Source organism: Pseudomonas sp. S2_H10 (genome assembly GCF_054668285.1).
Window position 1 is genome coordinate 576,716 of the sequence record NZ_CP162754.1, and the last position, 56,898, is coordinate 633,613.

At 60.4% G+C, this 56,898-nt stretch carries 52 protein-coding genes and 4 pseudogenes (2 of these 56 only partly in view); 33 read left to right on the forward strand and 23 right to left on the reverse strand.

Translation table 11 applies throughout. The annotated features are described in order from the left end of the window. Window positions 1-536, reverse strand: partial view of an FMN-dependent NADH-azoreductase gene (locus AB4O16_RS02505; protein ID WP_160385506.1) — the 5' portion only. The gene continues 76 nt to the left of window position 1, outside the view; only the first 536 of its 612 coding nucleotides appear in the window; the start codon lies at window positions 534-536; the stop codon falls past the left edge of the window. A gap of 131 nt (window positions 537-667) precedes the next feature. Between AB4O16_RS02505 and AB4O16_RS02510 the strand changes: the two genes are divergently transcribed. Continuing rightward, window positions 668-1,576: a LysR substrate-binding domain-containing protein gene (locus tag AB4O16_RS02510; protein WP_460156906.1), complete on the forward strand. Its 909-nt coding sequence runs from the start codon at window positions 668-670 to the stop codon at window positions 1,574-1,576. Further along, window positions 1,573-1,932, forward strand: coding sequence for an MmcQ/YjbR family DNA-binding protein (locus tag AB4O16_RS02515; RefSeq protein ID WP_460156907.1), 360 nt, complete (start codon window positions 1,573-1,575; stop codon window positions 1,930-1,932). The genes AB4O16_RS02510 and AB4O16_RS02515 overlap by 4 nt, the downstream gene beginning before the upstream one ends. A gap of 11 nt (window positions 1,933-1,943) precedes the next feature. Here AB4O16_RS02515 and AB4O16_RS02520 read toward each other — a convergent pair whose 3' ends face one another. After that, complete coding sequence (locus AB4O16_RS02520) at window positions 1,944-2,372, reverse strand: DUF1294 domain-containing protein (protein WP_160385503.1); 429 nt, start codon at window positions 2,370-2,372, stop codon at window positions 1,944-1,946. Beyond that, window positions 2,369-3,199 carry an undecaprenyl-diphosphate phosphatase gene (locus tag AB4O16_RS02525; RefSeq protein WP_160385502.1) on the reverse strand — a complete coding sequence of 277 codons (831 nt, stop codon included), beginning with the start codon at window positions 3,197-3,199 and terminating at the stop codon, window positions 2,369-2,371. Before AB4O16_RS02525 ends, AB4O16_RS02520 begins: the two co-directional genes overlap by 4 nt. A gap of 234 nt (window positions 3,200-3,433) precedes the next feature. Between AB4O16_RS02525 and pnuC the strand changes: the two genes are divergently transcribed. From pnuC to AB4O16_RS02565, 8 genes and pseudogenes are all read left to right on the forward strand, one after another. Further along, entirely contained in the window at window positions 3,434-3,997 is a 564-nt protein-coding gene (pnuC, locus tag AB4O16_RS02530) for a nicotinamide riboside transporter PnuC (protein ID WP_160385501.1), read from the forward strand. After that, window positions 3,994-4,518: an AAA family ATPase gene (locus AB4O16_RS02535; RefSeq protein WP_460156908.1), complete on the forward strand. Its 525-nt coding sequence runs from the start codon at window positions 3,994-3,996 to the stop codon at window positions 4,516-4,518. Before pnuC ends, AB4O16_RS02535 begins: the two co-directional genes overlap by 4 nt. Window positions 4,519-4,874: 356 nt before the next feature. Further along, window positions 4,875-5,312 (forward strand): hypothetical protein, encoded by a 438-nt coding sequence (locus tag AB4O16_RS02540; protein ID WP_160385499.1) that lies wholly within the window; start codon window positions 4,875-4,877, stop codon window positions 5,310-5,312. Between the two features lies 1 nt (window position 5,313). Then, window positions 5,314-5,904 carry an adhesin gene (locus AB4O16_RS02545; RefSeq protein ID WP_160385498.1) on the forward strand — a complete coding sequence of 197 codons (591 nt, stop codon included), beginning with the start codon at window positions 5,314-5,316 and terminating at the stop codon, window positions 5,902-5,904. A 64-nt stretch (window positions 5,905-5,968) separates the two neighbouring features. Next, window positions 5,969-6,802, forward strand: coding sequence for a heme utilization protein (locus AB4O16_RS02550; protein ID WP_160385497.1), 834 nt, complete (start codon window positions 5,969-5,971; stop codon window positions 6,800-6,802). 61 nt (window positions 6,803-6,863) lie between these two features. Next, entirely contained in the window at window positions 6,864-7,544 is a 681-nt protein-coding gene (locus tag AB4O16_RS02555; RefSeq protein ID WP_460156909.1) for a C39 family peptidase, read from the forward strand. A 26-nt stretch (window positions 7,545-7,570) separates the two neighbouring features. After that, window positions 7,571-8,344: a hypothetical protein gene (locus tag AB4O16_RS02560; RefSeq protein WP_460156910.1), complete on the forward strand. Its 774-nt coding sequence runs from the start codon at window positions 7,571-7,573 to the stop codon at window positions 8,342-8,344. A gap of 45 nt (window positions 8,345-8,389) precedes the next feature. Further along, window positions 8,390-9,696 (forward strand): annotated as a pseudogene (locus AB4O16_RS02565) (hypothetical protein). A gap of 268 nt (window positions 9,697-9,964) precedes the next feature. Here AB4O16_RS02565 and AB4O16_RS02570 read toward each other — a convergent pair. Then, window positions 9,965-11,290 carry a sigma-54 dependent transcriptional regulator gene (locus tag AB4O16_RS02570; RefSeq protein WP_460156911.1) on the reverse strand — a complete coding sequence of 442 codons (1,326 nt, stop codon included), beginning with the start codon at window positions 11,288-11,290 and terminating at the stop codon, window positions 9,965-9,967. A gap of 342 nt (window positions 11,291-11,632) precedes the next feature. Between AB4O16_RS02570 and AB4O16_RS02575 the strand changes: the two genes are divergently transcribed. From AB4O16_RS02575 to nhaB, 3 genes are all read left to right on the forward strand, one after another. Beyond that, complete coding sequence (locus tag AB4O16_RS02575; RefSeq protein WP_007970062.1) at window positions 11,633-11,899, forward strand: hypothetical protein; 267 nt, start codon at window positions 11,633-11,635, stop codon at window positions 11,897-11,899. Between the two features lie 285 nt (window positions 11,900-12,184). Further along, window positions 12,185-13,474 (forward strand): NHL repeat-containing protein, encoded by a 1,290-nt coding sequence (locus AB4O16_RS02580; protein ID WP_160385492.1) that lies wholly within the window; start codon window positions 12,185-12,187, stop codon window positions 13,472-13,474. Between the two features lie 78 nt (window positions 13,475-13,552). Continuing rightward, window positions 13,553-15,055 (forward strand): sodium/proton antiporter NhaB, encoded by a 1,503-nt coding sequence (gene nhaB, locus AB4O16_RS02585; RefSeq protein ID WP_460156912.1) that lies wholly within the window; start codon window positions 13,553-13,555, stop codon window positions 15,053-15,055. 191 nt (window positions 15,056-15,246) lie between these two features. Here nhaB and zwf read toward each other — a convergent pair whose 3' ends face one another. Next, a complete protein-coding gene (gene zwf / locus AB4O16_RS02590; RefSeq protein WP_160385490.1) occupies window positions 15,247-16,761 on the reverse strand; it encodes a glucose-6-phosphate dehydrogenase in 1,515 nt (504 codons plus the stop codon). Further along, the gene (gnd, locus tag AB4O16_RS02595) at window positions 16,758-17,762 is read right to left on the reverse strand and encodes a phosphogluconate dehydrogenase (NAD(+)-dependent, decarboxylating) (protein ID WP_371925820.1); all 1,005 of its coding nucleotides are present in this window, start codon (window positions 17,760-17,762) and stop codon (window positions 16,758-16,760) included. Before gnd ends, zwf begins: the two co-directional genes overlap by 4 nt. Window positions 17,763-18,011: 249 nt before the next feature. Between gnd and AB4O16_RS02600 the strand changes: the two genes are divergently transcribed. The 3 genes from AB4O16_RS02600 (at window position 18,012) to AB4O16_RS02610 (ending at window position 20,496) form a co-directional block, all read left to right on the forward strand. Continuing rightward, window positions 18,012-18,194 carry a DUF6026 family protein gene (locus AB4O16_RS02600; RefSeq protein ID WP_160385488.1) on the forward strand — a complete coding sequence of 61 codons (183 nt, stop codon included), beginning with the start codon at window positions 18,012-18,014 and terminating at the stop codon, window positions 18,192-18,194. A 199-nt stretch (window positions 18,195-18,393) separates the two neighbouring features. Continuing rightward, window positions 18,394-20,130, forward strand: coding sequence for a phosphoethanolamine transferase CptA (locus tag AB4O16_RS02605; RefSeq protein ID WP_160385487.1), 1,737 nt, complete (start codon window positions 18,394-18,396; stop codon window positions 20,128-20,130). Between the two features lie 156 nt (window positions 20,131-20,286). After that, window positions 20,287-20,496, forward strand: coding sequence for a hypothetical protein (locus AB4O16_RS02610; RefSeq protein WP_160385486.1), 210 nt, complete (start codon window positions 20,287-20,289; stop codon window positions 20,494-20,496). A gap of 210 nt (window positions 20,497-20,706) precedes the next feature. Here the strand turns inward: AB4O16_RS02610 and AB4O16_RS02615 are convergent, their stop codons facing one another. From AB4O16_RS02615 to zapE, 3 genes are all read right to left on the reverse strand, one after another. Beyond that, the gene (locus AB4O16_RS02615; protein WP_160385485.1) at window positions 20,707-21,198 is read right to left on the reverse strand and encodes a GNAT family N-acetyltransferase; all 492 of its coding nucleotides are present in this window, start codon (window positions 21,196-21,198) and stop codon (window positions 20,707-20,709) included. Between the two features lie 115 nt (window positions 21,199-21,313). After that, entirely contained in the window at window positions 21,314-21,895 is a 582-nt protein-coding gene (locus tag AB4O16_RS02620; protein ID WP_160385484.1) for a DinB family protein, read from the reverse strand. Window positions 21,896-21,910: 15 nt separating this feature from the next. Next, window positions 21,911-23,029, reverse strand: a complete 1,119-nt coding sequence (gene zapE / locus AB4O16_RS02625) for a cell division protein ZapE (RefSeq protein WP_460156913.1) — start codon at window positions 23,027-23,029, stop codon at window positions 21,911-21,913. A gap of 156 nt (window positions 23,030-23,185) precedes the next feature. Here zapE and AB4O16_RS02630 point away from each other — a divergent pair, with 156 nt between their 5' ends. From AB4O16_RS02630 to AB4O16_RS02640, 3 genes are all read left to right on the forward strand, one after another. Then, entirely contained in the window at window positions 23,186-24,238 is a 1,053-nt protein-coding gene (locus AB4O16_RS02630) for an aldo/keto reductase (RefSeq protein WP_460156914.1), read from the forward strand. 845 nt (window positions 24,239-25,083) lie between these two features. Further along, window positions 25,084-25,623 (forward strand): dihydrofolate reductase family protein, encoded by a 540-nt coding sequence (locus AB4O16_RS02635; RefSeq protein WP_460156915.1) that lies wholly within the window; start codon window positions 25,084-25,086, stop codon window positions 25,621-25,623. Between the two features lie 57 nt (window positions 25,624-25,680). Then, window positions 25,681-25,890 carry a hypothetical protein gene (locus AB4O16_RS02640; RefSeq protein ID WP_460156916.1) on the forward strand — a complete coding sequence of 70 codons (210 nt, stop codon included), beginning with the start codon at window positions 25,681-25,683 and terminating at the stop codon, window positions 25,888-25,890. A 358-nt stretch (window positions 25,891-26,248) separates the two neighbouring features. Here AB4O16_RS02640 and speB read toward each other — a convergent pair whose 3' ends face one another. After that, window positions 26,249-27,208 carry an agmatinase gene (gene speB, locus AB4O16_RS02645; protein ID WP_460156917.1) on the reverse strand — a complete coding sequence of 320 codons (960 nt, stop codon included), beginning with the start codon at window positions 27,206-27,208 and terminating at the stop codon, window positions 26,249-26,251. Window positions 27,209-27,229: 21 nt separating this feature from the next. After that, window positions 27,230-28,371 (reverse strand): annotated as a pseudogene (locus AB4O16_RS02650) (extracellular solute-binding protein). Window positions 28,372-28,421: 50 nt separating this feature from the next. Between AB4O16_RS02650 and AB4O16_RS02655 the strand changes: the two are divergent. From AB4O16_RS02655 to AB4O16_RS02665, 3 genes are all read left to right on the forward strand, one after another. Beyond that, window positions 28,422-29,315 (forward strand): LysR family transcriptional regulator, encoded by an 894-nt coding sequence (locus AB4O16_RS02655; RefSeq protein ID WP_460156918.1) that lies wholly within the window; start codon window positions 28,422-28,424, stop codon window positions 29,313-29,315. 164 nt (window positions 29,316-29,479) lie between these two features. Beyond that, window positions 29,480-30,586 carry an enoyl-CoA hydratase/isomerase family protein gene (locus AB4O16_RS02660; protein WP_460156919.1) on the forward strand — a complete coding sequence of 369 codons (1,107 nt, stop codon included), beginning with the start codon at window positions 29,480-29,482 and terminating at the stop codon, window positions 30,584-30,586. Between the two features lie 3 nt (window positions 30,587-30,589). Beyond that, a complete protein-coding gene (locus AB4O16_RS02665) occupies window positions 30,590-31,741 on the forward strand; it encodes an acyl-CoA dehydrogenase family protein (RefSeq protein ID WP_460156920.1) in 1,152 nt (383 codons plus the stop codon). A gap of 134 nt (window positions 31,742-31,875) precedes the next feature. On the opposite strand, the gene AB4O16_RS02670 is transcribed toward AB4O16_RS02665, so the two are convergent. The 6 genes from AB4O16_RS02670 to AB4O16_RS02695 form a co-directional block, all read right to left on the reverse strand. After that, on the reverse strand, window positions 31,876-32,649 hold the full coding sequence (locus tag AB4O16_RS02670; RefSeq protein ID WP_460156921.1) for an enoyl-CoA hydratase: 774 nt from the start codon (window positions 32,647-32,649) through the stop codon (window positions 31,876-31,878). Window positions 32,650-32,665: 16 nt separating this feature from the next. After that, window positions 32,666-33,793, reverse strand: a complete 1,128-nt coding sequence (locus AB4O16_RS02675; RefSeq protein WP_460156922.1) for an acyl-CoA dehydrogenase — start codon at window positions 33,791-33,793, stop codon at window positions 32,666-32,668. Between the two features lie 160 nt (window positions 33,794-33,953). Beyond that, entirely contained in the window at window positions 33,954-35,147 is a 1,194-nt protein-coding gene (locus AB4O16_RS02680; RefSeq protein WP_460156923.1) for an acetyl-CoA C-acyltransferase, read from the reverse strand. Window positions 35,148-35,159: 12 nt separating this feature from the next. Beyond that, window positions 35,160-35,921 carry an SDR family NAD(P)-dependent oxidoreductase gene (locus AB4O16_RS02685; protein ID WP_160385471.1) on the reverse strand — a complete coding sequence of 254 codons (762 nt, stop codon included), beginning with the start codon at window positions 35,919-35,921 and terminating at the stop codon, window positions 35,160-35,162. 16 nt (window positions 35,922-35,937) lie between these two features. Next, complete coding sequence (locus AB4O16_RS02690) at window positions 35,938-37,602, reverse strand: AMP-binding protein (protein ID WP_460156924.1); 1,665 nt, start codon at window positions 37,600-37,602, stop codon at window positions 35,938-35,940. A 136-nt stretch (window positions 37,603-37,738) separates the two neighbouring features. After that, entirely contained in the window at window positions 37,739-38,662 is a 924-nt protein-coding gene (locus AB4O16_RS02695) for a carbon-nitrogen hydrolase family protein (RefSeq protein ID WP_460156925.1), read from the reverse strand. Window positions 38,663-38,746: 84 nt separating this feature from the next. On the opposite strand from AB4O16_RS02695, the gene AB4O16_RS02700 reads away from it, so the two are divergent. Then, window positions 38,747-39,655 carry a LysR family transcriptional regulator gene (locus AB4O16_RS02700; RefSeq protein WP_460156926.1) on the forward strand — a complete coding sequence of 303 codons (909 nt, stop codon included), beginning with the start codon at window positions 38,747-38,749 and terminating at the stop codon, window positions 39,653-39,655. A gap of 9 nt (window positions 39,656-39,664) precedes the next feature. On the opposite strand, the gene AB4O16_RS02705 is transcribed toward AB4O16_RS02700, so the two are convergent. Next, window positions 39,665-39,919, reverse strand: coding sequence for a hypothetical protein (locus AB4O16_RS02705; protein WP_160385467.1), 255 nt, complete (start codon window positions 39,917-39,919; stop codon window positions 39,665-39,667). A 164-nt stretch (window positions 39,920-40,083) separates the two neighbouring features. Between AB4O16_RS02705 and AB4O16_RS02710 the strand changes: the two genes are divergently transcribed. Then, window positions 40,084-40,401: an ElaB/YgaM/YqjD family protein gene (locus tag AB4O16_RS02710; protein ID WP_160385466.1), complete on the forward strand. Its 318-nt coding sequence runs from the start codon at window positions 40,084-40,086 to the stop codon at window positions 40,399-40,401. A gap of 150 nt (window positions 40,402-40,551) precedes the next feature. Here the strand turns inward: AB4O16_RS02710 and AB4O16_RS02715 are convergent. Next, window positions 40,552-41,593: pseudogene (locus AB4O16_RS02715) on the reverse strand (Ldh family oxidoreductase). A 234-nt stretch (window positions 41,594-41,827) separates the two neighbouring features. Between AB4O16_RS02715 and AB4O16_RS02720 the strand changes: the two are divergent. Then, window positions 41,828-46,660 (forward strand): dermonecrotic toxin domain-containing protein, encoded by a 4,833-nt coding sequence (locus tag AB4O16_RS02720; protein WP_460156927.1) that lies wholly within the window; start codon window positions 41,828-41,830, stop codon window positions 46,658-46,660. A gap of 214 nt (window positions 46,661-46,874) precedes the next feature. Beyond that, window positions 46,875-47,882 (forward strand): FecR family protein, encoded by a 1,008-nt coding sequence (locus tag AB4O16_RS02725; RefSeq protein ID WP_460156928.1) that lies wholly within the window; start codon window positions 46,875-46,877, stop codon window positions 47,880-47,882. A gap of 57 nt (window positions 47,883-47,939) precedes the next feature. Here AB4O16_RS02725 and pvdQ read toward each other — a convergent pair whose 3' ends face one another. Continuing rightward, window positions 47,940-50,276 (reverse strand): bifunctional acylase PvdQ, encoded by a 2,337-nt coding sequence (gene pvdQ, locus AB4O16_RS02730; protein ID WP_460156929.1) that lies wholly within the window; start codon window positions 50,274-50,276, stop codon window positions 47,940-47,942. Between the two features lie 656 nt (window positions 50,277-50,932). Here pvdQ and AB4O16_RS02735 point away from each other — a divergent pair. Beyond that, the gene (locus AB4O16_RS02735; protein ID WP_160385461.1) at window positions 50,933-51,310 is read left to right on the forward strand and encodes a fe2+ zn2+ uptake regulation protein; all 378 of its coding nucleotides are present in this window, start codon (window positions 50,933-50,935) and stop codon (window positions 51,308-51,310) included. Here the strand turns inward: AB4O16_RS02735 and AB4O16_RS02740 are convergent, their stop codons facing one another. Next, window positions 51,311-51,499: a hypothetical protein gene (locus AB4O16_RS02740; protein ID WP_160385460.1), complete on the reverse strand. Its 189-nt coding sequence runs from the start codon at window positions 51,497-51,499 to the stop codon at window positions 51,311-51,313. Between the two features lie 156 nt (window positions 51,500-51,655). Between AB4O16_RS02740 and AB4O16_RS02745 the strand changes: the two genes are divergently transcribed. Continuing rightward, complete coding sequence (locus AB4O16_RS02745; protein WP_178120491.1) at window positions 51,656-51,793, forward strand: hypothetical protein; 138 nt, start codon at window positions 51,656-51,658, stop codon at window positions 51,791-51,793. Window positions 51,794-51,800: 7 nt separating this feature from the next. Here AB4O16_RS02745 and AB4O16_RS02750 read toward each other — a convergent pair whose 3' ends face one another. Beyond that, entirely contained in the window at window positions 51,801-52,727 is a 927-nt protein-coding gene (locus AB4O16_RS02750) for a LysR family transcriptional regulator (protein WP_460156930.1), read from the reverse strand. A gap of 117 nt (window positions 52,728-52,844) precedes the next feature. Between AB4O16_RS02750 and AB4O16_RS02755 the strand changes: the two genes are divergently transcribed. Next, window positions 52,845-53,840 carry an aldo/keto reductase gene (locus tag AB4O16_RS02755; protein ID WP_460156931.1) on the forward strand — a complete coding sequence of 332 codons (996 nt, stop codon included), beginning with the start codon at window positions 52,845-52,847 and terminating at the stop codon, window positions 53,838-53,840. 47 nt (window positions 53,841-53,887) lie between these two features. Here AB4O16_RS02755 and AB4O16_RS02760 read toward each other — a convergent pair. After that, a pseudogene (locus AB4O16_RS02760) lies at window positions 53,888-54,097 on the reverse strand (hypothetical protein); the annotation flags it as partial. Window positions 54,098-54,386: 289 nt separating this feature from the next. Here AB4O16_RS02760 and AB4O16_RS02765 point away from each other — a divergent pair. The 4 genes from AB4O16_RS02765 to AB4O16_RS02780 form a co-directional block, all read left to right on the forward strand. Further along, window positions 54,387-54,833, forward strand: a complete 447-nt coding sequence (locus AB4O16_RS02765) for a DUF411 domain-containing protein (RefSeq protein ID WP_160385457.1) — start codon at window positions 54,387-54,389, stop codon at window positions 54,831-54,833. After that, complete coding sequence (locus tag AB4O16_RS02770) at window positions 54,833-55,267, forward strand: YqaA family protein (protein ID WP_460156932.1); 435 nt, start codon at window positions 54,833-54,835, stop codon at window positions 55,265-55,267. The genes AB4O16_RS02765 and AB4O16_RS02770 overlap by 1 nt, the downstream gene beginning before the upstream one ends. Before the next feature lie 85 nt (window positions 55,268-55,352). Next, a complete protein-coding gene (locus AB4O16_RS02775; RefSeq protein WP_160385455.1) occupies window positions 55,353-56,378 on the forward strand; it encodes an alpha/beta fold hydrolase in 1,026 nt (341 codons plus the stop codon). Between the two features lie 13 nt (window positions 56,379-56,391). Continuing rightward, window positions 56,392-56,898, forward strand: partial view of a D-2-hydroxyacid dehydrogenase family protein gene (locus tag AB4O16_RS02780; RefSeq protein WP_460156933.1) — the 5' portion only. It continues 447 nt past the right edge of the window; the window shows 507 of its 954 coding nt (coding positions 1-507); its start codon is at window positions 56,392-56,394; the stop codon falls past the right edge of the window.

Genomic DNA, 56,898 nt, shown 5'->3' on the forward strand with positions numbered 1-56,898 from the left:
TAAGCCAGGCCTTCGGCGCGGACGATTTCGATGTCGGTGATGCCGATGAAACCGAACAGCACCTTCAAGTACTCTTCGTGGGCAACACCGGTGGCCTGACCGGCGTGCATGCCGCCGGAAGTGGAGACGATCACCACTTTCTTGCCACCGCACAGGCCTTCAGGTCCGGCTTCGGTGTAGCGGAAGGTCTGGCCGGCAACGGCGATGCGGTCGATCCACGCTTTCAACTGAGTCGGGATGGTGAAGTTGTACATCGGCGCGGCAATCACTACGGCATCGGCGGCAAGGAATTCGGCCAGGGTCGAGGCGCTCAATTGGGCTTCGTGCTGTTGTGCGGCGTTGCGCAGTTCAGCGGTGGTGCCGGCGGCGACCAGGGTGGTGGAAGAGAAGTGGCTGATGGCGTCGGCGGCCAGGTCACGGTAGGTCACCACGGCGGTTGGCTCGGCAGCTTGCCAGGCCTTGACGACTTCGCCGCTCAACTGACGGGAAGCCGAGTTGTCGCCCAGGATGCTCGAATCGATATGCAGCAGTTTCATGTGGGATCTCCAAGTGAGGATCGCCCACAAGGGCGATCTGATGGGACTAATCCTACAGACGAAACCAATAGCTGATTAGACGGCAACAATGCGATAGTTCGTCCCACAGATAGAACAATCAGGTTCACATCATGCAAGACCTCAACGACCTGTACTACTTCGCCAAAGTCGTGGAAGCCGGCGGCTTCGCGGCGGCCGGACGATTGCTCGGCATCCCCAAGTCCCGACTGTCACGGCGTATCGCCGAACTGGAGGAGCGCCTTGGCGCACGTTTGCTGCAACGCACCACCCGCCAGCTGAAACTGACCGCCGTGGGTGAACGCTACCTCAGGCACTGCCAGGCGATGCTGCTGGAAGCGGAAATGGCCGACGAGGCCGTCGCCAGCATGTCCAGTGAGCCTCGCGGGCGTTTGCGGGTATCCTGCCCCGTCGGGTTGGCCCATGAAATATTACCGGGGGTGATCAGCGACTTTCTCGAACGGTTTCCGCAAGTCCAGTTGGAGGTCATGCTGCTCAACCGCCGGGTCGACCTGGTGAACGAAGGCATCGACGTTGCCCTGCGTGTGCGGGAACTGGGCGACGAGGATCCGTTGCTGGTCACCCGCCGGCTGCGTCAGGCGCAGATGCTGATGGTCGCCAGTCCCGGCTTCCTTGTGGGTCGTCAAATCAACCACCCGGAAGACTTGAAAAACCTGCCGGTGCTCGGCGCACTCGAACCCGACCGCATGGTGCACATCCGCATGCTGGATCAACAGGGCAAAAGCTGTGAACTCGCGCTTGAAGCCCGGCTGGGCATCGATGACTTTATCGTGCGCAAGGCCAGCACCCTCTCCGGCCTGGGCTTTACGATGCTGCCCATGATGTATTGCGAACAGGAACTGGAAAACGGCTCTCTGGTGCAACTGCTTCCCGAGTGGTCGTTGCCCGGTGGCTGGTTGCAAGCGGTCTATCCTCATCGACGCGGGGTGATGCCGGCGGTACGCGCCTGGATTGACCATCTGGTCGAATCCTTCAATGCCTGTGGGGAACGACTGCTATGAAAGCTGGACGGATGAGCGAAGAGGACGTCGCGACATTTTGCCTTACCCTGCCCGGCGCGCGGGAAGACTATAAATGGGGAGGCGTGCGGGTGTTTTCGATCGCGGGGAACAAGATGTTCGCCTTGCAGGGCCTGCGGGGTGATTCCCTGGCCTTCAAGGTCGACAAGGATCTGTTTCTCGGTCATTGCGACCGCCCGGGGATTCACCCGGCGCCGTATCTGGCCCGCGCCCAGTGGATCATCATGGAAACGCCCTACCCGCTAGGCACCGAAGAACTGCAGGGATTGCTGCAGCGCTCCCACCAATTGGTGGTGAGCAAGCTGCCCAAGCGCACTCAAGTCGGACTGTTGCTTTAGCGCGTTGTCGATCAGATCAAGGCAAGCAGGTTTGCGCCGAGGAACAGGTGATCGATCCAGAACACCTGATGCAGCAGCACGATGATCCAGAACACCAACTGGAACGAGACTTTACGGGTCTTGTGTCGAAACGCTTGCTGGGCCAGCAACGCGCCGGGCCAGCCGCCGGCGAGCTCCAGCGCATGCAGGACGTTTTCCGGTGTGCGCCATTGCTCGGCGCGCGCCTTGCGCTTGTCGTTCCAGTACAGGAAAAACGTGACGACGCTGACGATGCCATAGGCCGCCAGGGGAATCAGCGAATCCCCGTGCAGCCATGACGCCACCGAACCCGACAGCGGCAACGCGCACAGGAGTGCAAACACCAGCCACTTCAGCCGCGGATAACGGACCTGTCCCCCGGACTGGCGTCCGGGGTTGTTGCGCGGGCGCGAGTCACTCACGGCTTGGCCGCGCTCCAGTCAACCCAGCCGAACTGCCAGGTCGCCAGGATGATCAGGCCGAACACGATGCGGTACCAGGCAAACGCCGCATAGCTGTGGTTGGCGATGAACTTGAGCAGCCCGCGGACCGCGATCATGGCAAAAATGAACGCCGTGACGAATCCGACCGCAAACACCGGGAAATCCGCCGGGACAAACAGTTCACGGTATTTGTAACCCGAGTACACCGCGGCACCGACCATCGTTGGCATCGCGAGGAAGAACGAAAACTCGGTTGCGGTCTTGCGCGACAGGCCGAACAGCAACCCGCCGATGATCGTCGAGCCCGAACGCGAAGTGCCCGGAATCATCGCCAGGCATTGGGCGAAGCCGACTTTCAGGGCGTCTTTCCAGGTGATGTCGTCCACGGTTTCGGCGTGCACTTCGTGCTGACGGCGCTCGGCCCACAACATGATGATCCCGCCCACGACCAGTGCCGTTGCCACGGTGATCGGATTGAACAGGTAATGGTGGATCAGGTCGGCGAAGATCACCCCCAATACCACGGCCGGCAGGAACGCGATCAACAGGTTCGCGGTAAACCGGCGGGCACTCGGCTGAGTCGGCAGGCCGACCACCACGTCAAAGATCTTGCGTCGAAATTCCCATACCACCGCCAGGATGGCACCCAGTTGAATAATGATGTTGAACGCCATCGCCCGCTCGCCCCCGAAGCCGAGCAAGTCGGCCACGATGATCTGGTGGCCCGTACTGGAAATGGGCAGGAACTCGGTCAGTCCTTCTACAACCCCAAGAATCAATGCCTGAAAGGCGGTCCAAAGATCCATCAATCCCCCAAAAGGCTATGCACACCGGCATGCCCCGTCAGTATTTTTCAAATGCTTAAAGTGCGATCAGCGTAGCTGAGTTCCCGCGCATCGAGGCTTATCACAGAAGTGTAAAAATCCTGTGTAAAAACAACCCTGATCCGGGTTTACCCGTGCGGGGCCGAAATCCTATCAGACAAGTCCGATCGGCGGTTACAATCCGCCCTCTTCTTCATTTTTCCCCAAGGAAACTTCATGTCCGGGCTTGAACTGTTTGCCGCCGCCCTCGGTGTCATTGCCGTCTGGTTGACGGTCAAACAGAATCCCTGGTGCTGGCCCATCGGCCTGGTCATGGTGCTGCTCTACAGCTGGATCTTTTTTGAGGTGAAACTGTATTCGGACATGCTGCTGCAAGTCGTCTATGCCGGCTTGCAGCTGTACGGCTGGTGGCAATGGACTCGGGTTGGCGAAACGACCCATGGCCGCGAAGTCAGTCGGCTCGACGCTCCAAGGGTGGCGCTGAGCCTGGCCATCGGCGCGGTCGGCAGTCTGTTGCTGGGAGCGGCCATGGCCCACTGGACCGACGCAGCGCAACCCTGGCTCGATGCGGCGCTGACCGGGTTCAGCCTGGTGGCGCAGGTCTGGATGGCGCAAAAACGTGTGCAGTGCTGGCCGTTGTGGATCGCCCTGGACGTGATTTTCGTCGGTTTGTTCGTCTATAAAGGCCTGTACCTGACCGCCACCCTGTACGGTTTGTTCGCCGTTATCGCCGTGTTCGGCTGGCGCGAATGGCGTGCCGACCCGGCCTTGCGCGCATGAAAGTCCTGGTCCTCACAGGCCCCGAATCCAGCGGTAAAAGCTGGCTGGCGGGCGAGTTGCAACAGCGCTTCGGCGGGATGCTGGTGGAAGAGTACGTGCGCCGGTTCATCGAAGAGAATCCGCGGGACACCACGCTGGCCGACATTACGCCCATCGCCCGCGGTCAATTGGCATGGGAAGACCGGGCGCGGGCGCAACAACCACCGTTGCTCATTCTCGACACGCACCTGCTGAGCAATATCCTCTGGAGCCAGACCCTGTTTGGCGATTGTCCCGACTGGATTGAACAGGCGCTGCTGGCCCGGCATTACGACCTGCACCTGCTGCTGTCGCCGGAACAGGTCGAATGGACGGACGATGGTCAGCGTTGCCAGCCCCGATTGAGTGAGCGCCAGGCATTTTTCGAGCAGACCCTCGCCTGGCTTGAAGGCCACGCACAACCGGTCCAGGTGCTGCGTGGAGATTGGGCGCAACGCCGAATCCAGGCACTGAACGCCGTGACCCGTTTGCTTGAAACCTGACCGGCACCTGGGGCAATTTCCCCACCACCCCCCCTGTTTTTTGGGGGAAAGTGTCCGATCCTGAAACACCCTACCTGTCTCAAACTACCCATTTCAACGCCCCTCATCGTTTTGTCACCCGACTTGTAAAGGCACTGATACAACAACACGAGAACCTTTGTTCTAGAGGGGTGCGTCGGCATTTCCGGGGTGTTTGCGCCGGGTTCCGTCTCACCGTTGCAACACCCTCGACAAAGGGTTGCCGGAAAAAAACTGCAAGCCATTGAATCAACTCGATTTTCAAATACCGGCACAACTTTCGCTCTATTCCTTGCACAGCTGACCAGGGACGGCCGTCAAATGAAGGAATAACTGTCGTGGGGATACTCAACAAAAAGGGCTTGACGTGCCTCCTGCTGATCGCGAGCGCAGGTGGCACGATACTCAGTTTCAACGCTCAAGCCGAAGGCAACGGTGTCATCGTGCTTGATCGTTCTGTTCACCCGACTCCCATCGGTCGCAGCGGCGGCAGGGATCCGAACCCGGCCACCATCAATGCCAACCCTTCTGCCCGCGTCACCGGCGAACTCAGCGACGCCGATATCGCCGGGGTAACCACCGGAACGACCCCTCATGGCAGCTTCGGGCAAACCCCGGGCGGCATGCAAGGCATGAATGTCATCACCAACCCCAACGGTTTGCCTGGCATGTCCGGCGGCCACGGAGGTGGCAGCGGCGGCGCCATTTCCGGAACCATCAATCGTGCCATGAGCACCGGCCTCGGCTCACTGGGCAGAATGGCGGGAGGTCAATGAGATGGATCGTTCCGTTTCTTTACCTGCCCTGTTACTTGCCCTGCTCGGCTGCACCAGCGTAATGGCCGATTCGGGCGTCAGTTCGGTGAACAATGCCACCCTCCAGGATTCCGGGACTCAATACCGAGGCAACCTCAGCGTCAACCAGGCGGCGGGTGATCAACAGCAGCAGGCCAACGTCCGCGCGATCGCCATCAGTACCGAAGCCGGTGCGACCACCAGCGTCCAGCAGAAAATCACCACGCCCGCCAATCCGTCAATGGATGCGACCGCCAGTATCGGTGGCACCTCCTTCAGTAATGGCAGCGGCGTACTGGGCGTCAACCAGAGTGCCGGGGCGAACAACCAGATGGCCAACGCAATGCGCATCAGCATCGGCGCTGCACCGCAGGCCGTTGACGACAGCGCCCTTTCTCAACAGAACGTGGCGTCGTTACCGAACTCGGGAGCAACTGGCACCCCAAACGGCAGTCGCCAGGTCGTGACAAGCGACCAGGCCTTCACCGGCAGCCGGGGAGTGATCCAGGTGAACCAGAGTGCCGGGGTGGGGAACCGAATGGCTAACACCCTGAGCATCCGGGTCGCTGAGTGACCCCGATACAGTGCAAATGGGGAAGTACCAGCACTTGACCAACTAATGAGCACGGAGAAACACCATGAACCCGACAACTGCTCTCAAACCACTCGCTTTCGCCCTGGCAGCAGTGATGGCACTCGCAGCTCAGGCTGATCCCGTGCAGGGCAATGGACAGGGCAGCAACCAACAGCCTGGTGGCCCGTCGCTGGATCAGATTCTGCAGATTACCGGAGGCGCCGGGGCCGCCGTACTGGATTCGCAGGAAAGCAGTGACAGCGCGACAGTGAACCGGGGCACCCAAAACGACGCTAAAATCGACAGTTCCCTGAACAACGCCAACGGCAACATGGGCGCCAACGTTGCAGCCGGTAACGGCAACCAACAGGACAACGCCGCTGCCCTCGCCACGGCCGACGAAGCCTTCATCTTCGGCTCCGCCGTCACCGTCTCCAGCGCGACTCAGAAAAGCACAGGCAACACCGCCAGGAACCGTTCCAGCACCAACAACACAACGCTCAATAACGCTGGCAACAGCGGTTCCGGCAACATCGGCATCAACGTGACCACCGGCGACTTCAACCAACAGAAAAACAACCTGGCGATAGCCGTTTCGGGCGGCCGTGTGGCCATAGCGGCGGCGGCGGCCAGCCAGAGCACGTCCGGGCTGAAGGTCAGCAACAACGGCAATGCCAGGACTGATTTCGTACCCGTGGGTGTACTCGGTCTGGCTGGCATAACCACTCAACAAGTGACGACGCCGGAAGGCTGGAGACCCCCAGTAACCAACAATGCTTCGATGACGGGCTCGATGAACAACTTCTCCGGCAACGGCGGTGCCAACATATCGTCCGGTGTCGGCAACCAGCAGAGCAACTCGCTGTCCATCGCCGCGGGCTGCAAATCATGCCCATAATCGAGATCGCCATGGAAGCTCCGGCGACGGTGCTTCTCCTCGGTCTCAAGGCATATCGTCCATGTGCAAGACGGCTCTTTTCGCCCTGCTGTGCCTGGCTGGCCTGACCCAGGCTGCACAGATGCCGGTTGCCGCCCTGCCGGGTGGCGTGCTGGTGTACAAGCACGTACAGAGTTTGCGTGAGCGCAAGTTCAGCGACATCGTCGAACAGAAAACCGATTTCAGCTGCGGCGCCGCCGCCCTCGCGACGATACTGCGCCAGGCCTATTGGCTCGACGTCGATGAGGAGCACGTCATCAAAGGCATGCTGGTGTACGCCGACCAGGAGCTGGTTCGTACCCAGGGTTTTTCCATGCTGGACATGAAGCGCTACGTAGAAGGCATCGGCATGCGCGCCCGGGGCTACAGGATCCCGCCTGAAAAACTCGAAGCCGTGACGATTCCGGTGGTGGTATTGATGGAAATTCGCGGTTACAAGCACTTCGTGGTGTTGCAGCGATCGGACAGGAACTGGGTCTATATCGGCGACCCGGTACTCGGTCACAAACGCTACACCCATGATGACTTCGTCAAAGGATGGAATGGCATTATCTTCGCTATCATCGGTCCGGGTTACGACAAAACCAATGCGTTGCGCAGTCCACCGCAACCGCTGACAGCCAAGAACAAGCTGGATAACTTCAACCCGGTCAAGGATGCCGAATTGATGGATTTTGGTTTCATACAGAGCGATTTCTTTTAATCGCCAACAAGATGACAGGGGGCAGGATGCTCCGGGAGCAGCAAATGAAAACCTCGTATTGGGTGGTCGCTACCTGTCTGGCAGCGACCACTTCAGGTTTTGCTGATGAGTTCAGACCCATCGAAATCAAGGACCAGGAACTGGCCGAATTGCGTGGCCGGTATGTGATGCCGGGGCGGATCATCAGCTTCGGCGTTGTCATGAGCAGTACCTGGCGCAACGCCAGTGGTGATCTGATCGGGGCCTCCACCTCGATGCGACTTCAAGCTACAACGGTCAAGCCCGAGTTTTATGTTTCAACCATCAAGCATTCCGGTAAGGGCAGTTCGTCCAACTCGGGTACAGGCTCGGGCACCGGTAATGTAACGGGCGGCGCCGGACTGAGCACCTCTCAAGGCATCACCCAGGTCACACGGGCCGCTGGCGATGACAACAGCTCAAACAACAAGGTCACCATCAACGTCAAAGAGGCCAGCACGGCCACTGCGCCGGTGCGGAGCCGGGGTGAGGCGCTGGCAGCCGGTCAAACCATCACTGGCAGCAATGCTGCAGGCAGCGTCGCTGTGTCCGAGACCGGCGGCGGCGTTCAAGTGGCCATTACCGCCAGCAACAACCAGGGCTCAAGCCTGCAGCAAGTCGCCCAGGGCGGGTTACTGCAAAACACCCGGTTGCTGGGCAACAGCAATGTGGTCAACAACGTGACGCGACTCAACGTCGTGCTCGACAACAAAAGCCCGAGTGCTGGTGCATTGGGCTACAACCTGAACCAACTCGCTGCATTACGGACCTTGGGGTATTGAGCTACGCTGAGACACGAGCATTGGGCACAAATGGGCGGCTTTTTCATGTACCGATTGGTTTCACTGCGTGCAGTCATATGCTTGTGCTCTCTACTCCCGATGGCGATGGTGCAGGCAGCAACTGACCCGGAAATGGAGGCTCTCAAACAAGAACTTCTGGAATTGAAGCAGCGCTACGAAGTCCAGCAAAAAGCCCTGGCGGTTCTGGAACAACGGGTCCGCCAGGTTGAAAACCAGCCCTCTTCGCCCCCTCCCAAACGCCTGGTCAAGTCGCCAGCGGACCTGAAGGGCAACCAGGCAGTCGCCACCGGCACCGGTGCCGCGGCGGCTTCAGGGGGGCCGCCGGGGGCGGCGGCAGCTCTTATGGTCAATCGCTGGTCGATGACTCACAACCGGCACAAAGCGTTTCAAACCTGTATGACGAGGCCAGCGGGTTCTTCGGCGGCGGCAAGTTCAGCGTCGAAACCGGGATAACCTATTCCCGATACGATACCCGCCAACTGGTCCTCAACGGCTTTCTCGCCCTGGACTCGATCTTTTTGGGCGCCATCAACCTGGACCGGATCAAGGCCGACACCTGGACGCTGGACCTCACCGGCCGCTACAACTTCAACAATCGCTGGCAGTTCGACCTGAACGTGCCGGTGGTCTACCGCCAGTCCACGTACCAGTCCGGTGGCGGCAATAACGGCTCCTCCAACGTCACGACCGAAGACACCATCAAGGAAGACCCGGCGATTGGTGACGCCAATTTCGGGATCGCCTACAAATTTCTCGACGAATCGGCCAACACGCCCGATGCCGTGCTGACCTTGCGCGTCAAGGCACCGACCGGCAAAGACCCGTTCGGCATCAAGCTGGTTCGTGTGGACACCAACTCCAACCTGGCCGTGCCTGAGTCCTTGCCGACCGGTAACGGCGTCTGGTCGATTACGCCGGGGATCTCTCTGGTCAAGACGTTCGATCCGGCAGTGCTGTTCGGCAGCCTGTCCTACACGCACAACCTGGAAGAGTCTTTCGACGACATCAGCTCCAACCCGGCGATCAAGACGCCAGGCAAGGTACGCATCGGCGACAGCTTCCAGATCGGTGCCGGCATTGCGTTTGCCCTGAACGAAAAGATGAGCATGTCGTTCTCGGTCTCTGACCTGGTGCAACGCAAAAGCCAGCTCAAGGAAGATGGCGGGGATTGGCAATCGGTGGTGTCCAGCGATGCCAACGCCGGTTACTTCAACATCGGCATGACCATTGCGGCCACCAACAACCTGACCATCGTCCCCAACCTGTCCATCGGCTTGACGGACGACGCCCCGGACTTCCAGTTCAGTTTGAAATTCCCTTACTACTTCTGACCCAAGGCAAAAAACCGCGGCAATTTGCATTGCCGCGGTTTTTTGGGGCTTTCACGGGTTTGGAGGCCCCTCATTGTCGACTCGGACGCGACCTCTTGTAGGAGCCGGCTTGCTGGCGATGGTCGTTAACGCTAACGCGTATGGACTGGATAAACGCGGCGCAGTTGAGTCCTATCGCCAGCAAGCCGGCTCCTACAGTCCATCGTCGGCAAGCCGGCTCCTGCAGTTTCCCGGGAACGCGTGAGGAACCTTTTTTTGCAGTTGGGGTTCAACGAATCTGGTGCTTGTGCAACAACCGGTAGAAGGTCGGACGCGACACCCCCAACACCTTGGCGGCGACACTCAGATTATCGCTGTGGCGGTTCAATACATCGCACAACGCCTGGCGCTCGGCCCGGGTCTTGTATTCTTCGAGGGTGCCCATCGGCGCGGCGATCGTGTGCTGACTGATCAGCCCCAGGTCGCGCGCCTCGATCTGCCGGCCCTCGGCCAACACCAGGCCGCGACGAACACGATTGGCCAGTTCACGCACATTGCCTGGCCAGTCGTGCTTGCCCATGGCAATCAAGGCGTCTTCGCTGAAACTGCGTGGGCGGCGCCCGGTTTCACGGCTATAGAAATGGGAGAAATGGTTGGCCAGCATCGACAAGTCGCCATGGCGCTCGCGCAGCGGAACGGTCACCACCTGCAGGACGTTGAGGCGGTAGTACAAGTCTTCGCGAAAGCGTTTCTTCTCGATGGCGGCTTCAAGGTCGACATTCGTCGCCGCCAGAACCCGCACATCCACCGCGATCGGCTGGCTGCCACCGATGCGCTCGATGTGTTTTTCCTGAAGGAAGCGCAGCAGATTGGCCTGCAACTCCAGTGGCAGGTCACCGATCTCGTCAAGAAACAGCGTGCCGCCGTTGGCGGCTTCTATCCGTCCGATCTTGCGCTGGTGCGCACCGGTAAATGCACCTTTCTCATGGCCGAACAGCTCGGACTGGATCAAATGTTCGGGAATCGCACCACAGTTGATCGCAATGAAGGGTTTGTTGTGACGCTGGGACTGGCGATGCAGGGTTCGTGCGACCAATTCCTTGCCGGTGCCGCTTTCACCGCGAATCAGCACCGCAGATTCGGTCGGAGCCAGTTTGCTCAACAGTTTTCGCAGTTCACGCACAGGTTTGCTATCGCCCAGCAGTTCGTGCTCGGGCTGATCAACATGGACCGTACCCTGCCCACGTAACCGCGCCATGCCGAATGCCCGGCCCAGCGTTACCTGAACCCGGGCCACATCGAATGGCAGGGTATGGAAGTCAAAAAACCATTCACAGACAAAGTCACCGACATTTTGCAGTCGCAGCATTTCCTGATTGAGTACGGCAATCCACTCGGTGCCACTGCGGCTGATCAATTCCTTGACGGCGTCCGGATGCTCAAGGTGAAACGGCTGCAGGCGTAACAAGCCGACGTCACAGGTTCGGTCAGCGGCGTGCTCCAGCGTGCAGCTGTCAACGTCCCAACCGATAGAGCGCAATCCAGGGAGCAGACGATAGCAATCGTCGCAGGGGTCCACCACTAATAGACGTCGTGAAGCAGGTGCATCGCTCATGACTGTTCCTTGGCGCCAAAATAAAGAAAATTTATTAAAAACAGTCATTTGGCGGACCTGACTGTAACGTTAGCAAGAACTTGACGGATCCTTGTACCGTTTGACTATAGGGTTGTCATACATCCAGTTATAAGAAGTGCATTTGATAGTCACCTAACGACTCTTTCCTTTCATTCAGCTTTCAATGCCGGGCTCATTTGCGGGCATATGAAATAAAGTCGAAATTTCTTTTGATTGTGTGTGACCCAACCCCGGGTTGCGGGCATCAGTACAAGTAACCAGCCGAACGGTAAGCCCAACCGACGGCACATCACTTGACTGGGCATACAGAGAGAAGACCCTATGAACGCCCCGCTGCGTATCAACGAAGCACTTCTGATTGCCGACCGCGCATTTAAACCATTCAAATGCGTGGCCTGGGCTCCACAAGACGGTAATGGCGAGCTGAGCCTGACCGTTATCGACCGCACCAGCACCAGCATTGGCCGCAAGCAGATCCCGAGTAGCGCTTATTCCGATCCTGCGCAACTTGAACTGCTGCTGGAACAGGCCCGCGCCGAACTGAGCGAGGAAGGTTACACATTGCAGTCATGGTCGATGCCGCATTAATAGTCTTGCGGATTACCCCGGGGTAATCCGCGCCCTCCCCCTGTATTTAGTTGGGCTGATCGTTCTCGCCCCTCTACACTAAATGCCCCGTTAGTTTGAACTTTTGTGCAGTGGATTCTTTGCAGGCTTGCCATTGGTTCGAAAAGACACTGTTGTGGCACACAGCGACTCTCCGTCCGTTAGTTCTTACAGTTGTGCATCTCCCCATTCAGGGATTGAATATCCTCCTTATAAAGTCGCCACCCAAACTTCTGGATCAGGACGACTCGCAAGGAGATGCGGTTCATGTCAATCCAGTCCGCCATTGCCTGCTCCACCGTCCACGACACTGCCGGCACTCTCGATACGACGTTTGCCGCCCACGGCAAAACCCAGGTGTATTTCGCCGACAGCCTTTCCAGCATGGCCAATGACATCGCCATCGATGCCCAGGGTCGTTTGCTGGTGGCGGCAAAGGTCGGTATGGCCGACGGCAGCCGCTTTGGCCTGGCCCGATTGTTGGAAGACGGGTCGGCAGACCTCGCGTTCGGCCGGCAAGGCAGCGTCATCGGGCAATTCGAACCGGGATTCGAGGCCATGGGTGCCAAGGTCCTGGTCATGCCCGACGGCAATATCCTGTTGGCCGGCCTGCATTATGAAAACGCCAACCGCACACTCCCGGCCCTGGCATTGTTCGATCAGGAGGGTCGCCTGGTTCAAGGCTTTGGCGACAATGGCCGGCGTGTCGTGCGCTTGCCGGGCGGTCTGTCCCTTGGCGTGCGCGATGTCTGGCTGCCCCCCGGAGTGCCGGGCGCGGAAGCCTGCGATGTGGACGTACAGCCAGACGGCCGGATCCTTGTTCTGGCCAACCATCACTTCGAACTGGCCGATCACGTGGGCCTGTTGATACGGCTGGATGTCGAAGGCTCGCTGGACTGCTCGTTCAATGGCCGCGGCTTTGTGGTGGTCCGGCACCTGCTGATGAATACCTGGCTCAGCAGCCTCACGGTACAAAGTGACGGCCGGGTTCTGGTAGCAGGGTCGATCAACTTTCCTGAAGAAGGCTTGCTGGCGCGTTACCACGCCGACGGCCGCCTCGACGACAGTTTTGCCGTGGATGGATTCCTGACGTTCAAGGCGCAGGGCCATGGCGCCCGGGTCAGTCAGGTGGTCCAGCAAAACAACGGCGACGTCTTGTGTTTTGGCAGCAGTCGCGAGCCGATGCAGTGCCTGACATTCAAAATGCACAGCAACGGGCGCCCCGACAATCATTGCAACGGCGGACATCCGCAACGGCTGGAGATCGGTCACAACGGATGCCAGTGGACCGCCGTGCAGCTGCAGCCCGACGGCAGTGTGCTCACGGTGGGTGCAACCATCGGCGGCGTCGAAGCAGACTTCCTTCTCGGTCGCTACCTGCCCGACGGCCATCCCGATTGCCACTTTGGCCCAGGCTGCGGATATACGCGTACCCGCCTCGGCCCCAGCCTGGATACTGCCACCTGTGTCGCCGCGCAGGCCGATGGAAATATCGTCGTGGGCGGCTATTCACTCCACGGAAACTACAAGGCGGTCATCGCTCGCTATCAGGGCTGAACACCTGCATTTTTCCTGCGCTTGATCTTCTCGCGCGCTTGCGGCAACTTGCGCGCTTCTCAAGACAAGGAGCAGCCGATGTCCGGTTCAATGGCCCAGGCGTTCGCGCACAACTTTCTCGGGCACTCGCCCCGTTGGTACAAGGCCTGCATCGTCGGCTTTCTGATTCTCAATGCCCTGGTCCTGTGGACTGTCGGTCCGGTGGCCGCTGGCTGGCTGTTGGTGCTGGAGTTCATCTTCACCCTGGCCATGGCACTCAAGTGTTATCCGCTGATGCCCGGTGGACTGCTGTTGATTGAAGCCCTGCTGTTGAAGATGACCACGCCCCAGGCGCTGTATGACGAGTTGCTGCACAACTTCCCGGTGATCCTGTTGTTGATGTTCATGGTCGCCGGCATCTACTTCATGAAGGACTTGTTGCTCTACCTGTTCTCGCGCCTGCTGTTGGGGGTTCGCTCCAAGGCCTCGCTGGCCCTGATGTTCTGCTTCCTGTCGGCGTTTCTGTCGGCATTCCTCGATGCCCTGACCGTGACAGCCGTGATCATCAGTGCCGCCGTAGGCTTTTATTCGGTGTATCACCGCGTTGCCTCGGGCAACGACCCGCGCCAGGACAGCGAGTACAGCGACGACAAACACCTGCCGACCCTGCATCAGGGCGATCTCGAACAGTTCCGCGCCTTTCTGCGCAGCTTGCTGATGCACGGTGCCGTGGGTACCGCGCTGGGCGGTGTCTGTACGCTGGTCGGTGAACCGCAGAACCTGCTGATCGGCCATGAAATGGGGTGGCACTTCGCCGAGTTCTTCACCAAGGTTGCGCCGGTATCCCTGCCGGTACTGGTGGCAGGCTTGGTCACGTGCGTCCTTCTGGAAAAGCTGCGCTGGTTCGGATACGGCACGCTGTTGCCGGATAACGTCCGTGCGGTACTGGCCAACTACGCCGCCGAGGACGATGCCGAACGCACCACCCGCCAGCGGGCCGCACTCCTGGTGCAAGGCGCTGCCGCATTGATTCTGATTGCCGGCCTGGCGTTTCACATCGCCGAAGTGGGCTTGATCGGCTTGATGGTGATCGTGTTGATCACGGCGTTTACCGGGATTACCGACGAACACCGCCTGGGTACTGCATTCAAGGACGCCATGCCGTTTACCGCCTTGCTGGTGGTGTTCTTTGCCGTGGTCGCGGTGATTCACGACCAGCAACTGTTTTCCCCGCTGATCCACTGGGTACTGACGCTGCCGGCGGATCAACAACCGGGCATGCTGTTCATTGCCAACGGCCTTTTGTCCGCCATCAGCGACAACGTATTCGTGGCAACCATTTACATCACCGAAGTGAAGCGCGCCTTCATGGCCGGTGAGATGACCCGCGAACATTTCGAGACGCTGGCCATTGCGATCAACACCGGCACCAACCTGCCAAGCGTGGCGACACCCAACGGCCAGGCGGCGTTTCTGTTCCTGCTGACCTCGGCGATCGCACCGCTGGTGCGCCTGTCTTACGGGCGGATGGTGTGGATGGCGTTACCGTACACCGTGGTGATGGGTTTGCTGGGTTGGTATGCGGTGAGTTACTGGCTCTGACAGCGCCGAGCCCTTTGTGGTGGCTCCTACAGGTGAAGGTCACGCGGTGTTTTTGTAGGAGCTGGCTTGCCAGCGATGGTCGTTAACAATAACGCGTGTAACCTGGATAAACGCGGCGCACTTGAATCCATCGCCGGCAAGCCCTCTCGCCACAAAGGCTCGCTCCCACAAGGGTAAGGGGGAGGACTCCCTCATCCAAGGCGGTGCCAGACGCGACCGTCACGGGTGAGCAACTCTTCGCCGGCCTTGGGGCCGTTTTCTCCGGCAGCATAGCTCTGCACGCTGGAATCCTGGTGCCAGGCATCGAGAAACGGCTGCACGGCGCGCCAGCCGTTTTCGATGTTGTCGGCGCGCTGGAACAAGGTCTGGTCGCCAGTCAGGCAATCGTAGATCAGCGTTTCGTAGCCGGTGGACGGCTGCATCTCGAAGAAGTCCTTGTAGGCAAACCCCAGTTCGATGTTGTCCATTTTCAGGGCCTGACCGGGGCGCTTGGCCAACAAGTCGAACCACATGCCTTCGTTCGGCTGGATCTGAATGCGCAGATAGGTCGGCTGCAACTCATCGACCTCGGTATCGCGGAACTGCGCATAGGGTGCCGGTTTGAAACAGATGACGATCTCGGTGTCACGCACGCTCATGCGCTTGCCGGTGCGCAGGTAGAACGGCACCCCGACCCAACGCCAGTTGTCGATCATGACCTTGAGGGCCACATAGGTTTCGGTATTGCTGTCGGGCGCGACCTTGTCTTCCTGGCGATAGCCAGGCAGTGACTTGCCGTCGATCTCGCCCGCGGCGTATTGGCCGCGCACCGAATTGGCGCGGGCCTCCTCGACCGTCCAGGGCCTGATCGCGCCGACGACCTTGGCTTTCTCGCCACGCACCGCGTCGGCGCCAAACGCCGCCGGTGGCTCCATCGCCACCATCGCCAGCAACTGGAACAGGTGATTGGGCACCATGTCCCGCAGCGCGCCGGTGTGCTCATAAAAACTGCCACGGGTTTCCACGCCGACGGTTTCGGCGGCGGTGATCTGCACGTGGTCGATGTAGTGATTGTTCCAGAACGCTTCGAACAGGCTGTTGGAAAAACGGCTGACCAGAATGTTCTGTACCGTTTCCTTGCCCAGGTAATGGTCGATCCGATAGATCTGCTTTTCCGTCATGACCTTGAGCAGGCAGGCGTTCAAGGCTTCGGCCGTTTGCAGGTCGGAGCCGAAGGGCTTTTCGATCACCACCCTTCTGAACGCCTCTGGGGTTTCCTCCAGCAAGCCGGCGGCACCGAGTCGGCGCGCCACTTCACTGAAGAAACGCGGCGCGGTGGCCAGGTAGAACACCGCATTACCGGTTCCGCTGTCGGCGATTTTCGCCGCCAGCGCTTGATAAGTGCTGTCGTCCAGGAAATCGCCCTGGACATAGCTGATGCCTTTGGCAAGTCTGGACCAGACCGCTGGATCAAGGGTGTGGTCACCCTTGCCAGCCATCTCGCCGCGAATGAAGTCTTCGAGCTTTTGCGCAAAACCTTCATCGCTGATGGCGTTGTGGTCAACGCCGATGATCCGCAGTCCATCCCCGAGCAGGCCGTTGCGCTTGAGGTTATACAGCGCTGGCACCAACAGACGCTTGACCAGGTCGCCATGGGCGCCAAACAGAAACAGCGTCGTCGCGGGTGCGGGCTCGGCCTTGGATTTCCTGCGGATCGCGTGGGTCATTTTTTCGAGGTCTCCACATGGCCGCCGAAGCCGAAGCGCTGGGCCGAGAGCACCTTGTCGCCAAAGGTGCCCTGCCCGCGCGAACGGTAGCGCGAGAACAGCGAGTTCGACAGCACCGGCACCGGCACCGCTTGCTCCATGGCGGCTTCGATGGTCCATTGACCTTCACCGCTGTCGGCCACGGACCCGGAGAAACCGTCGAGTTTCGGATCGCTGGCCAGGGCGTCGGCCGTCAGGTCGAGCAACCACGAGGACACCACGCTGCCACGGCGCCAGACTTCGGCGATGTCGGCGACGTTCAGGTCGAAACGCTGGTCTTGCGGCAGGTTCTCGCTGTTTTTGGTCTTCAGAATGTCGAAGCCTTCTGCGAACGCCTGCATCATTCCGTATTCGATGCCGTTGTGGATCATCTTGACGAAATGCCCGGCGCCCGCAGGGCCTGCGTGAATGTAACCACGCTCGGCACGGTCGTCGTCGGACTTGCGGTCCTTGGTGCGCGGGATGTCACCCATGCCCGGAGCCAGGGTGGCGAACAGCGGGTCGAGACGCTTAACCGTCGCAGCATCGCCGCCGATCATCATGCAGTAACCACGCTCCAGGCCCCAGACACCGCCGGACGTACCGACGTCGATGTAATGCAGGCCTTTTTCCGACAGGGTCTTGGCCCGGCGGATATCGTCCTTATAGAAGGTGTTGCCGCCGTCGATGATGGTGTCGCCGGCTTCGAGCAAGGTGCCGAGGGTGTCGATGGTCTCTTCGGTCGGCGCGCCGGCCGGCAGCATGACCCAGATCGCACGCGGCTTGGCCAGGCCGGCGACCAGGGCCGGCAGATCGGCGACGCCGGTGGAACCCTCTGCGGCCAGGGCTTCGACAAAGGCGGTATTGCGGTCATAAACAACGGTGGTGTGCCCGTTGAGCATCAGGCGCCGTGCAATATTGCCGCCCATGCGGCCCAGTCCAATAATCCCGAGTTGCATGTGCTGATGCTCCCTACTACAAATAAAATGTGTGTCAAAGGTTATAGCCCAACGCGACTCATGAGGTTAGTCCAGAGCGTTGGCGTGAAGTTTCCGGGCATTGTGCCCGATCCTGATGGATAACGTCGCGAATCAAGCCGAAGACACAACGACAATGAAAAATAAAAAAGTTCCCTTTGGGGGCAAAAGAAATCAAAATTGGCGCCGATAGTAGATCAGCCGTTGATTTCGAGGCGGATCTACAGTTGAGACACGCCATTTGCGAGGTGAGCAATGGGCACAGTACACACCGCACTGCCAGCACAAACCCTTTACGTCACTATCCGTCGCGATGAATTGCGTCAGTTGAAGGACGAACGCGATCAATTGAAACAGGAGCTGGCGCAGTTGCGACTGCTGCTGCAAACGGGTCAGACGCAGCCCCTGGCTGTGACGCAACGCGCCCCACACGCCTGATTCCCTCGCTTCAAGCGGGAGCAGCCTGCACTGCTTCCGCACCGGCTTGCGCCCTGCCATCTCTGGCAACTCACGAAATTTTCACATTTGTTTCACGATAATTAGCCGTTTAAGGTCGCTTAATTGCGCGCGACCCTCGTTCGTCGTCCGCGATATTCAAGTCCCGGCGGTGGTAGTGAATTCTCGGCTGGAGCGCTGAATGTCTTTGTTCAAACGCAGCAAAACGACTGCGGCAGGTTTTGACTGGGCCGGATTCATCTGGCTGTTCGTATTCTTCTGGTACTTTTCCGGCATTACCCAACTGCTGATCCAGCTGACTGGCACCTCCGGCTTCACCGGTTTCCGCCAGGCCTTTGTCATGAGTGCGATCTGGCTCGCGCCGATGTTGCTGTTCCCCCGGCAAACCCGCGTCATGGCTGCCGTCATCGGCGTTGTGCTGTGGGCGTGCTCCATGGCGAGCCTGGGCTACTTCTTCATTTATCAGCAGGAGTTTTCCCAGAGCGTCATCTTCATCATGTTCGAGTCGAATGTGTCTGAAGCCGGCGAGTACATGACCCAGTACTTCGCCTGGTGGATGGTTCCGGCATTCCTGGCCCACACTGCGTTTGCCTGGTTCCTGTGGACGCGCCTGCGCCCGGTGTACCTGCCCCGTGGCAAGGCCATTGCGGCGGCCGTGGCCATCGTGGTGGCGGTGGTCGGTTATCCGCTGATCAAGCAGACCTCGCGCACCGGCAGTTTCGCTGAAGGCTTCGACAAGTTCGAAACCCGCATCGAGCCGGCAGTGCCATGGCAGATGGCCGTGGCCTATCACCGTTACCTGGAAACCCTGGCAGGCATGCAGGACATGCTCGACAGCGCCAGCAAGATTCCACCCCTGCACAACCTCAAGGACGCCATGGCCAACCAGCCTGCGACCCTGGTGCTGGTGATCGGTGAGTCCACCAACCGTCAGCGCATGAGCCTGTACGGTTATCCGCGGTCAACCACGCCGGAGCTGGACAAGCTCAAGGATCAACTGGACGTTTTCGACAACGTCATTACCCCGCGCCCCTACACCATTGAAGCGCTGCAGCAGGTCCTGACCTTCGCCGATGAAGAGAACCCGGACCTCTACCTGTCGACGCCATCGTTGGTCAGCATGATGAAACAGGCCGGTTACAAGACCTTCTGGATCACCAACCAGCAGACCATGACCAAGCGCAACACCATGCTCACGACCTTCTCCGAACAGGCTGACGAGCAGGTGTACCTGAACAACAACCGCAACCAGAACGCCGCCCAGTACGATGGCGACGTGATCGAGCCGTTCAACAAGGCCCTGGCGGATGCCGCGCCGCGCAAACTCATCGTCGTGCACCTGCTCGGCACGCACATGAGCTACCAGTACCGTTACCCGTCGACCTTCGACAAGTTCCAGGATCGCAATGGCGTGCCGGCCGGCGTACGTGACGATCAGGTGCCGACGTACAACAGCTATGACAATGCCGTGCTGTACAACGACTTCGTGGTGTCGAGCCTGATCAAGGACTACGCCAGGACCGATCCGAACGGCTTCTTGCTGTACCTCTCCGACCATGGCGAAGACGTGTTCGACTCCGCGGGCCACAACACGCTCGGGCGCAACGAAAACAAGCCGACGGCGCCGATGTACACCATTCCGTTCATGACCTGGGCTTCGCCGAAATGGCGGGCAAGCCATGACTGGAACGTCGCCGGTGATCTCTCGCGTCCGTACAGCAGTTCGCACCTGATCCACACCTGGGCCGATCTGGCGGGCCTGAGCTTCGATGAGCTCGATCACAGCAAAAGCCTGGTCAGCGACAGTTTCAAGGCCCGGCCACTGATGATCGGCAACCCGTATGAGCGCCAGCAACGGGCGTTGATCGACTTCAGCCTGATGAAGCCGAAAGCGCCCCCTACGGTCGTCCAGCAGTAATCCTTTCAGGGGCCGGTTCCGGCCCCTTTTTCATGCTGGTTTTCCAGCAACCGGAGTTAATTCCCTTTTAACGGAATCGGCGGATAATGCCATTTCGACACTGCTTCATAGATTCATGGACGAAAGGCATCCGACATCTGTAGTGGGAGGCAAACCATGAAACGCACCGCAATGATCCTCGCCGGCCTGATGGCCTTGGGTTCGACCAGCGCTTTTGCCGAAGGCGGAGCCGAACGCATGCGCTATTACTTCGAAAGCCTGCGGCTGGCCCAGCAAGCAGCGCTGGGCCACCCAGTCCAAAGCAACGAACTGCGGGTTCCGGACGATCAAACCGCACAAATGACTGAGACCTACAGACCGAAATGATCCTCTGGCTCTACAGTCGCAGAAGACCGTTTGGGCGTCCTGATGGACGCCCTTTTTTTGGGATTTCGCGGTCTCTGTAGGAGCTGGCTCGCCGGCGATGGTCGTCAACGATAACGCGTGTAACCCGGATAAACGCGGCGCACTGGAGTCCATCGCCGGCAAGCCGGCTCCTACAGGTGTTGCGTGAAAAACCCTTTTTCGGCTATCGGATCAGAGGCTCTTGGTCCAGAACAGCATCCGTCCATGGGCAGGATCGAACATGCCGGCGGCGAAACCGGCTTTTTCATAGGAGCCCTGCGCCACGGTGTTGCCTTCGAGCACTTCCAGGGTGAGCTTGCAGCAACCCCGCTGACGGGCGATGTCCTCGACCTTTTGCAGCATTTTCTGGCTCAAGCCCAGGCCGCGAAACTTTTTCACCACCGACACATCGTGAACATTGACCAACGGCCGGCAGGCAAAGGTCGAGAACCCCTCGAAGCAATTGACCAGGCCCGCCGGCTCGCCTCCGACGAAGGCCAGCACGCTGAAGGCGTGGGGACGCCTGGCCAGCTCTGCCGGCAGTTGCTCCAGCACATGCGCTGGCAACGACTGGCCACCCCCCATCGGGTCCTCGGCGTAGTGGTTCAATACCAGGCAAATAGCCTCGGCATGCACCGGATTGGTGTAGCTGGCCTGAAGCACAAGAATTTCTGCGGAGTCCATTTCCATCCTCGATCACACATGAAGTAGCCCCCAGCGTGTATTTCACGCTGAAGTGCCGGCCGACCATAGCGCGAGCACCGTGGTATCGACAATCGCAACCGCGTAATTCTTTGGTTCAAGCGCCCCAGATCAAGGCTTCGGTCCATCCCAGCTCGGCAAAATCCTCGGCCCGCAAGTGCGACTCGCCGGCGCAGAAAAATTCATCGAGTTGCGGTGGCTTGACCGAGGTGCCGCTGAGCATGGCGTGAACCTGACCGCGATGATGGATCTGGTGCTCGAACAAGTGGGACAGAAGGCGCAAACGGCTGTCGTGTTGCGGGGTGTCGCGGGCGATGGTGACGATTTTGCCGAGACTGGCATCGCGCAGTTGCTCGCAATAGGCGATCAACCGACGGTCGACCTGGGCCTGCTCACTGACGAGGTCGGTCGCGAGCAGGCAGGGTTCGTCTTCCTTGAAAAACACCTGGTAATCGGGATGCGGATCGTCGCCGCGCATTTCGCGCTCCAGTGCATCCACATAAAACCAGTCGCAGGTGAGGATGTGGTTGAGGGTGGCGCGGATGCCGGGAAAAAAGCTGACCCGGGGTGCGCTCAGTTCCTGCGCGGTCAATTGTCTCCAGGCCTTGGCCAGTCGGTGATTGGCCCAGGCGTTCTGATAGGCCATGGTCAGCAGATGGTGCGACAGGGGCTGATTCATGTGTGCTGCTCCCGATCAAACTTCGGCAAACCGTTGCAACTGCATTTCCTGCAATCGACTGAGGGTGCGACGGAACGGGAATTCCAGGTAACCCTCGGTGTACAGCGACGCCATCGGCACCTGCGCTTCAAGGTACAGCGGCACCTTGCGGTCATAGCACTCGTCCACCAGGGCAATGAACCGGCGCACACCGTCGTCATGCACCGACAACTGCGGCAACTCGCGGTCCCCCGCGTCCACCCGCTCGACACCGTCCTCGGTGCCGCGGGCAATGCGCCCGGCGCGTTTTTTCGCGCTGAGGTTGGGGACATCGCTCAATAGAATAGCGCTGTAGGTGTCGCACAGGGCGATGAAATCCATGGACGCGAAGGGTTGTTCGCACAGCGCCGGGTAGCGGGTCCAGAGCACGGTCGGGCTGGCTTCGACCACGTCCAGCGAGCGGTAACCGACCTGCACCGGCTGGCTCGATACCGACTGGCCGACGCTCAACGCCTGGAACACTTCACCCAGCGCGCCGGGCTTGCCGGGCTCGGCCACCCAATAGCGCTGCGAAGCGGCCCCCGGATGCAGGCGATGGTCTTCCCCGCCATCCACCGCGATCACCTGCATGTGTTGCTTGATCGCCGCGATGGCAGGCAGGAAACGATCACGATTGAAACCATCGGCGTACAACTGGTCCGGCGGCAGATTGGAGGTGCAGACCACCACCACGCCCTGCTCGAACATCACCTGGAACAGACGCCCGAGAATGATCGCGTCGCCGATGTCATTGACGAACAGTTCGTCGAAACACAGCACGCGAACCTCTTCGGCCAATTCACGGGCCAGCGCCTTGAGCGGGTCGGCGGTGCCGGTCAGTTGAAACGAGCGCTGGTGCACCCAGCCCATGAAGTGGTGAAAGTGCTGGCGCCGCGCCGGGACTTGCAGGCTTTGGTAGAACTGGTCCATCAACCAGGTCTTGCCCCGCCCCACCGGCCCCCAGAGGTACACGCCGGAAATGGACGAGCGGCCTTCGTGCAGTGCTTCGTGGCATTTTTGCAGCGCCCACACGGCATGTTCCTGGGCCTCGTCCTGGACGAAGCCCTTTTGTTCGATGGCGTGCTGCCAGGCGCTTAAGGGGGATTCGATAGTCATGGGCGGCAGTATGCCATTGTGGATTGCCAGCGCGACCATTGATCGGCGGTTTTGTGCAGGGAAGAAAAGTACCTTGACGATTTAAATTACCAGCATCATATTTAATACATGTCACACGACATCTATAAACCCGTCGCCCCTCTCTGGAGTCATCCCATGCATTACAAAGTTTTCGGTCGTAAAACCGGTTTGCGTGTTTCCGAATTGGCCCTGGGCGCCGGTAATTTCGGTACCGGTTGGGGCCATGGTGCCGAGCGTGACGAAGCCAGACGCATTTTTGATGGCTATCGGGAAGCCGGTGGAAACTTCATCGATACCGCCAATGGCTATCAGGGCGGGCAGTCCGAGGCCATGCTCAGCGAGTTCATCAATGTGGAACGCGACAGCCTGGTCATCGCCACCAAATACACCTTGGGGACTACACCGGCGGATGGCATTTCCCACACCGGCAACAGTCGCAAGAACATGGTGCGCGCCGTCGAAGAGAGCCTTAAACGGCTGAGGACTGATCACATCGACCTGTTCTGGGCCCACATGAGCGATGGCGTCACCCCCATGGAAGAGATCCTGCGCGGCTTCGATGATCTGGTCAGTGCCGGCAAGATCCACTACGCCGGGCTGTCGAACTTCCCCGCATGGCGCATCGCCCGCGCCGACCTTCTGGCCGAAATCCGGGGTTTTGCGCCGATTGCCGCGATCCAGGTCGAGTACAGCCTCGCCGAACGCAGTGCCGAACGTGAACAACTGCCGATGGCCGAAGCCCTGGGCCTGGCCGCGACCTTGTGGTCGCCATTGGGTGGCGGTTTCCTGACCGGCAAATACCGCAACACCGAAGGGGACAACCGCGCGAACAAGCTCGGCGTGTTGATTCATGCTGAAAAAAGCGCCCGCGAAACCGCTCTGCTCGACACCTTGATCGACGTCGCCACAGAGCTGGACGCCAGCCCGACCCACGTGGCCATTGCCTGGCTGCGGGAAAAGGCCAAACGCTCGGCCACCGCGCTGATTCCGATCCTCGGTTCCCGTACCCGTGAACAGCTGGACGCCACATTGGGCGCGCTGAATGTGCAGTTGAGCGCTGAGCAGTTGGCGCGACTGGATGGCGTCAGTGAAGTGGCCAAAGGGGTGCCGCACGAATCCATTTCCGGTTCGTTCGCGCGGTTCAGTGGTGGTCAGGTCCTCGACCTGCCGATCGTCCCAGTGGCCTGACGCAAATCAAACCTGTAGGAGCGAGCTTGCTCGCGATGAGGACCTGTCAGCCAACAGAGATGTTGAATGCAAGACCGTCATCGCGAGCAGGCTCAATATTCGCAGCATTAATCATGGGCCTGGCTCAGTTTGGTACCGTACTTCTCTACTGGATGCATGCACTAAACCTGGATTTCGATTCCCTTTTCCGTCAGAAAAAATGCCAGACATTATTTAGCGTACATGTATCATTAATAATCCATTACGGGCCTTAGTAGCGAAACCCATCCCATACAATAAAAAATAAAATAAGCAGCCACCATCAGACAAACAACATCCGCCCCCTGACTAGCCTCCCAACTCAAAAACAAACCCCATATTAGCTACTTTTATATAGTCTGGCGCGATCCAAGGAAACTCTGAATAAACCCACTCTTTTGCACAATGCCTGCTTGGAGCCCCCGTATTTCCAGAACTTATTTTTTGAATGCTGGACTTCTTCAGAACATTCCTACAGATCATTCATAAAAATAGGCTTTCCACCCCAGATTGCGGGGCCTTCGCAATATTTAGTTACTTTCTTATCATTTGATTTGCAATCTAAATAGTCAATCATAAATCCAACTGCAACAGACGCGCGGCGCCTAAAATTCAAAGTTAAAAATTCAACCACATCTTGTAATCAAGGACACTTCACAAGCAGCATAAGATATAAAGCTCCGCTGCCTCCCCACATCAGCACGCCAAGTAAAAACGGCATAATCTTCGCCAGCCTGAAATAAATGATCACCATTGCGCCTCGCCACTTCCAGAGTGACTCTGTATTTAAGGGTCATTTCCCACCTGCATGATTACAAGGAAAACACATGTCGACGCTGATCTATTACGTAGCTGCCACCCTGGATGGTTATATTGCCACTCAACAACACAAACTCGATTGGCTGGAGAACTTTGCGCTGGGGGATGACGCAACGGCCTATGATGATTTTTATCAGACGGTCGGAGCGGTGGTCATGGGATCGCAGACCTATGACTGGATCATGTCGAACGCTCCCGATGACTGGCCCTACCAGGATGTACCCGCCTTTGTCATGAGCAACCGGAATCGGTCAGCCCCCGCCAATCTGGATATCACCTTCGTACGCGGTCATGCCGGGGCCATCGTGGCCAGAGCCAGGCAAGCAGCGAAGGGCAAGAATGTCTGGCTGGTCGGTGGCGGCAAAACGGCAGCCTGTTTTGCCGACGCAGGGGAATTGCAACAGCTGTTCATCACCACCATTCCGATCTTTCTGGGCTCCGGCGTTCCCGTACTGCCCGTTGACCGCGCGCTTGCAGTCGTTCCCAGAAAACAACGTACGCTGCAGAGCGGTGCCATGGAATGCGTCATGGACGTGAAAGCGGATTAACGCCCACAAGACGATCGGGTATCAAAACTCGCAGCGTCGGCCCCTAGGGATAAACCAGTGAAGCGTTTGGTATTGAGTTTATGTTTGCTGACCGTTGTCACTCTGGCGAGTGTTCATGGAACAGGGATGGTGAAAACCGTCGCCCTGGCAGCCGCCGACGCTCGCAATATCAGATATCTGAATGTACGCAATAGCCTGGACGTCATCACCGCCGCCCACCACTCCACCGCGTCACCACGCCAGCCGCACGAATCCATTTCCGGTTAGTTTGCGCGGTTTAGTGGTGGTCAGATTCTCGACCTGCAAATCGTTCCAGTGGCCTGACGCAAATCAAAACTGTGGGAGCGAGCTTGCTCCGGGGGGCGTTCCGACGATGGCAGTCTTGCATTCAACATCTCTGTTGGCTGGCAGGGCCTCATCGCGAGCAAGCTCGCTCCCACAGGGTTTGTGTTGTGGCCGCATACAGACACATCATTTCCAACTCCAGCACGTCCTCGACCTGGCACCTGACACCCATCAAAACTGTAGGAGCGAGCTTGCTCGCGATGAGGGCGGAACATTCAACATCCATGTTGGCTGATCGACCACTATCGCGAGCAAGCTCGCTCCCACAGGGTTGGGTGTATTACTTATCGACCTTGTGCCTGGCCGCATACAGACACAGCATTTCCATCGCCAGTGTCGCCGCCGCCAGTGAGGTGATCTCTGCGCTGTCATAGGCCGGGGCCACTTCCACCACGTCCATGCCCACCAGATTGATCCCGCGCAATCCGCCGAGGATCTCCAGCGCCTGCACCGTGCTCAGGCCGCCGCAGACCGGTGTGCCGGTACCCGGGGCGAACGCCGGATCGAGGCAGTCGATGTCGAAAGTCAGGTACACCGGGTTGTCGCCGACCCGCGCGCGAATCGCCTCGACAATCGCCTCGCAGCCACGGCGATGCACCTGCCGCGCATCCAGCACTTGAAAACCCTGATGATCGTCGTTGGTGGTGCGCAAGCCGATCTGCACCGAACGCGACGGGTCGACCAGCCCTTCCTTGGCCGCGTGCCAGAACATGGTGCCGTGGTCGATGCGCTTGCCCTCTTCGTCCGGCCAGGTGTCGCTGTGGGCGTCGAAGTGGATCAGCGACAACGCTCCGTGCTTGCGCGCATGGGCCTTGAGCAGCGGATAGGTGATGAAGTGATCGCCACCAAAGGTCAGCATTGCCGTACCGGCATTGAGGATGTGCTCGGCGTGGGCCTCGATGCATTCAGGCGTCGATTGCGGCGACCCGTAATCGAAATCGCAATCGCCGTAATCGATCACCGCCAGATGGTCGAACGGATCGAAGGTCCACGGCCAGTGCCGTTCCCAGGCAATCCCGGCGGAGGCGGCGCGAATGCCCCGCGGCCCGAAACGCGCCCCCGGACGGTTGCTGGTGGCGGTGTCGAACGGCACACCGCTGACGGCCACGTCGACTCCGCGCAAGTCGCGGTTGTAACGGCGACGCATGAAACTGGTGATACCGGCGTAGGTACTTTCGGCGGCCGTACCGTAAAGACTGTCACGGGTGATGGCTTGATCGTTCTGCATCGGGACGTCCATTGAAGACTCCTTCATTTCTAGTTATTGGCGGCTACGGAAAGTGGTCCACAAGCGGGTGCGCTGGCGCATGTCCTTGAGGCTCATGCTGCGGTCGGCGTACAGCCGGCCACGTACCTCGGCAGGCGGGTAAATGTCCGGGTCGGTGCGCACGGCCTCATCCACCAGCGGCGTGGCGGCCTGGTTGGCGGTGGCGAAAAACAGCGTGTTGGTCAGTGCCGCGACGGACTCGGGGCGCAGCATGAATTCGATGAACTGGCGGGCGGCCTCGGGGTGTGGCGCGTCCTTGGGGATCGCCAGATTGTCTTGCCACACGATGGTGCCTTCCCGGGAATCCGGTAGGCAATTTCATAGGACTTGTTGGCTTTGTGCGCCTGATCGGCGGCCATGCTCGCGTCACCGTTGTAGGTCAGCGCCAGGCACACGCTGCCATTGGCCAGATCGCTGATCTGCCGCCCGGTGGCGACGTACAGCACGTTCGGCTGCAGCTGATGCAGCAACGCCTCGGCGGCTGACAGATCGTTCTTGTCGGTGCTGTAGGGATCTTTACCCAGGTAATGCAACGCCAGCCCGATCACCTCCTGGGGAGAATCGAGAATGGCGATGCCACAGTCCTTCAACTTGCTCGCGTACTCGGGCTTGAACAGCAGGTCCAGGCTGTTGAGTGGCACATCCGGCAAACGCTGTTTCACCGCCTCGACGTTCATGCCCAAACCCAGGGTGCCCCAGGTATACGGCACGCCGTAGTGATTGCCCGGGTCGACTGCGGCGAGTTTTTCCAGCAAGTCCGGATCGAGGTTGGCGTAACCCTTGAGTCCTTCGTGGGCAATCGGCTTCAACGCCCCGGCCGCAAGCCCCCGGGCCAGCACGCTGGAGGACGGCACCACCACGTCATAACCGCTGCCGCCGGTAAGCAATTTGGTCTCCAGCACCTCCGAAGAATCAAAGGTGTCGTAGCGCACATGGATACCGGTTTCCTGCTCGAACCGTTGCAGGGTTTCCGGGGCGACGTAATCGGCCCAACTGTACAGATTGACCACCTTGTCCTCGGCCTGGGCCGAGACGGCAACGGCGAGCAACAGCGCGGGTAAACACAGCTTGAACTGGGGAGCCATGACGAACACCTGACCGGAAGAAGTGGTTGCAGGATGCGTCGTCGGATACATTGGTGAAATACCAAGTTAATTATCCTGACTTTATGACGGAGTAATGTTTGATGCTCGGCCAACTGCACGACCTGGATCTGCAATTGCTGCGTCTGTTTGTCAGCGTGGTGGAGTGCGGCGGTTTCAGCGCCGCCCAGGGCGAACTGGGCTTGAGCCAGTCGAGCATCAGCCAGCAAATGGCCAAGCTGGAGACCCGCCTCGGCTATCGGCTGTGCAGTCGTGGCAAGGGTGGATTCAGGATCACGCCCAAAGGCGAACAACTGCTCAGCGCCACCCGTGGACTGTTCGAGTCCATCGAAGCCTTCCGACATCAATCCAACGGTGTAGCCGGGCGCTTGATCGGTGAAGTGCGTCTGGGCCTGTCCGAGGCGCTGGATCAATCAGTGCTGCAGCGTGTGGCCGGGGCCATCCGGCGCTTTCGTGAGCGGGACGAATCCGTGCGTATCGAACTGATCAGCGCCATGCCCGGCGAGATGGAACGCTTGCTGCTGCAACAGCGGCTGGACCTGGCCATCGGCTATTTCTCCCAGGTGCAAAGCGCGTTCGACTACCGCCAATTGTTCATCGAAACCCAGCATCTGTATTGCGCTCCCGGCCATCCGCTGTTCACCAACCCCGCCCCCGACGATCAGGACTTGCAGGCCAGCGACCGGGTCGATCACCCCTACCGCTTCCTGCGCAGCGACGAACCCTTTCAGGGCAAGCTGTGTTCGGCACGCTCGGAACAGGTCGAAGGCACCCTCGCCTTCATTCTTTCCGGCAAGCATGTCGGTTACCTGCCCAACCACTTCGCCCGCACCTGGGAAGACAAGGGGCTGCTCAAGACCGTTCGTCGCAGCGACATGAGTTTCGATGTCGCGTTTCATCTGGCCCGGCACCGGGCGCAGGTGGCCGGCGAGGCGCAGAAGGCCTTCGAAGAGGATTTGCTCGCGGCGTTTGCCTGAATCCACCATGGTCTAAGCTGTAACGATATCGGACACAGACATGCAAAAACGCACAGATAACCTGCACTTATCCCGGTTGTACAAGGCAAATTTGCACTGATACGATCCGCCATCGCTCGCGCGCGAGCATCTTGATAAAGAACAATAAAAGCAGGGAGTTAGAGATGACTGCTCAGGTTTCATCGAAGGGGGCGCTGTCCCTGGATGCCATGCAAAACGAAGTGCTGGCCGAGGTTCGCAACCACATTGGTCACCTGACCCTCAACCGCCCCGCCGGCCTCAATGCCCTGACCCTGGACATGGTGCGCAACCTGCACCGCCAGCTCGACGCCTGGGCCCTGGATCCGCACATCCATGCCGTGGTCTTGCGCGGCGCCGGCGAAAAAGCCTTCTGCGCCGGCGGCGACATTCGTTCCCTGCATGACAGCTTCAAGAGCGGCGACAGCCTGCACGAAGATTTCTTCGTCGAGGAATACGCCCTCGACCTCGCGATCCATCATTACCGCAAACCGGTGCTGGCGCTGATGGACGGTTTTGTCCTCGGCGGCGGCATGGGCCTGGTGCAAGGCGCCGACTTGCGCGTGGTCACCGAAAAAAGCCGTCTGGCCATGCCGGAAGTCGGCATCGGCTACTTCCCGGACGTCGGCGGCAGTTACTTCCTGCCGCGCATTCCCGGGGAACTGGGAATTTACCTGGGCGTCAGTGGCGTTCAGATCCGCGCTGCCGACGCGTTGTATTGCGGGCTGGCGGACTGGTACCTGGAAAGTGCCCGACTGACCACGCTGGACGAGCATCTCGACCGGCTCGAATGGCACGACACGCCGCTCAAGGACCTGCAGGGTCTGTTGGCGAAATTCGCCGTGCAGCAATTGCCCGACGCGCCACTGGCGACTTTGCGCCCGGCCATCGACCACTTCTTCGCCCAGCCCGATGTGCCGAGTATTGTGGAGCAACTGCGCCAGGTAACGGTCGCCGACAGCCATGCGTGGGCCGTCACCACCGCCGACCTGCTGGAAACCCGCTCGCCGCTGGCCATGGCCGTGACCCTGGAAATGCTCCGTCGCGGACGCGAGCTGCCGCTGGAGCAATGTTTTGCCCTTGAGCTGCACCTGGACCGCCAGTGGTTCGAGCGCGGCGACCTGATCGAAGGCGTGCGCGCCTTGCTGATCGACAAAGACAAGGCACCACGCTGGAACCCGCCCACCCTCGAGGCGCTGGACGCCGAACACGTGGCGAGTTTCTTCAGCGGGTTTGACCGGAGCGAGAGCTGAGCCATGCACGATATCGAATTGAGTGAAGAGCAAGTCATGATCCGCGACATGGCCCGGGATTTTGCCCGTGGCGAAATCGCGCCCCATGCCCAGGCCTGGGAAAAGGCCGGCTGGATCGACGACGCCCTGGTGGCGAAGATGGGTGAACTGGGCTTGCTCGGCATGGTGGTGCCCGAGGAATGGGGCGGCACCTATGTCGACTACGTCGCCTACGCGCTGGCCGTGGAAGAGATTTCCGCCGGCGACGGTGCTACCGGCGCCTTCATGAGCATCCACAACTCCGTGGGCTGCGGGCCGGTGCTCAACTACGGCAGCGAAGAACAGAAACAGACCTGGCTGGCGGACCTGGCCAGCGGCCAGGTCATCGGCTGCTTCTGCCTGACCGAACCCCAGGCCGGTTCCGAAGCGCACAACCTGCGCACCCGCGCCGAGCTGCGCGACGGCCAATGGGTGATCAACGGCGCCAAGCAATTCGTCAGCAACGGCAAGCGGGCCAAGCTGGCGATCGTGTTTGCAGTGACCGATCCGGACCTGGGCAAGCGTGGCCTCTCGGCGTTCCTGGTACCGACCGACACCCAAGGTTTCATCGTTGACCGCACCGAACACAAAATGGGCATCCGCGCTTCCGACACCTGCGCCGTCACCCTGAACAACTGCACCATCCCCGAAGCCAACCTGCTGGGCGAACGCGGCAAGGGCCTGGCCATCGCCCTGTCCAACCTCGAAGGCGGTCGTATCGGCATCGCCGCCCAAGCGCTGGGCATCGCCCGCGCGGCGTTCGAAGCGGCCCTGGCCTACTCCCGTGACCGGGTGCAGTTTGGCAAAACGATCAATGAACACCAGAGCATCGCCAACCTCCTGGCCGACATGCACATGCAACTGAACGCCGCACGCTTGATGATCCTCCACGCTGCGCGCCTGCGCACGGCCGGCAAGCCCTGCCTGTCGGAGGCCTCACAAGCCAAGCTGTTTGCTTCGGAAATGGCGGAAAAGGTCTGCTCGTCGGCCATTCAGATTCATGGCGGCTACGGCTATCTGGAAGACTATCCGGTGGAGAAATACTACCGGGATGCGCGGATCACGCAGATCTACGAAGGGTCGAGCGAGATTCAGCGGATGGTGATTGCCCGCGAACTGAAGAACTATTTAGTGTGAAACCCTGTAGGAGCTGGCTTGCCAGCGATGGAGGTCAACGATGACGCGGGGCACCTGAATCAACCCGGTGCCCTCAGGTTTTTCGCGAGCAGGCTCGCTCCTACAGGAGCGGGCTTGCTCAAAATGGCGTTACATTATTTGCCTTGGAACTCGGCTTCCCGCTTGGCAATGAACGCCGCCATCCCTTCCTTCTGATCCTGCGTCGCAAACGCCGCATGGAACACCCGACGCTCAAACCGCACGCCTTCGGCCAGGCTCACTTCAAAGGCACGGTTGACGCTTTCCTTGACCATCATCGCAATCGGCAGCGACTTCCTGGCGATCAACGCCGCGACTTTCAGCGCTTCGTCCAGCAACTCATCGCTCGGCACGATACGCGCGACAATTCCGCAACGCTCCGCTTCCACGGCATCGATCAGACGACCGCTGAGGCACATTTCCATGGCCTTGGCCTTGCCCACGGCGCGGGTCAGGCGCTGGGTGCCGCCCATGCCCGGCAATACGCCGAGGTTGATTTCCGGCTGGCCAAACTTCGCATTGTCGCCAGCCAGGATGAAGTCGCACATCAACGCCAGCTCACAGCCGCCACCCAGGGCGAAACCGTTGACCGCAGCGATGATCGGCTTGCGGCGGTTGGCCACGCGGTCGCTGTCGCTGAACAGATCGTCGATATAGATCTGCGGGTAGCTCAGCTCGGCCATTTCCTTGATGTCGGCACCGGCGGCGAAGGCTTTTTTCGAGCCGGTCAGGATGATACAGCCGATGTTCGAGTCCGCCTCGAAACCATCGAGGGCCTGGTTCAGCTCGCTGACGATCTGCGCATTCAGCGCGTTCAGCGCCTGAGGACGGTTGAGGGTGATCAGGCCAACGCGGCCGTGGGTTTCCAGCAAAATCGTTTCGTAGCTCACGTAATGATTCCTTCTTTCAAAGATTGCGCGAAATGACCATGCGCTGAATATCGCTGGTGCCTTCGTAGATCTGGCAGACGCGCACGTCGCGGTAGATCCGCTCCAGCGGGAAGTCGTTGAGGTAACCGTAGCCGCCGAGGGTTTGCAGCGCCGAGGAGCATACCTTTTCGGCCATTTCCGAGGCGAACAGTTTGGCCATCGATGCTTCGACCAGGGCCGGCTGGCCACTGTCACGCAGGGCAGCGGCGTAGTGCACCATTTGCCGCGCCACGGCGATCTGGGTCGCCATGTCCGCGAGGCGGAACGCCACGGCCTGGTGCTCGATGATCGGCTTGCCGAAGCTCTCGCGTTCGCGGGCGTAGTCGCGAGCCGCTTCGAATGCGGCGCGGGCCATGCCCACCGATTGCGAAGCGATGCCGACGCGGCCGCCTTCGAGGTTGGCCAGGGCAATCCTGTAGCCTTCGCCCTCCTCGCCCAGACGGTTGGCCAGCGGCACCTTCACGTCTTCGAAGAGAATCTGGCAGGTGTCGGACGCATGCTGGCCGAGCTTGTCTTCGACCCTTGCGACGGTGTAGCCCGGCGAATCGGTCGGCACGATAAAGGCGCTGATCCCGCGTTTGCCGGCGTTCGGATCGGTCACCGCAAACACGATCACCACACCGGCATTCTGGCCGGATGTGATGAACTGCTTGCAGCCGTTGAGCACGTAGTGATCGCCTTCAAGGCGAGCACGGGTTTTCAGGCCGCTGGCGTCGGAACCGGCCTGGGGTTCGGTGAGGGCAAAGGCGCCGAGCATCGCGCCACTGGCCAGTGGCTTGAGGAAGCGCTCCTTCTGATCGTCGTTGCCGTACTTGAGGATCGGCACACACCCCACGGAGTTGTGCACGCTCATGATGGTCGAGCAGGCGCCATCGCCGGCGGCGATTTCTTCCAGGGCCATGGCGTAGGCCAGGTAACCGGTATCGCAACCGCCCCACTGCTCCGGCACCAGCATGCCGAAAAAGCCCAGCCCGGCCATCTCGCCGATGGCTTCCTTGGGGAAGCGGTGTTCGCGATCCCATTCGGCGGCGAACGGTTTCAGCCGTTCCTCGGCAAACTGCCGGGCCATGTCGCGGATCTGTTGTTGGTCGTCATTGGGGATCATGGTGAATCCTTAAAAAAAGCCTTTCGTACAAAAAACTGGCTGAAACACCGGACCTGTGGGAGCGGGCTTGCCCGCGATGAGGCCATCACATCCAACATCTTTGTTGACTGACGGTCCGCCATCGCGGGCAAGCCCGCTCCCACAATGATTGAAGTCAACTTCAGTAAAGGCACTCCACGGCCATGGCCGTTGCTTCACCGCCGCCGATGCAAATCGCCGCTACGCCGCGTTTCAGGCCTTTCTGGCGCAGGGCCGACAGCAGGGTCACGAGAATCCGTGCTCCGGACGCGCCGATCGGGTGGCCCAGTGCGCAAGCACCGCCGTGCACGTTGAGTTTCTCGTGGGGAATTTCCAGATGGGTCATCGCCGCCATGCCGACCACGGCGAAGGCTTCGTTGACTTCCACCAGATCGACCTCATTGAGCGACCAACCGGTTTTCTTCATCAGCTTCTTGATGGCGCCAATCGGTGCCACCGGGAACAGGCCCGGGGTGTCGGCGAACGCTGCATGACCGTGAATCACCGCCAGCGGCTTCAGGCCTTGTTTCTGTGCCTGCGACTGGCGCATCAGCACCAGCGCGGCGGCACCGTCGGAAATCGAACTGGAGTTGGCCGCGGTCACCGTTCCGCCTTCGCGGAACGCCGGCTTGAGTGCAGCGATCTTGTCCAGCTTGGCTTTCGGCGGTTGCTCGTCATTGCTGATCACGACTTGTTCTTTGCCGACCGTCACGGTGAGCGAGACGATTTCGTCCTTGAAGCTGCCGTCCTTGATCGCCTGCTGGGCGCGGGTGGTCGAGGCGATGGCGAACGCGTCCTGGGCTTCACGGCTGAAGCTGTTGGTTTCGGCGCAATCTTCGGCGAAGGTGCCCATCAGGCGACCCTTGTCGTAGGCGTCTTCGAGGCCGTCGAGGAACATCGAGTCCTGCACCCGGCCATGGCCCATGCGGTAGCCGGCACGGGCGCGGTCCAGCAGGTAAGGTGCGTTGGACATGCTTTCCATGCCACCGGCGACCACCACGTCGGCACTGCCGGCCACCAGCATGTCATGGGCCAGGATCGCCGCTTCCATGCCGGAACCGCACATTTTGTTCAGGGTGGTGCAGCGGGTCGATTTATCCAGCCCGGCACCCAGCGCCGCCTGGCGTGCAGGCGCCTGGCCGAGGCCTGCCGGCAGCACGCAGCCGAACAGCACTTCATCGACCGCATCACTGGCAACACCGGCACGTTCGACGGCGGCCTTGATGGCGGCAGCGCCGAGTTGCGGCGCGGTCAGGCTTTTCAGATCGCCCTGGAAACCGCCCATCGGGGTGCGGACGGCGCTGACGATTACAATCGGATCGTTGGACATTGTCATGACAAATCCTCCTTATTTGGCGGCCATGCGCAAGGCACCGTCGAGACGGATCACCTCGCCATTGAGCATGCTGTTTTCAATGATATGCCTGACCAGCCCGGCGTACTCGGCGGGTTTGCCAAGGCGCGGCGGGAACGGCACACCGGCAGCCAGCGAATCACGGACTTCCTGGGTCATGCCGGCCATCATCGGCGTTTCGAAAATGCCCGGGGCGATGGTCATCACGCGGATGCCGAAGCGCGCCAGTTCACGGGCAGCGGGCAAGGTCAGGCTGACGATCGCGCCTTTGGACGCCGCGTAGGCCGCCTGGCCGATCTGACCGTCGTAAGCCGCCGCAGACGCGGTGTTGATGATCACGCCGCGCTCGCCATCGGCGTCCGCTTCGGTTTCGGCAATCGCCGCTGCCGCAAGGCGCAGCATGTTGAAGCTGCCGATCAGGTTGACGTTGATCACCTGGCTGAAACTGGCCAGCGCGTGCGGACCGTTCTTGCCGAGAATCTTCTCGCCACGCACGATGCCGGCGCAATTGACCAGGCCGTTGAGGCCGCCAAAGGCCTTGACCGTCGCCTGCACGGCGGCTTCGGCCGCGGCTTCGTCACTGATGTCCGCCACCACGCTGTGCGCGCCCAGGCGCTGGGCCTGGGCTGCAACGGCTTCGGCGTTCATGTCCACCAGCATCACTTTCGCGCCAGCGGCGACCAACACCTCGGCGGTGGTGGCCCCGAGGCCGGAAGCGCCACCGGTGACGATAAAAATCTTGTTCTCGATCTGCATCATTGTTTCCCTGGATTCAAGCTGGAACGTTCTTCGCCGCGGCCTCTTGAGCCTTGGCGATTTCCTGGTTGCGCAAGATAAAGCGCTGCAATTTGCCGCTTGGGGTTTTCGGCAACTCGCTGACAAATTCGATTTCACGGGGGTACGAGTGCGCCGCCAGGCGCTTGCGCACGTGCTGGCGCAGTTCTTCGGCCAACTCCGGTGCCGCGCGGTACTGCGGGCTGAGCACGACGAAGGCCTTGACCAGTTCGGTGCGCTCCGGATCTGGTTTGCCGACCACGGCGGCCTCGACCACCGCCGGGTGTTCGATCAGCGCACTTTCCACGTCGAACGGACCGACCCGGTAGCCGGAGGTGGTGATCACGTCGTCGCTGCGCCCAACGAAGCTGATGCTGCCGTCCGGGTTCCACTCCACCGTGTCGCCACTGAGGTAATAGTTGCCGACAAAAGCCTTGGTCGGCCCGCCTTCGTAGCCGGCGAACCAGCACATCGGCGATTGGCTGCGGTCAATGGCCAGGATGCCCGGCTGGCCGACACCCAGTTCCTTGTATTCGTCATCCAGCACCACGATGCGGTGGCCCGGCGAGGCGAAACCGGCGGCGCCCATGTGAATCGGGTGCTCAAGGCCGTGGTGGTTGCACAGCACCATGCCCAGTTCGGTCTGGCCGTAATGGTCGTGGATGACCACGTCGAGGTTGTCGGCGAACCAGCGGATCACTTCCGGGTTCAGCGGCTCGCCGGCGCTGCTGACGATGCGCAGCTTGCCCTTGATCGACCTGGCGAATTCATCGCCGCCGGCAATCAGCAGACGGTAGGCCGTCGGCGAACCGGTGAGGTTGGTAATCCCGTACTTGTTGATCACCCGGCAGGTGCTTTCGAGGGTGAACGGGCCATCGTAGAAGGTGATCGGATGCCCCATGGCCATCGGCCCGGTGACACCGAAGTAAATGCCGTAGGCCCAACCCGGATCGGCAACGTTCCAGAACGCGTCTTCCGGGCGCAGGTCCACCGCATCGCGGGTGTAGCTCTGGAATGCCACGATGGCCTTGAGCGGCACCGACAGGGCTTTCGACGGGCCGGTGGTGCCCGAGGTGAACATCAGCAGGAAGGGATCTTCCCCGGTCAACAGCACCGGTTCACAGTCGGCGGAATAATTGGCCAGTTCGGCCCAGAAGCTGAAATCGCCCTGTACCAGCCCCTGCCCTTTAGGGCCGGTGACGGTCACCGTGGTCGGGCAATCGGCGACTTCGGCGAGTTTCGGCCGGTTCAGCGCATCGGTGACCACCACTTTGGCGCCTGAGCAGCTCAGGCGGTGCTCGATGGCTTTGGGGCCGAATGCGGTAAACAGCGGTTGATACACCGCGCCGATGCGCCAGGTGGCGAACACGGTGATCAGCAGTTCGATATTGCGTGGCAACAGGCCGGCGACCTTGTCGCCCTTCTTCACGCCCAAGGCCTGCAGGTAATTGGCGAAACGCGCGGCCTTGTCCTGCAATTCCGTGAAGGTGTACGTCGCACTGGTGCCGTCGCGTCCTTCCCAGAACAGCGCGATGCGCCCCGGCAAGGCATGCCGGTCACAGCATTCGACACAGGCGTTGAGGGCCGACAGATTGCCTTCAAGTGCGGCGTCGACGCTGTGCTGATAGTTGAATTGAGAAGTAGCAGACAAGTAATCGCGCATTGCCAGAATCCCTCTGTGTTTCTTATTAGGTTGGGGGAACCGTAATCAACAGGGAAATACTCGCTCTGCGCGGGGTGGCGGGCAATGGTCAAAGTTATCAAGTTGCCTGACTGCTTTGGCCAAAGCCCGCAGGGTCTCAAGCGATGAAGCGCACCCCGGGTTTGGTGCGCTCGTCGACGCTCAGCTCGAACACGTCCGGGCGCGCGTAGTGACCGACCACGTCAAAGTCGTAGTGGGCGCGCACCAGGTCGTCGGTGTCGATTTGCGCGGTGAGCAGGCCGACGCTGTCACGCAAGGGGCCGGCAAGGATGTCGCCCATGGGCCCGACGATCACGCTGCCGCCGGCGATCAGCGGCCGATCCGCCGGCCAGTTGGCGATATCCAGCCCCTGGGCCTGGGGCGAGGCCTGGACCTGACAGGCGCTGACCACGAAGCAACGTCCCTCATGGGCGATGTGGCGCATGCTGACTTGCCACATTTCCCGCTCGTCCACGGTCGGCGCGCACCACACCTCCACGCCTTTGGCGTACATCGCCGTGCGCAGCAGCGGCATCATGTTTTCCCAGCACACCACCGCGCCAACGCGCCCGACCTGGCTGTCGATCACCGGCAAGGTCGAGCCATCGCCCTTGCCCCAGATCAGCCGTTCGGTGCCGGTAGGCATCAGTTTGCGGTGCTTGGCCACCAGCCCGGCCTGCGGATCGAAGTACAGCGCAGTGCAGTGCAAGGTGCTGCCGGCACGCTCGATCACGCCGATCACCAGATTGGCCCCGGTGCGTGCTGACAACGCCGCCAGCGCCTCGGTTTCCGCGCCGGGTACGTCGATGGCATTGGCAAAGTAGCGGGCAAAGGCTTCGCGGCCTTCCGGCAGGCGATAGCCCAGCTGCGTGCCAAAGCCCTCGCCTTTTGGATACCCGCCGAGCAGCGCTTCGGGCATCACCACCAACGCGGCGCCGGCTTCGATGATCGCGTTTTCATAGGACAGGATCTGTTCCAGGGTTTGCGCCTTGCCACCGGGCAAGGCGCCGATTTGCAGGGCGGCAACGATTGACTTGGGCATCTCGAGAACTCCGTTCGCATCAGGTGTTGCTCATTCTCTAGCGCCACGTGATCATCAATAAAGCCCCACTCACTGCTGAATGATATGAGCCATATGAATATCACCGACATCGACCTCAACCTGCTCAAAGTCTTCGAGGCCCTGCACGAAGAGTCCAGCGCCAGCCGCGCCGCCTTGCGCCTTGGGGTCACGCAATCGGCCGTCAGCGCGGCCTTGCGTCGACTGCGCCAGGTGTATGGCGATCAGTTGTTCGTGCGCACCGGGCGTGGCCTGGCCCCCTCGCTCAAGGCCAACCAGCTCAAGCCGGTGGTCAGCGATGCCCTGAACAAATGCCGGCAGAGCCTGGCGATGGTCGATCCGGCCGCGCAGGCGTACGAAGGACGCTCGGTCGCCGTGGGAATGTCGGATGATTTCGAAATTGCCTACGGCCGCAGGCTGATCGAGGAAATCGCCCGCAGCGCGCCGAAGTTGCGCCTGATCTTCCGCCAGACCCACAGCCAGATCGTCGCCCAGGCGTTGCTGGAACGCAGCATTGACCTGGCGATCAGCGCGGGCGGATTCGCCGAACGGCTGCTCAGCCGTCAGGTGCTGGGGGAAGGTGGTTATCTGTGCCTGGTGGACCCGGCGAGCCTGGCCGAGGGCCAGCAGAGCATCAGTCTCGAGGCGTTCGTCGCCCGCGAGCACATCCTGGTGTCGTCCGGCGGTTTTATCGGGATTACCGATGAAGGATTGGCGGCGCTGGGCCTGAGTCGGCGGGTATGCGCCTCGACCACGCACTTTGCCGCGTTGCCGCACTTGCTCAAGGGCAGCCAGGCGGTGGCGACCATTCCGGCCCACGCCGCACAAAGCATTGCAATGCTCAGCGGGCTGGCGCTGCTGCCCTGCCCCTTGGACTTGCCGCGCTACCCGATCGAACTGGGCTGGCGTACCAGCACCCAACTCGACCCGGTGGTGTTGAAAGTGCGCGAGGCGATTGTGGCGAGTTTCGCCTGACAGCCGAGGTTACTTGCTGGCCGCCATCAGGCGATTGACTTCACTGCGCACCATGTTGGCGAATTCCGGGGGCGACATGCCGTCCAGCTCGGCGCGCACCCATTCCGCCCACTTGCCTTTGCGCTTGGCCCGTTCGCCGAACAACCGTGCGGCCTCGCCCTTGGCTTTGCCCAGGTTGTTTTGCCAGAGTTCGAACAGACGGGATTTCTCGTCTTCAAGTGCTGCGCGCTCGGCGAGGGGTTTGTCGGCCAGATTGAAGCTCATGGGAATTTCCTGCTGCGTAAAATTGGCGACATCTTACACTGTAGGGCGAAATGTCCTGCGCCGGTTTTTCAGCAAGATGACCTGGCCGGGCAAAATAGCTGCAACTTTTCCGACGACCGCAGACTCCATTGTTCACTGTCCACTTACCTGCAAGGAGTACTTCAATGGCCCGCAAAAGCGCCGCGCAAGCAGCCGAAGATCAAATCAAGGATCTAGCGTTCAGCGAACTTCAGTCGTTGATCGAGGAGTCGGAAAAGCTGCTGAAAAGCAGCGCTTCACTGGTCGGGGAAGAAGCGGAGACCCTGCGCGGGCAAGTCGCCCTGAAACTCCAGCAGGCCAGGGATTCGGTGACCAGCGTTCGCAACCGCACCCTGCCCGCGGTCGAAGCCACCGAAACCTACATCGGCGGGCATCCGTGGCAGACCGTGGCGATTTCCGCCGGGTTTGGCCTGGTGGTGGGGTTGTTGCTGGCGCGGCGGTAAACACTGGCAAACACTGAACCCTGTGGGAGCGGGCTTGCCCGCGAAAGCGGTGTGTCAGCAAGGTTGATGCCGGCTGACACGACGCCTTCGCGGGCAAGCCCGCTCCCACAGAGGTTGCGTTAATTAGACATTATTTGCCATTACCCAGAATCACTCCCCCGCCAGCTCCCGCAGGTTCGCCAGCGTCCGGGCATCCAGTTCAATGCCATTGACCCGGGATTTGGCGCGTTGATGATGACGCCGATCCCCCCGGCAAACGCTTCAAGCCGACTCCGTGCATTTGTCGCACCAGCTCCTGACTGCGCTCGGCAAAACTCTGTCCCGCCGCTTTGTCCGGATCGATCACGATCAGCAATTGGCCCGTCCAGGGCGTCTTGGCGCCCGGATGGTTCTTCCAGTCGAACTCGAAGGAAAAATTGCCGCCGGTCAGTGCCGCCGCGAGCAACTCGACCATCATCGACAACGCCGACCCCTTGTGCCCGCCAAACGGCAGCAACGCGCCGCCCTCAAGAATCGCCTTCGGGTCCGTGGTCGGCTGCCCGAGGCTGTCCACGCCCATGCCCGCCGGCAAGCGTTCGCCCTCGCGGGCGGCGATTTGCACATCACCATGGGCAATGGCACTGGTGGCCAGATCGAAGACGATCGGCCCGCCATCGGCCCGCGGCGCCGCGAAGGCAATCGGGTTGGTGCCGAACAGCGGCCGGTCGGCGCCGTGGGGCACCACGCAGGTCATGCTGTTGACCACGCTCAATGCCACGAGGCCCTCATCCGCGAAGGGCTCGACATCCGGCCACAAGGCCGCGAAATGGTGCGAGTTACGGATCGCCAGCACCGCGATGCCGGCACTTCGGGCCTTCTGCACCAGCAGCTCGCGCGCCGCCGCCAGGGCCGGTTGGGCAAAACCGTTGTTGGCGTCGACCCGCACAAATCCGGAGGCCACATCTTCGACCACTGGAACGGCCTGGCCATTGACCCAGCCGCTTTGCAGGGTCGAAACATAACCCGGGATGCGGAATACCCCGTGACTGTGCGCACCGTCGCGCTCGGCGCCGGCGCAGTTTTGCGCCAGCACCCTGGCAACCTCGGCCGAGGTGCCATGGCGCAGAAAAATCTTTTCAAGCAATGCGCTCAACGCTTCGAGCGACAGGTGTGAAGGGACCGCAATAGACGCGTGATCGTGTGGCGCAGACATCTGAAGCTCCAGAATGATTATTGGAGGGAACAACAGCGTACAAAGACCCGCCGATTAACAACGCGCGGCGAGCGACCTGTCAACTGTTGGCTCGGGCTCAATGATTCTTATGCGTGTCACCTATGCCCGTACCCTGTGCGTTATTTATCTACCACCTGCTTCAACCCGGCAGCCTCTAGTGTCGATGCTCAACCCACAGGTGCCCTTGAATGGCACCTTGAACGAGACTCGACGATGTCTACATCAGTAACTGCGCTGTTTTTCCCCGAGGCACTGACATTGCCCGGCCTCTGGAATGAACTTGGCAAGGCCCACGGGCTGACGCAAAAGGACTTCGAGTGGTTGCGCCATACCGAACTGGCCAGCCAGGCCCTGCGCGATGAGCAGACGCCCCCCATGCTGGCAAAAACAATCCTGCTGAAAATTCCGGGACTGGAACCTTTGGCACTGGCCGGCAGCTTTTTGCTGACCGCGACGCCCGATGACAACGGCGTGATTCTCTACACCCCGTACGGCGGAATACAGAAATTCGACAACCGCGACGCCCTGGCCACAAAGGTGCAGACGCTACTCAAAGCTGCGGACGAGGACGACGAACTGCTCGCCTTCATGGCGCTTTCACAACGCAAGGCCGTGGTGGACGCCAGCGAAATCGAGCTGGACTTTCACACCATTGAAGGCGACGTGTTCGAAGATCAGCGCACCACTCTCTCGCGCCATCAGATGCTCAACGATCAGGCCCTGCTGGATGAACTCAAGGCGCTGCCGTCCCTTACCGCGCTGCTCGATGCATTGTTGGCTGAACAACTGTCCGCGTCCTTTCCCGGCGTGGATCAGAGCCGGACCCGGGTGAATTTCTACCAGGCTGCGACTGAGGACGGCGATGACGCAGGCCGTTCGGTGCGACGCTGGGTCAACTCCCTGTCGCTGAGTGATGCCGTGCTTCTTCACTACCGCCATCAGCGTTGGCCGTCGGGGCAGTCCCATGAGTTTGCCCATCCGAAAATGTCCCCGGTAATGGCTGACCAGGCGCTCTGGGACACGGCGGTCACGACCGTCTCGCGTAAACTGCTCAGCCTGCTGGCTGGACAACTCGAGCATTATTGGGACGCGGCGAGTGCCGATGGCGTGTCGCGTCGCGCATTTTTCGGCCGGGCCATCGCCGACCAGGCGCGGGTGCAACTGCTGCTCAAGCGCGAAGCCGGGATCATCACCCCACAGCAAAGCCTTGACCTGCATGCGTTGATCACGACGAACAGCCACACCAACCCGTCAATGTCGATCGAAACCGTACGCCTGTGGGAATACCAGGCCAACTACGCAGAGCTGGCCGGCTCGCTGATGGTCAGCGCCAGCAGTGCGTTCCTGTACACGCCCACCCAAGGCTTGCAAGTGCTCAAGAATTATCAGGACTTGCGCGATACCTTGCTGAGCAAATTCAGCGCGGCAGGTCACGAGGACGAACTCTATGGCCTGCTCAACCTGGACGAACGCCAGCGTTTCAGCGGTTTCAAGCGGCCGAACGTGACCGGCGAAGTGATTTCCGGCGCTATCTTCGGCAAGCTCTTCGACGCCATCGTCACCAAGCAATTGCAGAACATCGAATACACCCTGCAAGTGTTCCGCCACAGTGACGGTGCCGTGGACATCCATGCCCTGTTCGACAAGGCGCTGGATATCCGCTCGATGATCAGCGAGCGGCTACTGGGCCTGGAAACCGACGGACGCTGGAGCACGCGGCCGGTCTTGTCCGGCGACCAGCATCCCTCCATGGTACGGGCCGATGCGGCGGCAACGTTCGCCAAGAGCTTCAGCGACATCCAGACGCTGATCGACACAGACTTTGCCGCACAGCCGCTCGCGTCTCTGGCGTTGCAGCGGGTCTACCTGGAAAACATGCTGCCTTCCCTGGCCCATTCACTGTCCGTCGGCATCCGTGGCGAAGCCAGCCTGCGCGGGCTCGGCGCGACATTGACGGAGGCCGACCGCGCCATTGTGGACACGGTGTTCAACCCGGATCTGGGCGAACGGCGCAACCGTCTTTCCCTGAAGGGTTTCCGCCCCGATGCCTACTCCGTGACGCTGGAATGCACGGGTCAAGCGAATTTGCTGCCGCTAGCCCACTGCCTGCTTCTGACCGAGCGTGGCGGACTCGACGCCTCGCATTCCGGCCGGACAATCCTGTGGACGCCCGCCCGGGGGCTGGAAGTCTTCGACAACATCAGCCGTGCCAGGCAGGAACTGAACCGGCGCCTGCTCGACCCACAACAACGCCTTGGGCTCCTGGAAAACCTCACCCCGAGCCAGCGCGTCTTCCACCAACGCTATTCACTGGGCGCGCTACGACTGATTGAAGGGCCGGTACTGGAGCAGGTCGCGCGATCATCCATCGATCATTTTCTGGCGCGCTGCGAACACGTGCGCAGCTTCAAACTGGACGACACGAAGCAGAAAAAAGCACTGAAAGCGTTGGCCAGCGCCGGGATCAACAGCAACCTGCAAAGAGCCATCTCGATTGCCCGCGCGATCACCCGGCAACAGTCACTACCCGCCTGGCTCGGCATGGCACCGCTCGAAGACCAGCGCCTGCACGTTGAATTGCTGGAGCAATACCGCAACAGCGTCGAGGAGGAGAAAGACTACCTGCACGGGATCACGCCCCTCGGGACGTATCTGCACGGTCGTTTAACGACACTGCTCGGTGAACGCTTCCCCGCCATCAAGCTCGACCCCGACGATATTCAGATCACCCCTGACCTGAGCCTGATCGGCCCTGCCCGCAGCCTTACCGAGTTTGCCCTGACCCCTCTCAGCCTCGTGCAAGGCTCCGCCTTCCTGGTGTCCTCGACGACTACCGGGACGCTGCCCGAGGGGCTGGACCAGGCCGCGGTCCGCCAACTGCTGCACTCATTGAACATTGCGCAAGGCTACACAACACAGGTCACGCAGGCCTTGTCCGGGGCCACTGCCGACGCTGAAAGCCGGATGCAACGCTTCGTCAAACAACTGCCCTGGCAACTGCTGCAACACGCCAACGAGATGAAACTGCTGCAAAGGCTTTCCAGGGGCGCGTTCGATTTGCTTCGACAGGTCCTGGACATGCCGGACGCCATTGCGCGGGCCGCCGTGCCAGGCGCGCACGCGATTGCCCGGCCACTGGAGCTGATCAAGACCACCGGCGCCGCCGCTGTCAAGGCACTGGGCCTGTACCTGGTCAGCCCGGGCAACGCAAAGGCCGGGCCGCACGTCCTCTATGCCCCTTACCTACCAGGCAGTACTCCTTTCATCGAGTTCGACACCGAGGCCAGCGTTGTCTCGGCGCTGAATACGCCCGGGCTCTTGCAGGAAATGCTGATCCGCCGCCTGCCGGACAGCGAGCAGTCGGTGTTTCGCAACCTGCTCGATTCGACCGCAGGGCAATTGAGCGAAATCACCCTGGCGTCCAACCCCATTGGCGGCAACTTGCTCACCCACCTGTTCCACGACAACACAAAACTGCTGTCGCACATGCTCGGCAGCCAGTTGCAGGCAGTCGGACAGGCAGACTGGGAGGCGGTCAAACATCTGTTCAGCGCCGGTATCCAGCGCGTCCTGGGTCTGTTGCCGGGCAAACTCGCGTATTTGCAGTTTCTCTGGAACGCCTACCAGGACGCGCTCAACTCGGCTGAAGCGCTGCAGGACCATCACTGGAAAGTGGCGCTTGAAGACTTTATCGCCGGTGCGGTGCAACTCATCACGCTGGGCAGGCTGTCACTGGAGGGGTGGACTGAAACAGCCCATGTCACCCACGAAGCCATTGCCCCGCCGGTTGCCACCCCGATCGTCGCGCCAAAGTGGTCCGAGGTCGATTCGACGGCGCCGCTGCGCACGCGACTGCAACCGTTCGAAACCACGGTCGAACTCAAGGACCTGACGAAAAACAGGGCTGACGGTACCTACCTCGATGCGGCGAGCAAAAAAACCTACGCCCCCATCGCCGGCAAGGTCTACGGCGTGGAAAAGACCGGGGTAGCCTGGCGAATGGTCAAAGGCAAGGAACCAGGCCCGGTATTGCTGGCCACGCCAGACAAGCAACTGGTGATCGACCCGGACATCCACACGGTCCACTACGGCAAGGCCATGTCGAAAATGCACAACCAGCTCGCCCATGCCCATGTCGCCAGGGAGGTGCTGAACATCGAAGCCCGCGGGATGGACGAGATTCGCGTCAGATGTCCCGAAAAAGCCCGAATGATCGTGCAGGCCATCGACATGGCCCGTTATTACGCGTTCAACAGTTTGCACAACATGGTGCAATTGCGAAAACTCCTTCCGGGTACACGCCTGGATACCTTCCTCAAAAGCTTCTTTGGTGTTGCCACGGTCGACAAAGGGCTGATCGACAAAATCAAACAGGCCATTGTTCCCATCTGCAACGCGCTGGTGGACCCGGACGAAGACTGGATGAACTCCCATCGCATAATCGTCGGTACATGCCGGGACCCGCAGGAAAACCTCATCGCGTTCGTCCTGGAAAAGGATCAACAGCGCAACGTGCATTTCACCGAACGGTTCTTCGATCAACAGCTCGACTGGTACAAATCCTGTCTGACTGAACCCTTCAACGTCGACGGCCACAGCCAGGCCGCCACGCTGATCCACGAATTCGCCCATTTGTTTTCCAAGGCCGTGGACATCGCCTACCTTGAAGCCAGGCGGCCGTTCAGCGATCTGGTCGCGCCGAACACCGCCTTTGGAATCGCCATGAAACAGTCTCAACTGGATTTCCAGCGCAAAGCCTTGTCGCTGGACACGCCGAAGGAGGAACTGTTCGCGCGTTGGCACAGTGGCCTGCAGTCGTGGATCAGCCTGGATTCCATTGTGGAGTCCTATCACGTCGGCAAGACCATTTTGAAGTTAACGGGCAGCAAGACCATGGAGAAGGCGCGGGAAGCGTTCCTGGACGCGGACAACGCAAACTTCAGAACCGATGTCATTTTAAACAATGCTGATTCGCTCGCGTTCCTGATCTGCGAAATGGGCCGGCAGCTGGACCCGGTGCCGGCCGCATCGGCCTCCGCAACCTGATCCTGGCATCACAACGCGCAGATCCCCGGACCTGCGCGTTGGGATGATTATTTTGATCTTTTTTTCACGCCTGCCTATGGATAATGCCAGCCGACAACAGGCTATCCCGTGGCAAGGCGTTGAAAAAAAGTTACACATTGATGGTTAAATGCCATGACTGATGTTCTCGCAGACTGCCCCCCAAGGTTAGAATGCACGAAATCAGGATGAGCCAATGACCGAACACACGCTCTCGGAAGCCGAATACGACGTCATCACCGATGCCGCTGCGCATTGGTGCATGCGTCTGCACGCCAATGACTGCACCGAGCAAGAGCGTCAGGCGTTCGAGCAATGGCGCAATGCGCATCCACTCCATGCCTTCGAGTACGAAGCGATGCTGGAGATCTGGGATGTCGCCGGCGACCTGCCCCGCCCCGACCCCGTCGTACCGCTGGTTCGCCCCCAACCCCAAACCCATGCCCCGTGGCGCCGCCTGGCGATTGCCGCGGCGATCTGTGCCATGGCGCTGCCGTTGGCCGGTTATGGCGGCTGGCACCTGGGCTGGGTACCGAACGCGTACCAGCATTTCGAAGCGACCGACAATGTCCGCACGGTCACCCTGAAAGATGGCAGCCAGGTGGAACTCAACCTGGGCAGTGAACTGACCTACAGCAACTACAAGGATCAGCGGCAAGTCACGCTGAAAAAAGGCGAAGCCTACTTCAGCGTCAGCCATGACACCCGTCACCCGTTTGTGGTCAAGGCCGCCGAAGGCCGGATTCGCGTGACCGGGACCCAATTCAACGTGTGGATGTACGAAGACCAGGTCAAGGTCAACCTGATCGAGGGCTCGGTGCTGGTCAGCAGCAACACCGACCTGCCCGGCGACGGCTTGCGTCTTGACCCGGCGATGCAGGCCAGTTATCGCCAGGGCGACTTCATTCCCCGCATCAGCCAGACCTATGAAGATGACAGTTCGCTGGCCTGGCGCCAGGGCAAGCTGGTGCTCGACGATCTGGCGCTGAGCGATGCCCTGCCATTGATCAATCGCTACCTGGACAAACCGCTGGTGGTCGCGGACAACAGCACCGGCTCGATCCATATCGGCGGCATCTACAACATCAAGGAGATCAACAGCCTGGTGAAGTCCCTGCCACGCGTGCTGCCGGTCTACCTGACGCGCAATGACAACGGCAATCTGGTGGTCAACGCGATTCCGCAGAAGACCCCGAAAAGCTGAAAAGGCCGCCACCCTTGCGGGGTGCGGCCTTCAGCGTTCATCTGAAACACCACTGTCTTACTGCGCGGCGACCTTGGCCTCCTGCTGTCGGATCGTCTGCACCTGGTACTGCGGATCGGACGTGATCTGTTGCTCGGTGAAGGGCAGCACGCTCCATTGCTTCTGCGAGAAGGCCTGGGTCTGATCCCGGGAAAACTTCGACGCCGGGTCACTCGACAACGAGAACGCCAGCAACCCCTTGGCCTGCGGTCCGTTTTCGTCAAAGGTCACCACTTGCAGGTAACTCGTGCCACTGACCACTTCGCGTTTGCCATCGCTGCGCGGCACGCTCTGGATGGCGTTGTAGACACCGAGCGTACCCGGTCCGCCATGGATCGGCGTTTGTCGCCCGCCGCTGCTGACCACCTGGATATCGCCCCAGCGAGTGTCCGGCTTGAGACCTGACGCCTCGACCTGCCCGGCCGAAGCCAGCATCGCCGCCCGCAGTGCCTTCGCCACGTCCGGGCGGTCGATTGCCAGCCCGCTCGGGGTATGTTGCGGGTCCTGCGGATCGAAGGCGACGCGCCATACGTCCGGCACCGGCTCCAACGCCTCCATGACATTCTGGAAGTGCACAAAACCCAGGCCGCTGTTGAGGTTGGCCTTGCGGTCCCAGGCCTTGAGGCTGGCACACAGTGACCCGAGGCTTTTTGCATCGGCACCCAGATCCGCTGCGCAGAACTGCAGCAGGTCCGGCATCACTTGAGCCGCCTGATACACCTGATCGTCCATGACCATGCGCTGCAAATCCGCGACCGCGACCTTGCCGGCCTCGCTCAACGTGTTCAAACGGTCCAGCGCAAAGCGCGAGCGCAGGCCCAGTGGCTGGCCATCCTGGCTGATCAGCGGTGAATAGCCGGTCAGCGGTTGCGCCGGGTTGGCCATCCATGCCGAATCGTTGGAGTGCTGGACGAAATCCTTGCGCAGCAGTTGCGGCAACTTGTCCGATGCATAAATGCCGGATTGTGGCGCCTGCGGGTCGATGTCCCAGGCGCAGGCGCTGTTGGAACCGTCAAGAATGATCATCTGCAGGCCGATCCGCGGATCGCTGCATTGCGCCAGCTTGTCGGCGCTGACGTTGGGCACCACCGAGAGGTTCATGTACAGCGTCTGCCCCTGATCGTCCGCCGCCAGCGTGTTGACCCACGGAATGCCCTGGATCCTGTGGACCGAAGCCTGGAAGTCCTTGAGGTTTTCGGCGCGGTTCATCGCGTACCACTGCTGCAGGACGCGGTCGTTGTCCAGATTGGCGTCGCGCAGGCTGAAGGCGTACTGATGATCCCAATCGAGCTTTCCGGGCCATTGCACCACCGGACCGAACTTCGAGCTGTAGACCACATGGGAAACTGCCTGGACCTGCCCGTCCGCTTGCCTGACGTTGACGGTCACGGTCTGCTTGTCCATCGGCAGGGACTCGCCATCGAGCAGGTAACGGGTCGAGTCCTTGGGATCGAGTTGCAGGCGATACAGCGTGAAGTGCCTGGACGAATCCACGGTATGGGTCCAGGCCAGGTGTTGATTGAAACCGATGTTGATCAGTGGCAGGCCGGGCAACGCCGCGCCCATCACGTCCAGCTTGCCGGGAATGGTCAGGTGCATCTGATAAAAACGCATGCCGCCCACCCACGGGAAGTGCGGGTTGGCCAGCAACATGCCGCGGCCGTTAAAGGAACGCTCGCTGCCGATGGCGACCGCGTTACTGCCGCGATCCAGGGCAAAGCGCTGCATGCGCGTGGCGGCCACCTGGAACGCTGCCGGGGCGTTCGACGCCTGGGTCTCGGCCTTGGGCGGCGTGGCACCGGCCAGGGCTTCGGCGAACTGGCCGACACCGCCTTCGACCAGCAGGCGCCGGGTCAGCTTGACCAGGTCCATCGCCGTGATGTCTCGCACCCACTCACCCTGGCACTGCTGCGGCAGACCCTGGGCACGTCGTTCGCTCAAGGAGCGGTTGAACCCCGCCACATAACCCTCGATCAGCTCACGCACTTGCGGGGTCTGGGCCTGCCAGAAACCGGCGACGGCTTGCGGGGTGTTGAGCCAGGTGAAGAACAGATCGCTGACCAGGTTCTCCCGCTCTTCGACAGTGAACTGGTCCGGCCCGAAATACCGTGAACGTTCGCCGTTGACGGTGGTGATCTCGTTGGCCAGCAGGCACAGGTTGTCCTGGGCGTAGGCATAGCCGATGCCGTAGCCCAGCCCGCGCTCGTTGTCGGCGCGGATGTGCGGTACGCCGAAACTGGTTCGGCGGATGTCGGCGGATGTCTGCGCAGGCGCAGTGCTGGCGCTCGCCGCAAGGCTCAACCCCAGAGTCAAACCCGCCAGGCTCAACCTGGTTAACTGGCTGGAAATAATCACGCTCGCTCCTGATCGAAAAAACCATGGCCACCGTTGCGCGTACCCACGCGCGCGGTGCCTCCCTGTAGGGACGAAGCTCACAGCAAAAATTTAGCGGCTTTCACCGGTTGTAGGAGCCGGCTTGCTGGCGATGGTCGTCAACGATAACGCGTGTAACCAGGATAAACGCGGCGCACCCGAGTCCATCGCCAGCAAGCCGGCTCCTACAGGTATTGCCCGGTCCCTTGTGGGAGCGAGCCTGCTCGCGATGGACGTCAACGATAACGCGTGTAACCAGGATAAACGCGGCGCACCCGAGTCCATCGCCAGCAAGCCGGCTCCTACAAGCATGGCGTCATCGGTGATTCCCGGGATTGACGCGGTTCCTTGTAGGAGCCGGCTTGCTGGCGATGGTCGTTAACGAAAACGCGCATGAACCAGATAAACGCGGCGCACGTGAGTCCATCGCCGGCAAGCCGGCGCCTACAGTTTTCCGGGATTGCGTGAAGAACCACAATTTAGCGTTTAGCGCACGTTGAAGTGCGAACTGACAGGCTCATCACATGACGGCGACAAAATTTCTACATTCGAGCCTTCATGATTTGGTCTGCTCATACGTCTAGTCTTGTAAGAGCGCCCAACTTTTTCCTGATCAGGCTCTGAAAAGGAGTTTTGCAATGTACAACTCGCAACTGCCAACGGACGGTAGCAACGCGCCAAAGGGTACTTCCATGGGAGTCGGCGTATTCGAGCCGCGTAGCGATCGCCACGGCAACGAGCGGATCAGAATCCTGCTCAAGAGCTATGGCCTGCGCACCAGTCTGATTCGCCTGAAAGTCATCGATGCCTTGCTGACGGCCGCCGAAAGCGACCGCAGCCTCGGGGTGCGCGGCGTGCACAGCCAATTGCTGGACCTGGATATTCCCCTGTCCTTTCTCAGCGTGCGTGAAGTGCTCAAGCGCTTGTGCAGCGAAGGCGTGATTGTCCTCAACCCGGACAAAAGCTACAGCCTGCATCCCCAGGCTGCAGCGATACTGCGTGACCTGAGCAACTGATCAGGGCTTGACCTTGCGGCGCATCACGCCATTGACGACGACCACGATCACCGCCACGCCAATGGCGATGTACTGGAACAGTTTTTCGCTGATGACGCCCGTGTTCTGCAACCAGGAAAGGCCAAACATGATCCCCAGTACGATCAGGGAGATCAGAATCGAGTATTTCAAACGTTGCGACTGAGTCATTGCGGGTTCCTGAATCTGAAAATGTGTCCGGTTTGTATCGACATGCATGCCAAGCGCTTACCCTGTTTCGGGGATAAGGGGCTACAAGCGGGGTCTCATGTTACAGCCGATGAAGAGTTTTAGCTTCATTGCGGCGATAACCATGAGGAGTTTCAAATGTTGCGTCGAATCACACTGCTGATTCCCCTGCTGGCCATCCTGACCCTGAGCGGTTGCATTGTTTTCCCGCACGGTGGCTGGCATCACGATCACTACTACGACCATGGCGGACCGGGTTACAACCCACACCGTTAACGGCTGTTCAACGTCCTCGATCCTTGCGGTAAAAGTCATTGCCAGGCTGGGCACACAGCTCCACCAGCCAATCGACAAACACACGCACCCGCCGGGATAACTGGCGGTGCGGCGGATAAAGCGCCGTCATCGGCATGCCCGGTGGCGGCACTTGGGGCAGCACTTCATACAAACGCCCCTCCTCCAGTTGCCGCGCCACGTGATAGTACGGCGTCTGCACCAGTCCATACCCGGCCTCGCACGCCGCCAGATAACCATCGGCACTGTTGACCGCCACCTGCTTGGGCAAATCGAGCGCCTGCACCTGGCCATCCACGACAAACTCCAGCCCGAAACGCTTGCCGCTGATGCCGGAGAAGTACTCGACCATCCGGTGCCCGCGCAAGTCATCCAGGGTACTCGGCGTGCCGTGGCGTTGCAGATAACCGGGGCTGGCACAGGTCACCTGATCCATCATCACCAGTGGCCGTGCCACCAGTGAATCGTCCAGCGGCGAGCCGCCGCGCAACACACAGTCGACGCCTTCGCGAATCAGGTCCACCGGACGGTCATTCAAGCCGATTTCCAGTTCGATCAACGGATAGCGTGCGGTAAATTGTGGCAGTGCCGGAATCACCACCAGTCGCCCCACGCCCGCCGGCATGTCCACGCGCAACAGCCCTTTGGGATTGTGGCGTGCGGCACTGAAGACCGCTTCGGTCTCTTCCAGGTCCGCCAGCAAACGCACGCAACGGGGGTAATAAGCCGCGCCGTCGAGCGTCAGGCTGATCTGCCGCGTGGTGCGTTGCAGCAGTTGCACCCCCAGATGCGCCTCCAATTGCTTGATCAGGGTCGTGACCGAGGCCCGGGGCAATTGCAGGCTGTCGGCGGCCCCGGCAAAGCCGCCGAGTTCGACGATACGGGTAAAGACGCGCATGGCGTTGAAACGGTCCATTGCTGGTTCCACCGATGGATTGTTTGGATTTTACGAATAGTGATAGCGGTTTTAGCCGGTTTATCTAGTTTCTGTCGAGGCGAACAATGGCCATTCACTTCACAGGGAGCTGATTTCATGCACACACGTCAATTGGGAAAAAACGGTCCGCTGGTGTCGGCCATCGGCCTGGGCTGCATGGGCATGACCGACTTCTACACCACCGGCACCGATACCCGCGAAGCCACGGCCACCCTGCATCGCGCGCTGGAACTGGGGGTCAATTTTCTCGATACCGCCGACATGTACGGCCCGCACACCAATGAAGAACTGATCGGCAAGGCCATTGCCGGCAAGCGCGACCAGGTGTTCCTGGCCAGCAAGTTCGGCATCGTCCGCGACCCGGAAAACCCCGGCGCCAGGGGCGTCAACGGGCGACCGGAATACATTCGCCAGTCCATCGACGGCAGCTTGAAACGCCTCGGCGTGGACACCCTCGACCTGTACTACCAGCACCGCATCGACCCGCAGGTGGCCATCGAAGAAACCGTCGGTGCCATGGCCGAACTGGTCAGTGCCGGCAAGGTGCGTTACCTGGGACTGAGCGAGGCCTCGGTGGCGACCCTGGAACGCGCGCACAAGGTTCACCCGATCAGTGCGCTGCAAAGTGAGTATTCGTTGTGGAGCCGTGATCAGGAAGAAAACGGTTGCCTGGCGGCCTGCCAGCGTCTGGGCGTCGCCTTTGTGCCTTACAGCCCGTTGGGCCGGGGCTTTCTGACCGGTGCGTTGAAAAGTCCGGATGACTTCGCGGCAGACGACTATCGCCGTTTCAGCCCGCGCTTCCAGGGCGAAAATTTCGCGAAAAACCTGCTGCTGGTGCAGCACGTCCAGGCGCTCGCGGCAGAGAAAGGCGTGACCGCCGGGCAACTGGCGCTGGCGTGGGTACTGGCTCAGGGTGATTACCTGATTCCGATTCCGGGCACCAAGCAACGCCAATACCTGGAGGAAAACGTGGCCGCTCTGCAGGTGAAGCTGGACACTGAGGAACTGCAGGCGCTGGAGACGATCTTTGCGCCACATGCCACCGCTGGCCTGCGTTATCCGGAAGAAGTCATGAAACTGCTCGACCGCTGAGGATCACCGGCCCGCCGGGCGAACCGGGCGGGCCGGGCAACACCGCGTCAGGCCTTGGCCGAGAGACTGCTGCCTGGCCTCGCCATGGGGCCGTTGCTCTTGCCGTAGGTTTCCAGGTTTTACAGGACGTAGATCGCTTTCTTGAACTCGGGAATCAAGTAATTGGCGTACTTGTTTCCCTTAAGATTGTTGCTCTGGATATTGTCCAGTTGCGACGCGAAGTATTCCAGCGCATTGAACTTCGCGTCAGGGTCCTTGATGCCAAGATACATACTGTAAGCTTACTGTTTATTGGGGGCTTGGCGCTTCAAAGAATTGCCTTTCTGACTTTTCGCACATAGCGACTAGTTGGCTTGTACCAACACCGCTACTTACGCTCGGCGTTTCAACCTGACGATTTTGTAATGTGTCTCTCATCTGCCTGACAGCATTCATCCCGCATCATCGAAAGGCGAATCTTTGTAGTACTTGGAAACACTCCTTGAATGCCTGACCGGATAAAATGGTCAGAATGCATTTTTTTGCCCGTTAGCCGAGACGAACCCCATGCGAAACCCTCTGCGCCTGATCGCCCTGAGCGCCCTGCTTCTGTCCTCCCTTGCCCAGGCCGCCGACCTGATCCCGATTGAAGTCCACCGCGACGCCAATTGTGGTTGCTGCAAAAAATGGATCACCCACCTTGAAGCCAACGGCTTCAAGGTCGAGGACCACGTCGAAGCCAACATGAGCGAGTTCAAGCAACAGCACGGCGTGCCGCCGCGCCTGGCGTCGTGCCACACCGCGTTGATCAACGGCAAGTTCGTTGAAGGCCATGTGCCGGCCGACCAGGTCCTGGCCCTGAGCAAGCGCGACGATCTGCTGGGCGTCGCCGCCCCCGGCATGCCCATGGGCTCGCCCGGCATGGAAATGGACGGCATGAGCGATGCCTATCAGGTCATCGGCCTGAAAAAGGACGGCACCGACGTGGTGGTTGCGGACTACCCCGCCCATTGATGTCCGGCGCGTACTTCGGGCTGTTTTTCGCGGCATTCGGGGCCGCCACGCTGTTGCCGCTGCAATCCGAAGCCGTGCTGGTCGCCCTGTTGCTCAGCGACCGCTACTGGCTGTGGGCATTGCTGGCAGTGGCAACCCTGGGCAACGTCCTGGGCTCGCTGCTTAACTGGTGGCTGGGGCGCGGGATCGAACGGTTCCGCGACCGGCGCTGGTTTCCGGTGAGCCCCCGGCACCTGGAAAAAGCCCGGTTGCATTACCAGCGCTACGGCCATTGGTCCTTGCTGCTCAGTTGGCTGCCGGTAATCGGCGATCCCCTGACGCTGGTCGCCGGGGTCATGCGCGAGCCGCTAGGGCGCTTCCTGCTGATCGTCACCCTGGCCAAAGGTGCCCGCTACGGCGTGCTGGCCATGGCGACTTTGGGCTGGATGGGTTGAACCATACAGGGCGATGATTGCCTGTGTTTAATACCGCCCTAATCGAACCGACCCAGCATGGGCGGATTTTCCATGGAGCCGTCCCATGTCGCGTCCCTTTTCCCGCTGGTTACCCGCTCTGCTGCTGAGCGCTGTACTGCCTGCCATCGCCCTCGCCGAAGGACCGCAATACGGCCCCGAACTCCAGGGCTTCGATTATCCGTACACGCTCAAGCACTTCGCCTTTGAATCCCAGGGCCAATCCCTGCAAATGGGTTACATGGACGTCGCTGCCCACGGCAAGGCCAATGGCCGCAGCGTGGTGCTGATGCACGGCAAGAACTTCTGCGGCGCCACCTGGGACACCTCGATCAAAGCCCTGAGCGATGCCGGCTACCGGGTCATCGCCCCGGACCAGATCGGCTTCTGCACCTCCAGCAAACCGGCGCACTATCAGTACAGCTTCCAGCAACTGGCGACGAACACCCAGCAATTGCTCAAGGCGCTGGGCATCCAGAAAGCCACCCTGCTGGGGCATTCCACCGGCGGCATGCTCGCTACGCGCTATGCCTTGCAATTCCCCGAACAGGTCGAGCAACTGGCACTGGTCAACCCCATCGGCCTGGAAGACTGGAAAGCCCTCGGCGTGCCCTATCGCACGGTCGATCAATGGTACGAGCGCGAACTCAAGCTCAGCGCCGAGGGTATCCGCAACTACGAACGCAGCACCTATTACGGCGGTCGCTGGAAACCGGAATTCGATCGCTGGGTCGACATGCTCGCCGGCTTGAACAAGGGCCCGGGACATACGCAAGTCGCCTGGAACTCGGCGCTGATCTACGACATGATCTTCACCCAGCCGGTGTACTACGAATTCAAGGACCTGAAAGTGCCGACCCTGCTGTTGATCGGTACGTCCGATACCACCGCCATCGGCAGTGACATCGCCCCTCCCGGGGTCAAGGCGAAGATCGGGCACTACGACGTCCTCGGCAAACAAGTGGCCAAGCTGATTCCCCAGTCCACGCTGGTCGAATTCCCCGGCTTGGGCCACGCGCCGCAGATGGAAGAACCGGCACGATTCCACCAGGCGCTGCTCGCCTGGCTGAACAAGACCAACCCCGTGCGTTGAAGAGGAAAAGCTGATGCCTGTGCAGATTGCAGTGCTTGATGATTGGCAGGACGTGGCGCGGGATGTGGTGGACTGGTCGGCGCTGGACAGCGTCGGCCAGGTGAGTTTTCTCCATGACTACCCCGCCGACAACGCGACACTGGCCGAGCGCCTGGCCGGTTTTGAAGTGATCTGCGTGATGCGCGAGCGCACCCGTTTCGATGAAGACCTGTTGCGTCGCCTGCCCAGGCTCAAGCTACTGGTGACCGGCGGCATGCGCAACGCTGCCCTCGACCTGAAAGCCGCCGCCGCACTGGGCATTCAGGTCAGCGGCAGCGACAGCTACAAACACGCCGCGCCGGAACTGACCTGGGCGCTGATCATGGCCGCCACCCGCAATCTGGTATCCGAAGCCAATGCCTTGCGTGCCGGCCAGTGGCAACAAGGCCTGGGTGGCGACCTGCACGGCAAGACGCTGGCGATCCTCGGCCTTGGCAGCATCGGCCAGCGCGTCGCGCAGTTCGGTCAGGTGTTCGGCATG

Coding starts and splice junctions, on each gene's coding strand:
- AB4O16_RS02695 (WP_460156925.1), bottom strand. CDS start 38,662: ATGCCCAAGTCAATCGTTGCCGCCCTGCAAATCGGCGCCTTGCCCGGT.
- AB4O16_RS02765 (WP_160385457.1), top strand. CDS start 54,387: ATGCGAAACCCTCTGCGCCTGATCGCCCTGAGCGCCCTGCTTCTGTCC.
- AB4O16_RS02745 (WP_178120491.1), top strand. CDS start 51,656: ATGTTGCGTCGAATCACACTGCTGATTCCCCTGCTGGCCATCCTGACC.
- AB4O16_RS02725 (WP_460156928.1), top strand. CDS start 46,875: ATGACCGAACACACGCTCTCGGAAGCCGAATACGACGTCATCACCGAT.
- AB4O16_RS02665 (WP_460156920.1), top strand. CDS start 30,590: ATGCACGATATCGAATTGAGTGAAGAGCAAGTCATGATCCGCGACATG.
- AB4O16_RS02775 (WP_160385455.1), top strand. CDS start 55,353: ATGTCGCGTCCCTTTTCCCGCTGGTTACCCGCTCTGCTGCTGAGCGCT.
- zapE (WP_460156913.1), bottom strand. CDS start 23,029: ATGACTATCGAATCCCCCTTAAGCGCCTGGCAGCACGCCATCGAACAA.
- AB4O16_RS02545 (WP_160385498.1), top strand. CDS start 5,314: ATGGATCGTTCCGTTTCTTTACCTGCCCTGTTACTTGCCCTGCTCGGC.
- pnuC (WP_160385501.1), top strand. CDS start 3,434: ATGTCCGGGCTTGAACTGTTTGCCGCCGCCCTCGGTGTCATTGCCGTC.
- AB4O16_RS02620 (WP_160385484.1), bottom strand. CDS start 21,895: ATGAATCAGCCCCTGTCGCACCATCTGCTGACCATGGCCTATCAGAAC.
- AB4O16_RS02510 (WP_460156906.1), top strand. CDS start 668: ATGCAAGACCTCAACGACCTGTACTACTTCGCCAAAGTCGTGGAAGCC.
- zwf (WP_160385490.1), bottom strand. CDS start 16,761: ATGACCCACGCGATCCGCAGGAAATCCAAGGCCGAGCCCGCACCCGCG.
- AB4O16_RS02720 (WP_460156927.1), top strand. CDS start 41,828: ATGTCTACATCAGTAACTGCGCTGTTTTTCCCCGAGGCACTGACATTG.
- AB4O16_RS02690 (WP_460156924.1), bottom strand. CDS start 37,602: ATGCGCGATTACTTGTCTGCTACTTCTCAATTCAACTATCAGCACAGC.
- AB4O16_RS02550 (WP_160385497.1), top strand. CDS start 5,969: ATGAACCCGACAACTGCTCTCAAACCACTCGCTTTCGCCCTGGCAGCA.
- AB4O16_RS02660 (WP_460156919.1), top strand. CDS start 29,480: ATGACTGCTCAGGTTTCATCGAAGGGGGCGCTGTCCCTGGATGCCATG.
- AB4O16_RS02555 (WP_460156909.1), top strand. CDS start 6,864: ATGTGCAAGACGGCTCTTTTCGCCCTGCTGTGCCTGGCTGGCCTGACC.
- AB4O16_RS02525 (WP_160385502.1), bottom strand. CDS start 3,199: ATGGATCTTTGGACCGCCTTTCAGGCATTGATTCTTGGGGTTGTAGAA.
- AB4O16_RS02610 (WP_160385486.1), top strand. CDS start 20,287: ATGAAACGCACCGCAATGATCCTCGCCGGCCTGATGGCCTTGGGTTCG.
- AB4O16_RS02630 (WP_460156914.1), top strand. CDS start 23,186: ATGCATTACAAAGTTTTCGGTCGTAAAACCGGTTTGCGTGTTTCCGAA.
- AB4O16_RS02570 (WP_460156911.1), bottom strand. CDS start 11,290: ATGAGCGATGCACCTGCTTCACGACGTCTATTAGTGGTGGACCCCTGC.
- AB4O16_RS02710 (WP_160385466.1), top strand. CDS start 40,084: ATGGCCCGCAAAAGCGCCGCGCAAGCAGCCGAAGATCAAATCAAGGAT.
- AB4O16_RS02600 (WP_160385488.1), top strand. CDS start 18,012: ATGGGCACAGTACACACCGCACTGCCAGCACAAACCCTTTACGTCACT.
- AB4O16_RS02675 (WP_460156922.1), bottom strand. CDS start 33,793: ATGATCCCCAATGACGACCAACAACAGATCCGCGACATGGCCCGGCAG.
- AB4O16_RS02580 (WP_160385492.1), top strand. CDS start 12,185: ATGTCAATCCAGTCCGCCATTGCCTGCTCCACCGTCCACGACACTGCC.
- AB4O16_RS02575 (WP_007970062.1), top strand. CDS start 11,633: ATGAACGCCCCGCTGCGTATCAACGAAGCACTTCTGATTGCCGACCGC.
- AB4O16_RS02740 (WP_160385460.1), bottom strand. CDS start 51,499: ATGACTCAGTCGCAACGTTTGAAATACTCGATTCTGATCTCCCTGATC.
- AB4O16_RS02615 (WP_160385485.1), bottom strand. CDS start 21,198: ATGGACTCCGCAGAAATTCTTGTGCTTCAGGCCAGCTACACCAATCCG.
- AB4O16_RS02560 (WP_460156910.1), top strand. CDS start 7,571: ATGCTCCGGGAGCAGCAAATGAAAACCTCGTATTGGGTGGTCGCTACC.
- AB4O16_RS02685 (WP_160385471.1), bottom strand. CDS start 35,921: ATGCAGATCGAGAACAAGATTTTTATCGTCACCGGTGGCGCTTCCGGC.
- AB4O16_RS02735 (WP_160385461.1), top strand. CDS start 50,933: ATGTACAACTCGCAACTGCCAACGGACGGTAGCAACGCGCCAAAGGGT.
- AB4O16_RS02535 (WP_460156908.1), top strand. CDS start 3,994: ATGAAAGTCCTGGTCCTCACAGGCCCCGAATCCAGCGGTAAAAGCTGG.
- AB4O16_RS02770 (WP_460156932.1), top strand. CDS start 54,833: ATGTCCGGCGCGTACTTCGGGCTGTTTTTCGCGGCATTCGGGGCCGCC.
- AB4O16_RS02655 (WP_460156918.1), top strand. CDS start 28,422: ATGCTCGGCCAACTGCACGACCTGGATCTGCAATTGCTGCGTCTGTTT.
- AB4O16_RS02750 (WP_460156930.1), bottom strand. CDS start 52,727: ATGGACCGTTTCAACGCCATGCGCGTCTTTACCCGTATCGTCGAACTC.
- nhaB (WP_460156912.1), top strand. CDS start 13,553: ATGTCCGGTTCAATGGCCCAGGCGTTCGCGCACAACTTTCTCGGGCAC.
- AB4O16_RS02705 (WP_160385467.1), bottom strand. CDS start 39,919: ATGAGCTTCAATCTGGCCGACAAACCCCTCGCCGAGCGCGCAGCACTT.
- AB4O16_RS02755 (WP_460156931.1), top strand. CDS start 52,845: ATGCACACACGTCAATTGGGAAAAAACGGTCCGCTGGTGTCGGCCATC.
- speB (WP_460156917.1), bottom strand. CDS start 27,208: ATGGACGTCCCGATGCAGAACGATCAAGCCATCACCCGTGACAGTCTT.
- AB4O16_RS02680 (WP_460156923.1), bottom strand. CDS start 35,147: ATGACAATGTCCAACGATCCGATTGTAATCGTCAGCGCCGTCCGCACC.
- AB4O16_RS02605 (WP_160385487.1), top strand. CDS start 18,394: ATGTCTTTGTTCAAACGCAGCAAAACGACTGCGGCAGGTTTTGACTGG.
- AB4O16_RS02700 (WP_460156926.1), top strand. CDS start 38,747: ATGAGCCATATGAATATCACCGACATCGACCTCAACCTGCTCAAAGTC.
- AB4O16_RS02515 (WP_460156907.1), top strand. CDS start 1,573: ATGAAAGCTGGACGGATGAGCGAAGAGGACGTCGCGACATTTTGCCTT.
- AB4O16_RS02635 (WP_460156915.1), top strand. CDS start 25,084: ATGTCGACGCTGATCTATTACGTAGCTGCCACCCTGGATGGTTATATT.